This is a genomic window from Blastopirellula marina (assembly GCF_002967715.1).
Classification (GTDB): domain Bacteria; phylum Planctomycetota; class Planctomycetia; order Pirellulales; family Pirellulaceae; genus Bremerella; species Bremerella marina_B.
This window is the reverse complement of record NZ_PUIA01000017.1, coordinates 461,372-519,042: the sequence shown is the minus strand read 5'-3', so window position 1 is coordinate 519,042 and position 57,671 is coordinate 461,372. Positions and strand designations below refer to the sequence as shown.

Annotated in this window: 49 protein-coding genes (2 of these 49 running past the window's edge); 27 read left to right on the top strand and 22 right to left on the bottom strand. The window is 56.9% G+C overall.

The genetic code is table 11. The features are described 5' to 3' along the window. The 8 genes from C5Y96_RS08095 to C5Y96_RS08060 all read left to right on the top strand — a co-directional run. Window positions 1-74, top strand: partial view of a hypothetical protein gene (locus C5Y96_RS08095; protein WP_105351780.1) — the end only. 451 nt of this gene lie to the left of the window's left edge; 74 of the gene's 525 nt are visible here — the last part of the coding sequence; the start codon falls outside the window, past its left edge; its stop codon occupies window positions 72-74. A gap of 144 nt (window positions 75-218) precedes the next feature. Beyond that, entirely contained in the window at window positions 219-791 is a 573-nt protein-coding gene (locus tag C5Y96_RS08090) for a hypothetical protein (protein WP_158261135.1), read from the top strand. Window positions 792-803: 12 nt separating this feature from the next. Continuing rightward, the gene (locus C5Y96_RS08085; RefSeq protein WP_105351778.1) at window positions 804-1,145 is read left to right on the top strand and encodes a hypothetical protein; all 342 of its coding nucleotides are present in this window, start codon (window positions 804-806) and stop codon (window positions 1,143-1,145) included. Between the two features lie 99 nt (window positions 1,146-1,244). Beyond that, on the top strand, window positions 1,245-2,027 hold the full coding sequence (locus C5Y96_RS08080; protein WP_105351777.1) for a class I SAM-dependent methyltransferase: 783 nt from the start codon (window positions 1,245-1,247) through the stop codon (window positions 2,025-2,027). 133 nt (window positions 2,028-2,160) lie between these two features. Further along, entirely contained in the window at window positions 2,161-2,883 is a 723-nt protein-coding gene (locus tag C5Y96_RS08075; protein ID WP_158261134.1) for a DUF1559 domain-containing protein, read from the top strand. An 85-nt stretch (window positions 2,884-2,968) separates the two neighbouring features. Beyond that, window positions 2,969-3,334: a hypothetical protein gene (locus C5Y96_RS08070; RefSeq protein WP_105351774.1), complete on the top strand. Its 366-nt coding sequence runs from the start codon at window positions 2,969-2,971 to the stop codon at window positions 3,332-3,334. Between the two features lie 507 nt (window positions 3,335-3,841). Further along, entirely contained in the window at window positions 3,842-7,264 is a 3,423-nt protein-coding gene (locus tag C5Y96_RS08065; RefSeq protein ID WP_199188643.1) for a S8 family peptidase, read from the top strand. A gap of 280 nt (window positions 7,265-7,544) precedes the next feature. Beyond that, entirely contained in the window at window positions 7,545-9,089 is a 1,545-nt protein-coding gene (locus C5Y96_RS08060) for a PQQ-binding-like beta-propeller repeat protein (protein ID WP_158261133.1), read from the top strand. Here the strand turns inward: C5Y96_RS08060 and C5Y96_RS08055 are convergent. Then, entirely contained in the window at window positions 9,004-9,918 is a 915-nt protein-coding gene (locus C5Y96_RS08055) for a hypothetical protein (protein ID WP_105351769.1), read from the bottom strand. The genes C5Y96_RS08060 and C5Y96_RS08055 overlap by 86 nt on opposite strands. Continuing rightward, the gene (locus C5Y96_RS08050; RefSeq protein ID WP_105351766.1) at window positions 9,915-10,766 is read right to left on the bottom strand and encodes a hypothetical protein; all 852 of its coding nucleotides are present in this window, start codon (window positions 10,764-10,766) and stop codon (window positions 9,915-9,917) included. The genes C5Y96_RS08055 and C5Y96_RS08050 overlap by 4 nt, the downstream gene beginning before the upstream one ends. Window positions 10,767-11,242: 476 nt before the next feature. On the opposite strand from C5Y96_RS08050, the gene C5Y96_RS08045 reads away from it, so the two are divergent. After that, window positions 11,243-11,680: a hypothetical protein gene (locus C5Y96_RS08045; protein ID WP_105351763.1), complete on the top strand. Its 438-nt coding sequence runs from the start codon at window positions 11,243-11,245 to the stop codon at window positions 11,678-11,680. Window positions 11,681-11,808: 128 nt separating this feature from the next. Then, window positions 11,809-12,660 carry a sialidase family protein gene (locus C5Y96_RS08040; RefSeq protein WP_105351761.1) on the top strand — a complete coding sequence of 284 codons (852 nt, stop codon included), beginning with the start codon at window positions 11,809-11,811 and terminating at the stop codon, window positions 12,658-12,660. A gap of 33 nt (window positions 12,661-12,693) precedes the next feature. On the opposite strand, the gene C5Y96_RS08035 is transcribed toward C5Y96_RS08040, so the two are convergent. After that, window positions 12,694-13,020, bottom strand: coding sequence for a hypothetical protein (locus tag C5Y96_RS08035; protein ID WP_105351758.1), 327 nt, complete (start codon window positions 13,018-13,020; stop codon window positions 12,694-12,696). A gap of 166 nt (window positions 13,021-13,186) precedes the next feature. On the opposite strand from C5Y96_RS08035, the gene C5Y96_RS08030 reads away from it, so the two are divergent. The 4 genes from C5Y96_RS08030 to C5Y96_RS08015 all read left to right on the top strand — a co-directional run bounded on the left by C5Y96_RS08030 (window position 13,187) and on the right by C5Y96_RS08015 (window position 16,078). Beyond that, entirely contained in the window at window positions 13,187-13,984 is a 798-nt protein-coding gene (locus tag C5Y96_RS08030; protein WP_105351755.1) for a TrkA C-terminal domain-containing protein, read from the top strand. Window positions 13,985-14,068: 84 nt separating this feature from the next. Next, window positions 14,069-14,944 carry a hypothetical protein gene (locus tag C5Y96_RS08025; protein ID WP_146115565.1) on the top strand — a complete coding sequence of 292 codons (876 nt, stop codon included), beginning with the start codon at window positions 14,069-14,071 and terminating at the stop codon, window positions 14,942-14,944. A 64-nt stretch (window positions 14,945-15,008) separates the two neighbouring features. Beyond that, a complete protein-coding gene (locus C5Y96_RS08020) occupies window positions 15,009-15,818 on the top strand; it encodes a hypothetical protein (protein WP_105351750.1) in 810 nt (269 codons plus the stop codon). Then, window positions 15,815-16,078: a hypothetical protein gene (locus tag C5Y96_RS08015; RefSeq protein WP_105351748.1), complete on the top strand. Its 264-nt coding sequence runs from the start codon at window positions 15,815-15,817 to the stop codon at window positions 16,076-16,078. Before C5Y96_RS08020 ends, C5Y96_RS08015 begins: the two co-directional genes overlap by 4 nt. A 5-nt stretch (window positions 16,079-16,083) precedes the next feature. Here C5Y96_RS08015 and C5Y96_RS08010 read toward each other — a convergent pair whose 3' ends face one another. Then, window positions 16,084-17,202: a DUF1570 domain-containing protein gene (locus C5Y96_RS08010; RefSeq protein ID WP_105351746.1), complete on the bottom strand. Its 1,119-nt coding sequence runs from the start codon at window positions 17,200-17,202 to the stop codon at window positions 16,084-16,086. 229 nt (window positions 17,203-17,431) lie between these two features. On the opposite strand from C5Y96_RS08010, the gene C5Y96_RS08005 reads away from it, so the two are divergent. Both C5Y96_RS08005 and C5Y96_RS08000 read left to right on the top strand, forming a co-directional pair. Continuing rightward, window positions 17,432-18,691 (top strand): hypothetical protein, encoded by a 1,260-nt coding sequence (locus C5Y96_RS08005; protein ID WP_146115564.1) that lies wholly within the window; start codon window positions 17,432-17,434, stop codon window positions 18,689-18,691. Between the two features lie 73 nt (window positions 18,692-18,764). Continuing rightward, the gene (locus C5Y96_RS08000) at window positions 18,765-19,835 is read left to right on the top strand and encodes a peptidylprolyl isomerase (RefSeq protein ID WP_105351741.1); all 1,071 of its coding nucleotides are present in this window, start codon (window positions 18,765-18,767) and stop codon (window positions 19,833-19,835) included. A gap of 182 nt (window positions 19,836-20,017) precedes the next feature. Here C5Y96_RS08000 and C5Y96_RS07995 read toward each other — a convergent pair whose 3' ends face one another. Genes C5Y96_RS07995 through C5Y96_RS07960 form a run of 8 tightly spaced genes read right to left on the bottom strand, consistent with a single transcriptional unit; the run spans window position 20,018 to window position 31,226 of the window. Next, complete coding sequence (locus C5Y96_RS07995; protein ID WP_105351739.1) at window positions 20,018-20,953, bottom strand: hypothetical protein; 936 nt, start codon at window positions 20,951-20,953, stop codon at window positions 20,018-20,020. Then, the gene (locus C5Y96_RS07990; RefSeq protein WP_105351737.1) at window positions 20,950-24,651 is read right to left on the bottom strand and encodes a hypothetical protein; all 3,702 of its coding nucleotides are present in this window, start codon (window positions 24,649-24,651) and stop codon (window positions 20,950-20,952) included. The genes C5Y96_RS07995 and C5Y96_RS07990 overlap by 4 nt, the downstream gene beginning before the upstream one ends. Window positions 24,652-24,683: 32 nt before the next feature. After that, the gene (locus C5Y96_RS07985) at window positions 24,684-27,353 is read right to left on the bottom strand and encodes a tetratricopeptide repeat protein (RefSeq protein WP_105351735.1); all 2,670 of its coding nucleotides are present in this window, start codon (window positions 27,351-27,353) and stop codon (window positions 24,684-24,686) included. Window positions 27,354-27,371: 18 nt separating this feature from the next. Further along, window positions 27,372-27,797 (bottom strand): ExbD/TolR family protein, encoded by a 426-nt coding sequence (locus C5Y96_RS07980; protein WP_105351732.1) that lies wholly within the window; start codon window positions 27,795-27,797, stop codon window positions 27,372-27,374. A gap of 3 nt (window positions 27,798-27,800) precedes the next feature. Continuing rightward, entirely contained in the window at window positions 27,801-28,217 is a 417-nt protein-coding gene (locus C5Y96_RS07975; RefSeq protein WP_105351730.1) for an ExbD/TolR family protein, read from the bottom strand. Between the two features lie 18 nt (window positions 28,218-28,235). Continuing rightward, window positions 28,236-29,045, bottom strand: coding sequence for a MotA/TolQ/ExbB proton channel family protein (locus C5Y96_RS07970; protein ID WP_105351728.1), 810 nt, complete (start codon window positions 29,043-29,045; stop codon window positions 28,236-28,238). 14 nt (window positions 29,046-29,059) lie between these two features. After that, the gene (locus tag C5Y96_RS07965) at window positions 29,060-30,211 is read right to left on the bottom strand and encodes a hypothetical protein (protein WP_105351726.1); all 1,152 of its coding nucleotides are present in this window, start codon (window positions 30,209-30,211) and stop codon (window positions 29,060-29,062) included. After that, window positions 30,195-31,226 (bottom strand): vWA domain-containing protein, encoded by a 1,032-nt coding sequence (locus tag C5Y96_RS07960; RefSeq protein ID WP_105351724.1) that lies wholly within the window; start codon window positions 31,224-31,226, stop codon window positions 30,195-30,197. The genes C5Y96_RS07965 and C5Y96_RS07960 overlap by 17 nt, the downstream gene beginning before the upstream one ends. 285 nt (window positions 31,227-31,511) lie before the next feature. Here C5Y96_RS07960 and hemE point away from each other — a divergent pair, with 285 nt between their 5' ends. After that, on the top strand, window positions 31,512-33,440 hold the full coding sequence (gene hemE / locus C5Y96_RS07955; protein WP_105351721.1) for a uroporphyrinogen decarboxylase: 1,929 nt from the start codon (window positions 31,512-31,514) through the stop codon (window positions 33,438-33,440). A gap of 59 nt (window positions 33,441-33,499) precedes the next feature. Here the strand turns inward: hemE and C5Y96_RS07950 are convergent, their stop codons facing one another. The 3 genes from C5Y96_RS07950 to C5Y96_RS07940 all read right to left on the bottom strand — a co-directional run bounded on the left by C5Y96_RS07950 (window position 33,500) and on the right by C5Y96_RS07940 (window position 36,195). After that, window positions 33,500-34,075, bottom strand: coding sequence for an HYExAFE family protein (locus C5Y96_RS07950; protein WP_105351719.1), 576 nt, complete (start codon window positions 34,073-34,075; stop codon window positions 33,500-33,502). 94 nt (window positions 34,076-34,169) lie between these two features. After that, window positions 34,170-35,522 carry a histidine--tRNA ligase gene (hisS, locus tag C5Y96_RS07945; protein WP_105351716.1) on the bottom strand — a complete coding sequence of 451 codons (1,353 nt, stop codon included), beginning with the start codon at window positions 35,520-35,522 and terminating at the stop codon, window positions 34,170-34,172. A gap of 238 nt (window positions 35,523-35,760) precedes the next feature. Beyond that, entirely contained in the window at window positions 35,761-36,195 is a 435-nt protein-coding gene (locus C5Y96_RS07940; protein ID WP_233198870.1) for a YkgJ family cysteine cluster protein, read from the bottom strand. Between the two features lie 145 nt (window positions 36,196-36,340). Between C5Y96_RS07940 and C5Y96_RS07935 the strand changes: the two genes are divergently transcribed. The 3 genes from C5Y96_RS07935 (at window position 36,341) to C5Y96_RS07925 (ending at window position 41,337) form a co-directional block, all read left to right on the top strand. Beyond that, window positions 36,341-37,204: a formyltransferase family protein gene (locus tag C5Y96_RS07935; protein WP_105351711.1), complete on the top strand. Its 864-nt coding sequence runs from the start codon at window positions 36,341-36,343 to the stop codon at window positions 37,202-37,204. Between the two features lie 234 nt (window positions 37,205-37,438). Further along, window positions 37,439-40,075, top strand: coding sequence for a diguanylate cyclase domain-containing protein (locus tag C5Y96_RS07930; RefSeq protein ID WP_105351708.1), 2,637 nt, complete (start codon window positions 37,439-37,441; stop codon window positions 40,073-40,075). 92 nt (window positions 40,076-40,167) lie between these two features. After that, window positions 40,168-41,337 (top strand): hypothetical protein, encoded by a 1,170-nt coding sequence (locus C5Y96_RS07925; RefSeq protein ID WP_105351705.1) that lies wholly within the window; start codon window positions 40,168-40,170, stop codon window positions 41,335-41,337. Here the strand turns inward: C5Y96_RS07925 and C5Y96_RS07920 are convergent. Genes C5Y96_RS07920 through C5Y96_RS07910 form a run of 3 tightly spaced genes read right to left on the bottom strand, consistent with a single transcriptional unit; the run spans window position 41,334 to window position 44,886 of the window. Beyond that, window positions 41,334-42,038: a sulfite oxidase-like oxidoreductase gene (locus C5Y96_RS07920; protein WP_105351703.1), complete on the bottom strand. Its 705-nt coding sequence runs from the start codon at window positions 42,036-42,038 to the stop codon at window positions 41,334-41,336. The genes C5Y96_RS07925 and C5Y96_RS07920 overlap by 4 nt on opposite strands. Then, on the bottom strand, window positions 42,035-43,189 hold the full coding sequence (locus tag C5Y96_RS07915; RefSeq protein WP_105351701.1) for a GTPase: 1,155 nt from the start codon (window positions 43,187-43,189) through the stop codon (window positions 42,035-42,037). The genes C5Y96_RS07920 and C5Y96_RS07915 overlap by 4 nt, the downstream gene beginning before the upstream one ends. 5 nt (window positions 43,190-43,194) lie before the next feature. Next, complete coding sequence (locus tag C5Y96_RS07910) at window positions 43,195-44,886, bottom strand: M3 family oligoendopeptidase (RefSeq protein ID WP_105351698.1); 1,692 nt, start codon at window positions 44,884-44,886, stop codon at window positions 43,195-43,197. A 151-nt stretch (window positions 44,887-45,037) separates the two neighbouring features. Here C5Y96_RS07910 and C5Y96_RS07905 point away from each other — a divergent pair, with 151 nt between their 5' ends. The 7 genes from C5Y96_RS07905 to C5Y96_RS07875 all read left to right on the top strand — a co-directional run bounded on the left by C5Y96_RS07905 (window position 45,038) and on the right by C5Y96_RS07875 (window position 53,061). Then, complete coding sequence (locus C5Y96_RS07905) at window positions 45,038-46,039, top strand: DUF4282 domain-containing protein (RefSeq protein WP_105351696.1); 1,002 nt, start codon at window positions 45,038-45,040, stop codon at window positions 46,037-46,039. 186 nt (window positions 46,040-46,225) lie between these two features. Next, complete coding sequence (gene purH, locus C5Y96_RS07900; protein ID WP_105351693.1) at window positions 46,226-47,794, top strand: bifunctional phosphoribosylaminoimidazolecarboxamide formyltransferase/IMP cyclohydrolase; 1,569 nt, start codon at window positions 46,226-46,228, stop codon at window positions 47,792-47,794. 19 nt (window positions 47,795-47,813) lie between these two features. Beyond that, window positions 47,814-48,605: an indole-3-glycerol phosphate synthase TrpC gene (gene trpC, locus C5Y96_RS07895; RefSeq protein ID WP_105351858.1), complete on the top strand. Its 792-nt coding sequence runs from the start codon at window positions 47,814-47,816 to the stop codon at window positions 48,603-48,605. Between the two features lie 49 nt (window positions 48,606-48,654). Further along, entirely contained in the window at window positions 48,655-49,251 is a 597-nt protein-coding gene (locus C5Y96_RS07890) for a HupE/UreJ family protein (protein WP_105351691.1), read from the top strand. Between the two features lie 292 nt (window positions 49,252-49,543). Beyond that, window positions 49,544-50,281: a phosphatase PAP2 family protein gene (locus tag C5Y96_RS07885; protein WP_158261132.1), complete on the top strand. Its 738-nt coding sequence runs from the start codon at window positions 49,544-49,546 to the stop codon at window positions 50,279-50,281. A 19-nt stretch (window positions 50,282-50,300) separates the two neighbouring features. Further along, a complete protein-coding gene (locus C5Y96_RS07880) occupies window positions 50,301-51,461 on the top strand; it encodes an LptF/LptG family permease (protein ID WP_105351685.1) in 1,161 nt (386 codons plus the stop codon). 10 nt (window positions 51,462-51,471) lie between these two features. Next, window positions 51,472-53,061: an ArnT family glycosyltransferase gene (locus C5Y96_RS07875; RefSeq protein WP_105351682.1), complete on the top strand. Its 1,590-nt coding sequence runs from the start codon at window positions 51,472-51,474 to the stop codon at window positions 53,059-53,061. Window positions 53,062-53,065: 4 nt separating this feature from the next. Here the strand turns inward: C5Y96_RS07875 and C5Y96_RS07870 are convergent, their stop codons facing one another. The 4 genes from C5Y96_RS07870 to C5Y96_RS07855 form a co-directional block, all read right to left on the bottom strand. Next, entirely contained in the window at window positions 53,066-54,715 is a 1,650-nt protein-coding gene (locus C5Y96_RS07870; RefSeq protein WP_233198868.1) for a DUF58 domain-containing protein, read from the bottom strand. Further along, window positions 54,712-56,022: an AAA family ATPase gene (locus tag C5Y96_RS07865; RefSeq protein ID WP_105351680.1), complete on the bottom strand. Its 1,311-nt coding sequence runs from the start codon at window positions 56,020-56,022 to the stop codon at window positions 54,712-54,714. The genes C5Y96_RS07870 and C5Y96_RS07865 overlap by 4 nt, the downstream gene beginning before the upstream one ends. 70 nt (window positions 56,023-56,092) lie before the next feature. Then, complete coding sequence (locus tag C5Y96_RS07860) at window positions 56,093-57,316, bottom strand: DUF4350 domain-containing protein (RefSeq protein WP_105351678.1); 1,224 nt, start codon at window positions 57,314-57,316, stop codon at window positions 56,093-56,095. Continuing rightward, on the bottom strand, window positions 57,313-57,671 hold the 3' portion of the coding sequence (locus tag C5Y96_RS07855) for a DUF4129 domain-containing protein (protein ID WP_105351675.1). The gene runs 469 nt beyond the window's last position; only the last 359 of its 828 coding nucleotides appear in the window; its start codon lies beyond the right edge, outside the window; it ends in the stop codon at window positions 57,313-57,315. The genes C5Y96_RS07860 and C5Y96_RS07855 overlap by 4 nt, the downstream gene beginning before the upstream one ends.

Below are 57,671 nucleotides of genomic sequence, written 5' to 3'. Positions count from 1 at the left end.
TGACGCTGACCGGCTTCCGCCACGATACCGACCCCGAAACGGACGACCCGCGGCCGTTTGTGGTTTTGAAGTAAGAGTAGGGTCGAACCTATTTGCGGCATTTTGTGTCTGACAGCGTGCAACCCCTTGTCCGTTCACTCAGGCTGATCACTATGTCTCGCTTTGCCACAACTCGTTTTGCTCCGCGCCGTTCGGCCCCGAAAGTTAAAGAGGGAAAGGTGCAGCGCAAGAATCGCTGGGCACCAACTCGCCGTGGTCCGCTTGTGCGCAGAGAACAGCCGGGCAGGGGGCACAAGCACTATATCTGCAAGAGCGATGTATTGAAGTTCATCGATTTGCTGCCGCAGTGGGAGGAACTGTCTGTCGGGTTAAACGAAATCATTTTGGCCGAAGCGCGAGAATTTACACAGGGCTGGTATCGGCCTGGCAAGGTCGCCATTTGTGCTTGGGAGAAAGAGCTTCTGCACGAGCAATACGGTTGTGACTTTCTGGACCACGAAGCCGTCTATCGTCGATTGGGCATTCCATTCGATCACCGAGAGAGCATCAAGTATCCGAACTCGGATGCCTACTACGTCCACTACGACAACCAGTCGCTGCGGGCTTACCTGCTGCTGCATATTTTTCTGCACGAGCTTGGACACCACCACGACCTGATCACTACCAAGCATCAAGACGATTGTGCGAGAGGGGAATCGTACGCCGAAGATTACGCGATCAAATACGAAACGCTTATCTTCGATCGCTACTGCGAAGCGTTTGATTATCACCGCGAGCCGATTGCCCATTAGATATCGATTGTCATGCCGTCCTACCGCAAAGACTCCGAAGGTTTCATCTGTTCGATCATTACCGGCCCGAGCCATGTATGGTTGAAGGTGTCTTTCGAGGAGAATTTCTCCGGCGAGCCTATGATCGTGCCGCTTCCGCCGCGGGGCGACTGCGAGCATGGAAGTATGCCGCTAGATGCCAAACTCGCAGCCGTTTTGGAAGGCATTACCGAGGCGAACGAAGAGTTCGGTTGCCATTTTCAGGCTGCGAGGATTTGGGTGGTTGAGAATGATACTCCGCGACATTCACTGTATCATTATGCGGCCTATTGCCTGGTGAAGCAGTTGAACGTGGACCCGACGGTCTTCGGTTAATGGTCGCCGGCCAAACTCTTAACTTGATCTTTCCCCACGCGATACGTTCTACTTGGCGGTAGGCATTTCGCAGGCTTCGTTGATGAGCGGGGGAATATCGTGTCGCAGGCAACCGAATCCATCAGCGTCTTCAGTTCCGGCAGCGCCAAGTATGAAGAGGCGTTTCTGGCGTTCTTGCACCATACCGATCAGAAGGTGCAGGCCAAGAGCAAGATTACCGAGGTGATCGATCGATTGGACGCGCTGCCAGGGCAAAGCGGGAAGGGGAAGTTTATCGACGTCGGGGCGGCGACCGGGGACGTGACGGCCTGGTTCATGCCGCGCTTCGATGAAACGATTTGCGTCGAGCCGAACACCCACTTCGAGTCAAGCATCCGGCAGCACTGCCCGGGGGCCGAGATCATTCAGAAGACGATCCTCGAGAACGACCCGGCTCGCCTGGCTGGGGCCAGCTTCATTCTGTGTTCGCACGTGCTGTACTACATCGATCCCGAGCAGCGACTGGAGAACCTGCAGGCGATGGCTCAGTGGCTAGGCGAGGGCGGGATCTTGTTGGTGATCTTACAGCAATCGACGACCGACTGCATGAAGATGCTGGACCACTTTTTGGACATGCACTTCGATCTGCCGGCGATCGCCGATCGGTTCGCCGCACAAAGCGGGGGCGCGTTTGACGTTTCGTTCGAGAAGATCGACAGCCACGTGACGACCAGCACGTTTGACGTCGCCTATCAGATCGCCGAGTTCATGCTGAACCTGTTGCCAATGATCAACCCGCCCAAGCGGTGCGATTTGGAAGCGTATATTCGCGAGCATTTTCAAACTGCCGACGGATACCGCTTCAGCTGCTCGCAAGACTTCTTAATTGTGCGGCGGAAGTAGTCGGGAACGCGGCCGCACGCCGGCTGGCATTTCGATCATTCTTACTGCTAAGGGGTTGCTGGTCTCCCCCTGAAGCCTGAGAATCCATTCGTGCTTATGTTTCACGGAACTCTATTGGCTGGGGATGACAGAGATGCGCGCACGACGTGGCTCGGGTAAGACGGTGGTGATTGTCATTTTGGCGGTCGTGGGGGCGATGTTTTTGATGTGCGCGGGGCTGGGTGTGGCGATCCTTTTGCCGGCGGTGCAGCAGGCCCGGGTCGCGGCGCAGCGTCAGGTTTCTATCAACAAGATGAAGCAGATCGGACTTGCACTGCACAATTACCACGACACCTATCTCTCGTTTCCTCCGGCATTCATTCCGGACGAGAATGGCCAGCCGCGTACCTCGTGGCGGGCCTCGATCTTGCCATTCATGGTGGAGGGCTACGCCGATGAATACGATTACAACACCGCGTGGGACGATCCCGGAAATCAGGTCGCCGCGACAACGTTTCGCGATGCTTTTGCCAGCCCCCACGTGACTCAAGAAGGTTACACGCCGTACGTCGCCGTGGTGGGGCCGCGAACCGCGATCAATGCCCAAGGACGTACAGGGTTTAGGGATGTTATCGACGGAACCTCGAACACCATTTTCATCATCGAAGATGTCAATCATCCGGTGAAATGGAGCTCGCCGAATGATATTTCGCCAGACGAAGTGTTACAGCGTTACCAGCAAGGAGACTTCCCGGAATCAGGCATTCTGGTATTGATGGCCGATGGAGCAGTGCGGCTGGTGCCCCCGGGCCAGGCGAAAGCGCTGGAACTGTTGATGGACCGGGCCGACGGGCAACCCATTCCGATCGATTTTTAGGCGGAAGCAGCGAGGGATAAGGTAGGCGACAGCGAAGCGAGCCAGTTCGATTTATGTCACACGCGTTTTCACCTTGGAGGCCAATATGAACGTCTCAACTATGATCAAAGTGGTTTGCCTGATGGCAATCACCCTCACCCTGGGCTGCAATCGGTACGAAGCCCAACTAAGAGAAGCGGAACAGGCACGCCTGGTCGCCGAAGAGAGAGTGGCCGAGGCGGAAGAGATGCGCGATGCGGCAGAGCAAGCGCGAAACAAGGCAGAAGAACTTGCTAACGATCTGGAGGTCGTACGCGACGACTTAACCACCACCAACAAGATGTTGGACGATGCCAAGTCCGCGTTGGCCAAGGCTAATGAGGACCTGCGGAAAGCACTGACTGAGAATGAACAGCTTCGACAGGAGCTCGCTGCGCTGAAGGCCGCTCCAGAGAAACCGGCCGACGAGTAACGCTTGCTGCCCCTTGATTCTTTCGCGCAGGGGGCATGTATCAAAAAATCAACATCGGTGCATAACAGAAGCAGCTAGCCGCACGCGATGTTTTCTTTTGGCCTCAAATGTCGGATTCAGGCTACTTGGACTTGAGCCATTCTGTGGATTTTTTCAGAATCCCTGCCCGCTCGATTTGACGCCAGGGAAGGCGCGACCGACATTACCGCAGGACTTTGCGGAGGGGGTTGATAGCAGGCAAGGAATGCCGGCATCGCCTTCTAGTGAGTCTCTCTACTCCCCAGCGTGACCGGGCAGCCAGCTATCGGCAGCAAGGTGACCCACGTCACGCACTGCTTATCACGGCGACCGCGCCTTAAACCGCGCAGGCAGCTACGTTCCTGCTGGCATGCATGCAGCCGAGCTCCCAGGCAAGTATCGGGACGGCTAGCAGCGGCCAGCAAGCACTTATCCAAACCATCGGCTCGGTTGGAATCGAGCCCCGAGGTGAAACTAGGAGCAGCGAAGGTGGGAAGTTTCGATAGTGACAATCCCGAGGTACGACCCGGGCTAGCACAATGGCTCTCTGGCGGCGGCAATTCCAAGCGTTCGAAAAAGAACTCGCGCCGCGACAAAAATCGCTCTAGCAAACAACAAAACGCCAATACCATCGAAACGCTGGAAGTCCGCAGCATGATGGCGGGCGATACGATCTCTTCAATCTGGTTCGAGGACGTCGCCGGCGAAAGCTACCAGCGCAGCGGCGGCGGTTACACGACCGATTCAAGCGGCGTGATCCAACAGTCGACTTCCGATCCTTACACCAACGACTGGATCGTGCAGCTTTCCAGTGACGTGGCTAGTACTCTTACGTCCGTTTCGCAAGTTAGTTCACTGCTGGCCGGAAGTGGTTTTCAGGTCGAAGTGGTCCGCGGTCTCGGTTTGGTCGGTCAGCTGCTGGTTCGCAGCGAAGGGGCATCCGCTGAAGACGTCGGTGCGTGGTTCTCTTCACTGGATGTGGTCAGCGGTTTTGAACTCGACATCGCTTCGGTCTTCAACATCACACCGAACGATGCCAGCTACTCTTCCACCTACGGCATGAATCAGATCGACGCGCCGGAGGCCTGGAACAAAACAACCGGTTCCGACAGCGTGGTGGTCGGCATTATTGATACGGGCGTCGACTACACGCACCCCGACCTGGTCGGCAACATCTGGACCAACCCGGGCGAGATCGCCGGCAACGGGATCGACGACGACGGCAACGGCTTTGTCGACGACGTGCACGGGTTCGACTTTGTGAACAACGATGGCGACCCGATGGACGACAACCATCACGGAACGCACGTCGCCGGCACGATTGCCGCTCAGGGGAATAACGGACGCGGCGTCAGTGGTGTGGCCTGGAACACTTCGATCATGGCGCTGAAGTTTCTCTCGGCCAGTGGGGCCGGGTACACTTCCGACGCGATACGGGCGATCAACTACGCCACCATGATGCGAACCCAGTACGGCGTGAACATTCGCGTGCTGAACAACAGCTGGGGTGGCGGTGGTTACAGCAGTTCGCTGGAAGCGGCCATCAAGGCCAGCGAGCAGGCCGACATTTTGTTTGTCGCCGCGGCTGGTAACGACGGCACGAACAACGACGCGAGCCCTCACTATCCGTCGAACTACTACGTCAGCAACGTGATCTCGGTGGCTGCTACCGATCAGAACGACAACCTGGCCAGCTTCAGCAACTACGGCGCGAGCACGGTCGACATTGCTGCCCCAGGCGTGGGCATCTACAGTACGATCGCCGGCGGCTACTATGCTTCGTTCTCGGGGACCAGCATGGCCACGCCACACGTCTCCGGCGTGGCGGCGTTGGCGTTCGCTTACGATCCCGATGCCACGGCGGCGGAAGTGAAAGCGGCCATCCTGGGTGGTGGCGATCTGATCTCGGGACTCAGCGGCAAGGTCGCGACCGGCATGCGATTGAACGCCGCTGGCACGCTCGACCTGTTGAACCCCAGCAGTGGCAGCCCGATCACCAATCCCACGCCAGATCCTGAACCAGAGCCAGAGCCGGAACCCAACAAAGCTCCGACCTTGGGCAGTGTATCGACCGACCCTAGCACGGTTTACCTGGGGGAAACCAACACGATCACCATCACGGCCAAGAACGTGGCCGACGCCGACGGTAGCGTCTCGAAGGTGACCTTCTACCGCGATTCGAACGGCAACGGGAAGTGGGATGCGACCGACTCGGTGTTGGGCAGCGATTCGACCATCAGTGGCGGACTGGCCAGCCTGACGATCAGCAATCCATTTACCGCGGCCGGCAACCAACTGATCTTTGCCCAAGCCACCGATAACGAAGGGGCGAAGAGCAACCTGGTGGCCACTACGGTCACGATCGTTCAGCCAGACGATTACGCGAACACGGCTGCCGGGGCGACGCTCGTTTCAGTTGGCGGTTCCAAGAGTGGAAAAGTGAATTACGCTGGCGACGTCGATTACTTCCGCTTCAGCGCGGTGGCTGGCACGACGTATGTCATCGATACCAGTCACAGCACGCTGGCCGGTTCCGAGCTGACCTTGTACGGCGGCAGCGGCACAACGCAGTTGGCACAAGACTCGAGCACTTCCGGCTCGAAGATCGTGTGGACCGCCAGCAGCAGCGGCACGGTTTACCTGGCGGTAAAGGGTGCTACCAGTTCGTACACCGGCGACTACACGCTGAAGATTGCCGAGTCGTCTCCGTTCGAGCTAAAGAGCGGCACGCTGGCCATCCTGGGTACCGACGGCAACGACACCATTTCGGTCAATCACACCGGCACGACGGTTACCGTGACCATGAACGGGAAGTCGTCGAGCTTCAGCGCTTCGCAAGTGAAGAAGATCACCTTCGACGGCGGGGCAGGGACCGACTCGGCTCGCTTCTACGGAACCAGCGGCAAAGAAACCTGGGTGTTCCGCGGCGATACGATGACTGTCTACGGCAGTGGTTTCACCTGGAGCACCGACAACGTCGAGTACAACTACGGTGGTGCCAGCAGCACCGACAGTGTGACCTTCCTCGATACGGTCGCCAACGATTCGTTCACCAGCAGTCCAACCAAGTCGTCGATGACCGGCAGCGGTTATAAGAACGAAGTGGCCGGGGCAAAGTCGGTAATGGCCCGGGCCATTTACGGCGGGATCGATACGGCCATGCTGTACGATTCGAGCGGGAACGACTACTTCATCGGCCGTGGAACGGACAGCTACATGCTGACCTCCAACTCGTCGATCTCGACCTATGGCTTCGAACGCACCAACGTTTACAGCACCGGCGGAAACGATCAGGCCTACCTGTACGACTCGAAGGGGAACGACACGTTCACTTCGTACGGTTCGTCGAGTGTCTTGAGTGGTTCAGGCTACACGAATACCGTTTACAACTACGATCGCGTTCTGGCGATCGCCATGAACGGTGGTAACGACACGGCCACGTTCTACGATACGGCCGGCAACGATGTGTACATCGCTCGCGGTAATCAGGCCACCATGTATGGTGCGGATTATTACGTGATGGCCCAGGGGTTCAATCGTACGGCAGCCGTTTCGACCAAAGGGGGCTCCGATCAGGCGTTCTTCTACGATACTCGCGGCAACGACACGTTCTACAGCCGTACGGTCGAAAGTTCGATGGCTGGGCAAGGTTATGCCAACACGGCACGCGGCTTTGAACGCATCAACGCGATCGCCACGGCAGGCGGACATGACGTGGCGTATCTGTTCGATACCCAGGCCGATGACAAACTTATCGCTCGGTCAAATTACGCGACCCTACAAGGGGACAATTTTTCGAGTTACGCTGCCGGTTTTGACGTTGTGAATGCGTACTCAACTGAAGGTTCTGACAAAACTTATGTCAGCGACATCGACTTTCTTATGCAATACTTTGGTGAGTGGGATGATTAACACGACCTCTTAATCACCCTTGATGCTTATCCTCTGCTCCCGCCAAACTTGGGCAGTTTCCCACCCACCCCACCGTCGACCTACCCCAATCGCCCGGACCGCCCTGGTCGGGGCGATTTTTTTGTTCTTGCTCGCTTTCGCTCTGGTCCCCTCGCCCTGGAGTACCGGGGCGAGGGGACCAGAGGAGATGTTTGTTGAAATCTCTGTCGAAACCGAGCAAAATAGGATGACCTGCCCAAGCTTCGCTCTTGCTGCGTTCTCTACTCTCAAGGTTTCCTCCATGTATCGTGCAATTACTGCGCTAGTTATCTCCGTGGGCATGTTTGCCGCATTGGCTTGGGCTGAATCGCGTAATTGGACCGATTCGACCGGGCAGTTCAACATCGAAGCCGAGTTTGTCGAGTACTCGCAAGGGGACGTCACGCTTAAGAAGTCGGACGGCGAGACGATCGTCGTCCCGATGAACAAGCTCAGCAAAGCCGACCAGGCATGGATTCGTGCACTCCTTCGCGAAAGACTGGCCGAACGGAAAGCGGCCGAGATGCGTCCCGCTGAGAATCGCCCTGGCGAGATGCGATCTAACGAGAATCGCCCGACGCGTGGCGGTAGAGAGCCGGATAGAAAAGAGGATGACAGCCCGGTAGCTAAGTTCGGTGAACCAGGCGACTGGCTGCAATGGCGCGGGCCAGACTCAAACAACATTGCCCCAGGGCCAGCGGCACCGACGCAGTGGAACGAGACCGAGAATGTGAAGTGGAAGGTCGAGGTCCCTGGCCGCGGTCACTCGTCGCCGATCATCGTGGGAGACCTTATTGTTTTGACCACCGCCAACGAAGGCCGCCAAACGGCCAGCGTGTTGGCGTTCGACAAGATGACCGGTAAGTCTGTCTGGCAGACGCCTGTCTTTCAGGGAGGTTTTCAGGGAGAGATTCATCCCAAGAATACGCACGCGACATCGACCGTCGCCTCGAACGGGAAGCAACTGTTTGTTGTTTTCATTCAGAACCAATCGGTGCAGTTGATCGCGCTCGATCTTCAGGGCAAGCTGCAGTGGCAGGTCAACGCCGGTCCGTACGTGCCCGATCAGTACAAGTTCGGCTATGGGCCATCTCCGATTCTGTATGGCGACTCGGTGATTGTCGCGTCGGAATATGAGAAAGGGTGGCTGGGGGCGTTCGCCCAGGCCAATGGACAGTCGCGCTGGAAACAGCCCCGCGCAGGGATCTCGTTCAGCAGCCCGGTGGTGGCCAAGATCGGTGGCAAGGATCAGTTGCTCATTAGTGGTCTCAAATCGGTATCGGCTTACAGCCCTAAGACAGGCGAGCCCCTTTGGTCGGCACCTGGGACCACCAACGCCACGTGCGGCACGATGGTATGGGAAGGGGATACGGTCTTTGCCAGCGGTGGGTACCCCGATGCCCAGACGGTAGCCGTGAAAGGAGGCCAGGTGCAGTGGTCCAACAACGAGAAGTGCTACGAACAGTCGATGCTGGCCTACGATGGGCACGTTTACGCGATGAACGATAACGGCATCTTCTTCTGCTGGAACGGCCAGACCGGTGAAGAGAAATGGAAGACCCGCTTGGGCGGACCGGTTAGCGCGTCGCCGCTGCTAAGTGGCGGTAACATCTATGCCGCCAACGAAAAGGGGGACGTGTGGGTAATTAAAGCCAGTCCCGATAGCTATGAACTAGTCGCGGAAAACCGACTGGGAGACGAGATCTTCGCCACCCCGATCGTCAGCGAGGGACGTCTGTATGCTCGCTATGCCGACAGTTCTCAGGGGAAGCGGCAAGAGTATCTGATTTGCATTGAGCAGCAGTAACCGGCGGCGTTGGAGCGACTATCAGCACACCGGCAAAACAAACGCGTAGCGGAAAGAACGTCCCCCAGACCAGCAGCAGTTGGATCGCTGAGGCGGGATATATGATGATGAGGTAGGCTCCTTCTTCCAGGGGAAGCGTCCTCTCGAAGAGCATCAACACGCCCAGGATGACGCAGGCAAAGATGGTCCATAGCAACAGCGAGACGACGATCATCGCGGTTAGCCCTTTCCGACCACGCATGATGGTTGCCAGGCCAATTGGTAACAGGTAAATCCCGCAACCGATGGCATACGTGATGAACGCGATCTCTTGGGCTTGTTCCCAGTAATCTAGGCTGGTGGCCTCGGCCAGACGCAGCATCCACAGAAAGATCCCCAGCAGCACGGTCAGAGCCAGGATCTCGGCGAGCGAGAACTGGGGCGACCATCGTTGCGGCTTCGGCGGAACGCCGAAGAGCCACGCCGATGCCAACATAAGCGCCGAAAGTGTCGCGGCTTCCAGCAGAAACCAGGAGATAGTTCCGACCGACTGGTCGTCCAGAATGAGCATCAGCATGGCGAGAATAGCGAGCATACCGGTGACGAAGGTCAGTCTGCGGACAAACGCTGGCAGACCTCCGGCAAGCAGGAAGAAGGTCAGCATGCCGGTATGAGCGAAGGGACCGGAGAGCATCGACCAGATCATCCAGTCGATGCTACCGAAGTCGCCAGCCGCCCAGAGGCCGACCGCGTAGGGAGATGCGTTCAGTGCTACCACCCACACGATCACCAGCCACTGCCACGCGGTGGGCCATTTCCAACGGCTGGTCACTGGGGGAGCGTCGTTCATTGCATCTCGGCGAAGTCTTCTTCGGTCTCAGATGGAATTCGTTTCTGTGCCGTTTGTTCGACCGGCTTCACTGCGGGAGGCGTCTGCCTCACGAGCACACCAGGGAAAGCGGCAACCAACGGGATCATGATGGCCAGTGCCATTACTGTTTGGCCGATGTGGGCGGCATAGAACAACTCGATATCTCCACCGCTCAGTCTGAGCAGGTCGAAGGTCGTTGCTTCGATCGGTGGAATGAGCACGACGGCCAACAGAAGCATGATCGCGGAAAACACCTGCGGTCCCTTGCCTCGGACGAGAAGCGGCAACAGCGTTAGCGTCATCAACCCGCCTGTGTAAAGTGAAAACACCAGGAAGTGGGCACCTGCCTGCGAAGCCCATTGGGTCCATTCCCAGGTGTAAATTTCTGACACCAAACGGATGACGGCAAAGGTTACTCCAATCAAGCCAATGCTGACCACGATTTCCCAGAGAGCAATCCTCACGCTCCAGGTCGAGTGGATTGGCAAAATGGAACCAGCGCAGCCAAGCCCTAGCATGGCCAACGCAGTCAACGCGGTTGTGGCGGCCAGCCCCGGCGTGAAACCCACGGCGCTTTCACCACTGCCCATCCCCATCAATGCGACTAAGAGGCTTTGACCGACAAGCATCCCTAGCAGCCGCAACCAAACCGGCCCCATGCCAGCTGTCAGCCAAATGCCCAGCAGCGAAGCGACGACAAACGGACCAACCAGGACGAACCAGAAGTCGTCCATAATCCACGGACCCAGAAGCAATAGGATGAGAACCCCGGCGAAGACGGACACAATCCAAATCAAGGCAACCCATTGCCATTTGGTCCACTTCATGCGACTTGAATCCCCCTAAGTTGATCGACGAAAAGCACTTCTATCGTATCGCCTGGGCTGGCTCCTTACCAAATACGCGTCATTTCACCCAGTTAGGTCTATTTATCTTGTTGTGAGTTGTGGGGGTTTGGGGCGAGTTGGTTTCGGCGTAGGGATTGAATCAAACGCATAAAATGAACGCCCAGCGAACTTGTTGAAGAAATAAGCATCCATAAAGGTACGTGCACCTCGCTTGAGCATTGTTAATGTTGTACCCCGTCAGCGGCCTGTGATCCGGCTTGGTTTCGCTTTTTTAAAAGTCAACCAGCTTTTAGGGTTACGGTCGGTTCGCGGGAACCAACACCGTGTTTTGGCACGTATTTCGCGTACCGAGTTTTTCAGCATTCCGGAATGCGAACGAAAACCCTGCGCACCGTAGCTCCGCAGAAGGATCGCGGAACTCTCCATTTCCAACGACTGGTACTAGGGAGACGAGCATGACCTCGTTCGTAGTCGCGTCCATCTTAACGATGGCGTCGATGGGGGCTTCCCCTGTCGAAACCCATGTGGTCGACCGTGTCGATCTCGTGGAAATCAATCACTTGTACGACCTGCAAGGTCGGCTCGTAATCAATCAACTCATTTTCTACCAATGGGATAGTGCATCCCAGCGATTTCAGGTCCGCGCCTGGCGGCTGCTGAAGACGGACGATCAGCTTCCTCGCAAGTCGTGGAACCAAGACCAGTTCATCTGCCACTGGCGCGATATGAACGTCCACCGCAAGGTTTACGCCGATAACGTGCGTGAAACCTGGACTACCTACGATCCAGAAGTGATGGAGCGAAACATGTTTCCGATAGAACAGCGGAACGAGTTAAGCCAGCCAGATCACCTCTCTGGGCGTTTAGCCAAAGCAGAATCGAGCGAGGAGTAATCTCCCCCAGCCAATCACCGTACGAAATATCGACTGCCGGCCCGGGCAAACGCCGGATTTAATGAGCTGCCGCGGGGACTACAATAGGAAAGGCCTCTCACCCCTTCCTACCCCCAGGCAGCTTTTCCATGTTTATTGCGTACGGACAACAGGGTCTGCGAATCGCATCGTCCGATGGCCGGACCTGGTCTGAACCGATCGTCGAAAAGAACAACTATTACTTTCGAGGATGCGAGTTCGCCAAGGGAAGTTTCCTGACATTCGCGACCTACGGTGGGAAGATGCTTTTCTTTTCTTCCCCCGATGGCATGAACTGGGAGCAGCAAAGCGAACATGAAGTCGACGGGCGAATGTATGACATCGCCTATGGAGCCGATCGCTATCTCTTAGTGGGCGGCAACACCGATGGCCATTGGACAACGGTCATGATCAGTAAGGACGGTACCCACTGGGAAGGGCCGACCAAGTTCGACAAGCAGCCTCTCTTGCTGCGAGTAGCGTATGGCAACGATCAATTCGTCGCCGTGGGGGTCAAAGGGCGCGTTGCTGTCAGTAAGGACGGCACCGAGTGGAAAGATGCCGAAGCGCTTCCGGAGCTCGATACGTTCATCGACATCGCGTACGGCAACGGAGTCTATGTCGGAGCAGGCTTGCACGGGCTGCGTATGACCAGCGAGGACGGCCTGGTGTGGACTAGTCGCGAGGTGGGCCGAGAAGGGGAGCACATCAACTCGCTGCTTTGGACCGGCCAACAGTTCGTGGGCGTCGGTCTAGGGGCGACCTACTTTTCCGCCGATGGCAGATCGTGGCGTCGCGTTGAAAACGAGAACGCTCCGGAAAGCTGCACCTACGGTGACGGGCTCTATCTGGGCTCGGCCTGGAAGGGACGCGTGTTGATCTCAGAAGATGCCATCCACTGGCAAGAGTTGTTCCGCGCCCCCGAGCACGTCAACGGAATTGCCTACGGCGCGACCTCTTGAGCATTGGTTCAAGACACCTCTTCTTTGGCGTGGCTACCACTCTTCGTGTTGGGCTTTTTCCAGATCTTTCACGTACGCCTGCTCGACGACGTAGGCGGCCCAGGTCGTGTAGCAAAACCAGAGTAGTCCTCCCACGCAAGCAACGCCTTGCAGGGCGAAGGATGGTGGAAACCAAAACAGCAAGCCTATCGCAGCCAGGCCCAGCACCATCGATGGTATCGCCGTCAGGCGGGCGATCTGTTGGCCGAGCGTGTGGGGTGTGAGGAAGTGCCCGGCGACAAACGCATACAAGACGGTGTACAGATAGCGGCCCAAGTCATAGGCGGCGTCGTGTTCCTGGTAGTCGTCTTGGTCGAACATGGGGAGCTTAATTGTGGATCGAGGTCCGATACGGCATTCTACCCAGTGTTTCGTCCGGTGGGCGTAAATATTGTTGTGGTAGAACTTCGGCGCGTGACTTGCACGACTGGGTTATCATAGATTCGATAACCTAATCCAAACGCTTTCCGGGGAAACTTGCGGTCTCATGGCGTCGTTAATACCCATCTTCTCTCTATTTATGGTCATTCTCATGTCGCTGATGGTCGTTCGCATTGCGACCATGGCATTGGTGCTGACGGGGATCTCGCACCAGTTGGCTCAGTTTCAAGCGCGATCGGCATTTACCGGGGCAGGCTTCACCACCTCGGAATCGGACAAGGTGACGCAGCACCCGGTCCGGCGAAAGATCATCATGATGCTGATGCTATTGGGGAACGCCGGGATTGTCACCGCGATGAGCTCGCTGATGCTTTCGTTCATCAATACCCGCGACGAAAACACGGTGAACGTATGGGTGAACTTCGGCATCCTGGGTCTCGGGCTGATGATTCTGTGGTTCGTCAGCCGTAGCCAGTGGGTCGATCATCGCTTGAATAACCTGGTCGAGTGGGCGCTGCGGCGGTGGACCGATTTGGAAGTGGCCGACTACCAGAGCTTGCTTCACCTGGGGCACGGGTTCATGGTGATCGAGATGGTCGTGGAAGAAACCGACTGGCTCGTCGAACGCGACCTGGCCGGCCTGCGTCTTTCAGAAGAAGGGGTGCTGGTCCTGGGAATTGAACGCCCCGGTGCCGACTACATTGGCATCCCCCGCGGTCATACGAGGCTGCAAGCAGGCGATACGGTCATTCTGTACGGACAACGCGATGTGCTGATGAACCTGGACGAACGCCGCGCGGGTTCCCGCGGCAATTGGGACCATCACAAGGCGGTCGATAAGACGCTGCAAGCACAACGCGAACAGGCGGAACTCGAGCAGGGATCGGAGAAGCTTGAGAAGTGAGCGGCGAAATAAAGATGCATCTGCCGATTGAGAGTGCTATGATCACCCGCTTTCCCGACGATTCCCTTGCCTTCGCAAAGCCACGTGACCGATACGCCCTCTCATTCCGACCTTCCCCAAAAGCATCCTGCCAGACTTTCTGGTCGTGAGCTTGAAGCGTGGTATGCTCGCGATGTGCCTGCGCCGAAACAGCTACCGAATGCTGCACAGCTAGGCATGCGAGTGTGGGGTAAGTCGCTGCGGATCCTGCTGTGGCTGACACTTGTTGCCGTGGGTAGTTCGTTTGTAGCACCGTTCGCCGTTTTAGGGGCGGGTGTGCTCGGCGTTTGGCTGGTCATCGGCCGCGAGAACTTATGGCTGCGTATTATCGTTATCGTCGCCTACCTCTTGCCAACCCTTCTGTTCTCGGAAGAATATACGCCTTTTTCGTTCATGATTCTCCTTGTGCTGGGTAGTTCAATTCTAATAGGCTATCTGGCGAACATGATTCTCAAGTTGCTCTGCAACGTTCCGATCCCCAGCATGCAGTTCGGACTTTGGGAAGTGGGAGGTTGGATGCTGGCGTTGAGTTTGGTGTTTACCTACTGTCGATTGGCCAACATCCCACCCGATTATCTCAATCGATTCGGAATCTTTGTGATCGTGACAAGTTCCGCATGTATCGCGCTGAATGTCGTTCTGGCTTGCTGTCCGTTCTTTATCCCGAAGCCGCTGCGATTTGATGAACTATGGAACGTTGCGATCGTCTCGCAGTTCTTGCTAATGCCACTTGTCGAGTGGACCGTCTGTTGTGTGATTGGTGTGCTGCTGATGAATAAGGATTCGTCGACCATGGGCACCATCTTCTTTTTTTTGTACATCATGCATGTCATTGGAATCATCTTTGTGATGTTGGTTGCCTATCCAATGGACAAAGATGGCTACTTCCGAGACGAAGCAACCGAGAAAGAGTTGACCTGATTCGCGCCAGGAATTCGTTTCGGGAGTAGACTACTCTGGCACCAAGCAGTGATCGGGGTGGTCGATGAAAACGAAAGAGAATCCGATACGCGAGCCTGATACCAATGTTCAGGCCGGCCCGCGCTTCAAGCTGAAGTGGATTCTGGTTGGTCACGCCTTTCTAGCCATTGTGGCGTTCTTTATCTATCCACTTCTGCTGTGGTCGCAAGTTGCCATGGCGAGTTTCTGGCTGGCATTGGGGAAGGGGCCGATCTGGAGCCGGTTGCTGTGGATGGTGTCCGCAGGGTTCATTCTGGGGATCTTGATGGTAAATCCCTCCACGCCTTCCGTCGCAATCCCATCCTTGCTTTGGACCGTTGTGTTTACATGCCTGTTTGCTGGCATCGGCGTTGTCGTTTTAGGTCAAATACCCCAATGGGCGTTATTGCGAGTTCAGTTTCGCTTTTGGGAACTGCTGGTCGGCATGGCTTGCTTGGGATTCGGATTCTTCGTCGTCGACTTGTTGGGTAACCTCGATGCGACACCGCGAGCGCTGTGGAAGGTGATGTACTACATTCTCATTAGCTCGGGACTACTCGGGTTGGGGACCGCCGCCATAGGAATGATACTGCTTGCGCGGCCTGGTCTGCCGCGCAAGGTTGTTCAAGGCATTGCTCTGCTGATTACGATCTTGATTCCTTCCTTCGACTACCTGGCGTGCGAGACCCTGCAGTACTACCCGGACCGGACTGAAGATCGTGTTCAGTTCTATTTGACCAATCTTGCCATCGTTTGGACAACCGTCTTGCTCTACCTGGATGCCCTCAATTCCGGTGAACAGATGATCTTCGAGACCAACGTCGATGAATCGACGATGGAGGAGCGCAACCCATGACCCCCAATCAGAATTTGTTAACCATCACGCTCGTACTGCTGGCCTTCTACGTCGGCTCGTACGCGGTTCTCTCGCGTCAGGGGATCGAACAAGCGGCTTTGCAAGACTCCGAGGTTTACTACTTCGTCGAGCCGACAAGCGAGGGACGGGTGAGTTCGCACATGGTGTGCTGTTTGCTTTATATGCCGCTGATCGTGATCGAAACCCGCCTGGGGAGTCAGTACTACCCAGACTTATGTTGCCATCATTCCCTTTCTTAGATGGCTTACATCTTGTTCGGCAAGTCACTAATGTAACGTAGGAAGTACGCTTCCATCTGGGCGAGGTCGCTGCCGAACGCATCTTGGAAGTCGCGCACGCGATCTTCCGCCGTGTAGACATCTTCGGCCGAACGGGCCGCGACGGTGCGAACGTAGGCGGCGAATTCGCGGGGCCGCGTTTCGATTAAGTAGAAGACCATTGCCCACCCTTCGCCGTATGCAGTTGATGGCCGCTTATAGTAGGCATCGTCGGTCGCTACGAACCTGGCCAGCGAATCGGCGGCGCGCTGCGTCTTGGTGTATTCGAGGAACTCGAGCATGCGCGTTTTGTTGACGCGGTCTCGGAAGTTCGGGTTGTTGCGCGAGTCCCACACGCCGGGTGCTTCGAACATCGTTGCCAGTCCTTCAACCAGCCACTTGGGCTGCTGGGCATAGCGGCTGTGCACGCCGGTGTTGAATGCCGTTTGATGGGTTGCCTCGTGAATGATGGTGGCCATGTTCTCGGCCCATAGTGGATTGTCGTGATGGCCGTGGGTGATGTCGTACAAGGCCACGCGATTGGTTTCGCCCGAGTAATAACCAACCACGCCAGGCGAAACCCGCATGCCGTCCTGGGCAGCGTATTTTTGGTACGACTTAAAGTCAGGGAAGACGACGGCGACCAGGGGGAACTCGTTTCGCTGCAAATGGATGCCGCGGGCAGCGAAGTATTGCTGGAACGATCGAAAGAGCGATTCAAACTGATTGGCCCACGCGTCTTTCTGGCCGGCCGGATGCACCACCAGGTAGTTGCCGGTTCCGGTGACATCGTAGCCGTTGCCGAATTCTGCCAGCAGATCTCCCCGCATTTCATTCTGCCGCAGCGGACGAAACGGGGTTGCTAGCTGCGTGAAGTTGGAGGCATTCTGCGGTGCGAAGTCCCACATCCGACCATCGCGGCCAAGCATGATGACCCGCTGCTGTGTGGCAAGCACCGGCGTGGCCTGGATCGTTTCGTCCTGCAGATCAAGCTGGATCATCACGGGGTAAGTCGCCTGCTGGCCGACGATTTCCGCCGTCAGCAGCTGGCAGGTCGTTAGCCAAATCGACAATATGCTCAGCAGGGCAAGTCGTGGGAGCTTCATGTCCGAACCCGGTATTGATAAACAGGGGAATTGTAAATACCCTACAAGCGTAGGTTACGTGCGAGACGAAACCCCTGCAAAAGAGGGGGTAGCTTTCTAAGATTTCGCTGGAAAGTTGTCGCCACAATCCCTAGAATGAGTGCTCACCTCATCTCAAACAGACCTTTTCTGGAAGAAATTCCTAACCCTATTCATGGACGCGCTTCGAACCATTATGTGGGTGGGCCTCGTGCTTGCGCTCGCGGTACCTCTCTACGCACAAGATGCAGAGCCTACATTGTCGGACCAAGTGAAAGCTTGGGCACGACGTTTAGATTCTGACACGCTTGAAGATCGCCAGCGCGCTGAGCGAGAAATTATCGAGCTCGGGCATCCGGCCATCGAGTATCTGCCGCAGGTCAAACCCAACACTTCGGCCGAGACAAAAGCGCGGCTGCAGCGGATTCGTACCATTCTGGAAAAGGCCCGTGCCGACAGCGCTGCCAAGGCATCGCACATCACGCTTTCGGTGCAGGATAAACCTCTGGCCGATATCTTGGGGGCCATTCAAGAGCAGACCGAGAACAAGCTGGTCGACTATCGCCAGAACTTTGGTCAGCGGGCCGACACCACCAAGGTCAGCGTCGACTGGAAAGACGTTCCCTTTTGGGAAGCGGTGGAAGAGTTGTTCAGCAAGGCCAACCTCGAGGCATATCACTACGCCGGGCAGCCCAACGTGCTGGCCTTTGTCGCGCGGCAGTCCCCAGCAAACAAGACGAACCCTTTGGTGCGAACGAGCGAGATCTTTCGCTTCGAACCAACACGTGTCGAATCGTATCTGAATCTTGCGAGCACCGACCAGCGTGGGACGTTCTTGAATTTGCAGGTTGCCTGGGAACCTCGCGTCGAACCGATTGTCATCAAGTTACCGCTGGATCAATTGAAGATCGAAGACGAAAACGGCAAGAGCCTGATTGCGGATGAACAGATGGGTTCGCTCGATACGGAAGTCTTGCAAGGCGTTTCGGCCGTCGACATTCAACTGCCCCTGTCTGGCGTTAAGCGAGATTCGCAGAAGATCGCCAAGCTTAAAGGGGACATGGTGGCGTTGATGCCCGGCCGCATCGAAACGTTCACGTTCGACAAGTTAGAGACCGCGCGGAACGTGAAGGACACGCGCGGCACGATTGAAGTTGTGTTGGAAGCATTCCGACGCAACGGCGACATTTGGGAGGCAAGCATCCTGCTGCGATTGTTGAACGAGCAAGGCGCGCTCGAATCGCATCGTGGCTGGGTCTACAACAACGAAGCATATTTGCAGGGCCCCGACGGGGAACGTATCGATATCGCCGGGTTTGAAGAAACCTACCGCGACGTCGATACCGTCGGCATGTCTTACAAGTTTGTCCTGGAACGAGAAGTAGGCGATTTCCAATTCGTGTATCGATCTCCGGCTTCGATTATTTCGCTGCCGGTATCGTTTGAGCTGACCGATATTCCATTGCCGTAGTTTCGCGGGAAGCCATACAGGCGGGGCGTCCCCCACGTACGGTTCTGGAAACCGAAAGAATTGAGAGCAAGCCATGTCGTCAAAACCCTGGATCGGATCGCCGACGTTCATTCTGGTGATGATCTGCTTGATCGTTTTGCCGGAAGCTGCGAACGAATGGAGCCTGTCGAGCGATCTCGAGTCTACGCTAGGCCCTTACTTGCCAGAAGAAACCCTCATCCATCCCGCGACCGGGGCGATGGTTGTGGCCAGTGTAGACGACGTGCCGATTTACGACGTAGAGATCGAACGCTACCTGCAGCGCCTGAACGTATTCGATGATCTGCCGGAGGCCTCGCTACAGGTGTATCGCTCGACGGTGATGTCGCAGCTGGTACGTCGACAAGTGATCCTTTCCTACCTGCAAACGACCGAGTTCCGCGCATCGGAACAAGAGATCGACTTGGCTGTTTCCGAGGTCAAGCAGTCTCTCGCGGCACGGGGGCAGTCCCTCGACGAGTTCCTCGCGACCGGCAAGGTCGATCAGGCCATGCTGCGACGCAACCTGGCGTGGAAGATCGCCTGGATGCGTTACTTGGAAAGTTACCTGACCGAGGCGAATCTGCGTCGCTACTACGAACGGAACTACGAACGATTCGACGGGACGACCCGGCGCGTTTCGCAAGTCTATTTCGGTAATCCGGAAGACTTTGAGAAGTTCGATTGGGATGTTGCTTTCCGCGAAGCGGTCTTTCTGCGCGATCGAATCCAGCAAGGGGAGATCTCGTTCGAGGACGCGGTCAAGCAGTATTCCCAAGCACCTAGTGCCGCCGATGGCGGGGACATGGGCTGGATCCAGCATAGCGGTCCTCTCGATCCGCGGATTCATGAAGCCACGTTTGCCCGCCCGGTGGGTGAACTTGTCGGACCAATTCAAACCAAGTTTGGCATTCACCTGATGAAAATCCTGGAGGAGAAGCGCGGCGAAACCAAGTGGGAAGACATGGTCGATAACATTCGCGCCGCGGCGGCCGCCTACCTGTTTGCCCATGTGGCCGACCGCCATATCTCTGACTCGAATGTCTATTACTTTGGTGAAGAGGAAGGATCGGAAATCGATCCTGCGTTCGTCCGTCGATTCAGCGACGAATTCATCGCACCGTAGCATGGGTGCCGCGAAGTTCTAGAGCGGCTCCATTCGATCTGTAGCGTTCTGGCTGGCTGCGACTACGCTGGACTTCGTTGACCTGCATCGACGAATCTCGTGGATTCGCCTGCTTCGGTCGCCTCGCCTACGCCAGTGACGCTACAACTCTCATGGAAACGCTCTAATTCAGGAACCAACGACTACTTCGTTGGTTCTACCCACGCGCCGTTGCGGTAAACGCATTGCCGAGGATCGAAGCCGATTGCCTTGGCCAGCGACAAGACAGGCAGTGGCTTTTGAAAGGTGCTGTCCAGGAAGAAGCCCCACTGAGGGCGCACCTCGCTTGCCACCTGGCTGGTGCTCAGTTCCAGTTCGGCCGCGACCAGTTTCTGTAGCATGTAGGTTGGGATTTTTCCTTGTTCGCAGCCAGGGCAATTACCCTGGGCCAGGGCCAGGCATTCGTCCAGGGTAATCTTGCTTGTCCCTTGCCGCATGGCGCTGCGGATCTCTTCGCGGTTAAGTTGCTGACGTGCATCGGCGCGTTCGCCGCGGCGCAATAGATGCAAGACCTTCGTCACTTCCTGGCGAACTGCCTCGTCGAGTGCCGCTCCCGTGGTGACTTCCTGCTGCTTCCCTTCCAGCAGCGAGGCGTCATGCGAAGGATCAATCAGGTAGGCCATCGCGCGAAGCTGTTTGACCCCTTGCGAGTCGTTCATCAGCGGCGTCATTCCCAGCAGTGCGCTTCGTCCTTCGTTTTGTGGATCGAGATGCGCAGCGATCATGAATAGCCGCTTGGCCGTTTCCACCGCTTCTGGGTCGGTTTGCTTTTCGACCAGTTCTTCGGCATACTCGCGGTAAGCCTTGGGATTGTCGGGCGAGAGTTGACTCAAGCGGCTGGGACTGACTGGCTGCAAAAGCAGATCGATCTCGCTGCGGAGGATCTGGCGGTTGAGCTCTTCACCTTCCGGTGTAACGATTCGCAGTCGAATGCTCATATCGTCGGCCGATTCGACAAAGCCTGCGACGGGTTCCTTTTGTCCTTTGATGTAGACCACCGCACCCAGGGCATCGGTGGTGAAAAGCAAGAGGGCTGATAGCATCAGCCAGGATCTTATACCGGTTCGGAGGATCATCATGCCGAGCCTCCCGTCAGTTCCCAGACTTTGACCAGGGCCAGTTCGCCACTGCGTAGCTGCAGGATTACGCTCGTTGACGTGGCATCTTGTTGTTCGAGCTTGTCGACGATCTGTGCCAGCTGCCCCTGAAACTGTGGCCGCTCTTTGCCTAGCCGCATAGTCAGCAGCCGCAGCCATACCCGCTGCCTGGCGACCATCGAAGCGATCGGAGAATTGCTGAGGTAATTCAGAGCGATCTCGCGGCGAGTGATGTCCTGCAACTTGGCCGCCTCGGCGTCGGTGAGGGGCATTTGCTCAAGACTCGCTCTTTCGATATCAATCAACTGCGAAACGATCGCGTCAGGCAGTTCCGAGCTTCCCAGTTGATCGGGGGAAATGCCACTCAGCCGCGCGTGCTGACGATAGTGATCGGCCAGGAACGTGGCCATGTCATTGGCCATTTGCGGCGAAAGCTCTCCCGACTGGGAAGACTGACTGCCAAGGCCTTCGAGCCCGCTTCGCAGCAGACGCTGTTGCAGTTCGTCTCGTGCAGTTCGCACGTTGTTGACGACGACAGTCTCGCCGAGCAAACCGCTGACGATTTCGGCCATGTCATCCGCCGCCCGACGAGCCGTGTGTACCTGGTCGGCGACGGCCAGCTTGATGTTGGTCCAATGCGAGAACGCTCGGATCCCGCTTTGAATCTGGCTTTGCTCGGCCCGCGGCTTGGGGGCGAGAAGGTATTCAGCCAGCTGCGAAGCCGTGGCGTAGTCGACATCCTCGACATCGCCTGCCACCGCACATAGCTCGCGGTAGGTATCAATGCGGCCCAGGGGATTGCTGGCTCGATGCAATCGTTCGACGAGCGATTCGATCTTGGAGAGTGCTGCAAGGGACTTCGTGGATGCCGTATTGGATGTCGTGCTGCTGGCCGCGCCTCCATCATAGACCGGGGGGCCCTTCTTGAGGACCTCTTCAAAGATACGCTGTCCCATGTCTGCCTGGCTGGCCGCATGACCCAGCACCGACAGAAAGCTCAATTCGGTGACCTGCCGGGCAAGTTCATCGGCGGCGATATCGGCCGGTGGTTGCCAATCGAATGCAGACGACCGCCGGGTGAACATGCGGTACATTTCTCCGTCGCGAACGACGACCGCATCGAGTCCCAATTCGGTTCGTACAATCGCAGCCGATTGAATCGGATCGTCGGCATCCAATCCTCGACCGATCCGCCGCGACAGCATGCGGGCAATTTCCTGTTGAACGGCATCGCTCTTCAGACCTTGCTCGAAGGCATCCAAGATTGGCAGCAAACGATCGGCCTTCTCTGAGCTGATCACACGCTGGACGACCGGCTGATAGGTCGCCCAGTTCTCGGTCATGCGCCCGGCGATATCGGCAATCAGAAGGCTGTCTTTGGCGATCACCTGGTCGGCTGGCAGGTAGCTTTGAGCCATCTTGGAAAGATCGGCATGCAACCGTGACGCCGCGTTGGGATCGTTGGCGGAAAGATCGCGAATCTTGCGATACTGCTCGCGAATCATCTCGCTCATGGTGAGTTCGACAGGATCGGCGGAGCCTGAGTAGGTGATGCCCAACTGCTGTTCTAGCTCGTTCAGGAATAAATCGCGACGTTCTTCCGGCAAGCCTGGTTGTTGGGCAGCTTTAACGCTGAGATAGGCCTTCTCCAACATCTGCGACAACGGTGTCGCCGCCGAAATGGGAGCGTCTTTCAACGAAACGCCTTCGGTCAGTGTTTGAGCGATGGTTTCAACCGCTGCCGTGCTCGGTTCGTCGTGAACGAGCCCTGCGACGGCTTCCCGGATGGCATTACGTGATTCTCCTGCATCGGCCACCGAGGTCGCTACCAGTTGGGGCAGCAACGCGCGATAAGCCGAACTACGCCGCTTGTCGTCATCGGTGCAGATCGCCGTCAGACGCGGTTGGAGCGAGATCTCGTTCTGGTAGATTTTTAAAAGACTGAGTGACAGCGATTCACCCCACCACGGTTGCCGCTGCCAGACGAGTTCTTCGGGCTCGTCGATTTCCTCAGGGGAGGTTAGGTCGGGGTCGGTGAGATCGGTCGCCGTTTTGCCCAGAGAGTTATGCGCCGTCGGCGAGCCCTTGGGGGGGATCGATCCGAGGTAGATGATATAGCCGCCGCCGAAGATGAGCAGAGCAAAAAACGCTCCGAAGATCAGGGCAACCTGACGCTGCCCCCGGTTTTGCTTGCGGGTATAGTCAACGACGCGGTCTTCGATCAGCTGCTGGCAGTGAGCGTGTTCGAGTCCCCACTGCTCTCCTTCGGCGATCAAGCGTTGGCGATTTTGAATCGAAAGGAAGCCTTGCTCCCGCATCAATTCATCGACCAGCGAATTGATATGGGACTCGGCCTGCTGCACGGTCACCAGTCGCAGGTCTTCTTCCTGCAGAACTTCGCGGAGGGTGCTCCAGGCCAGGTCTTCATGGATGCCGTGCATGTCGACGCCGATCTGCACGAGCTGCTGTGCCAAGGTGGCGATGACAATGCCGTGGCTCATGTTGTCGAGTCGTTCCCGGGCGAACTGGCGGAACGAATCGGCACGCTGTTGTTGGCGCGTGTCTGTCTGGTTCTTTTCGCTTTGCTTCTGGATGGAAGCGAGCGCGGCGTCGCGATCTTTGTCGGAAAGTCCCAGGTCGGTCGCTACCTGGGCGATCATGATGCGGGTCAGCGAGTTGACTCCTCCTTGGCCGGCGATGATGGTGGCGGCTCGCTGCTGGAAGGTGGTGATCTGTTCCGCTTTGGCTTGTTTCTCGTCCCGTTCTTCCGGCTTCTCCTCTTCCGAGGCGATCACGTATCCCTTTTCTTTGGCCACTTCCAGAAGCAGGTCGCGTGCGAGGGCTTCGCCCAAGCCAAGCTTGGAGGTGCCCTCGAGAATGAGCTTTTGCTCGCGCCGCTCATTCACGCGCTTGGCGGGCATCGCCTCCATCGCTTTTCGAAGATAGATCTTGTAAAGCTTGGTGGGAGATTGCCGCTTCTTTTTCTCGGCCTTCTCACGCTCGGCGGCCTCGATTTCCTCTTGGGTGGGGCCATCTGCTGCGTCGGGTGCCAACTGCGCCTCGAATACCTGCATGGGATCGATGGCAGGGGAATCCGACGACGTAGGCTGCGGATTGAAGTTGGTATCGTCGAGTCGACGGTACAGATTACCGCGGATGTCGTGCGGAATCAGAAACTGATCGGCCAGGAAGTTGATTCGGGCCAATGCCTGTTCCGACCAGCCACGGGCATCTGCCAGGATGAGCCGTGCCTGACGGGTAAACGCGTAAAGGTCTTGCGGACGTACGCCGGGGTAGTTGAGATCATCCTCGGCAACTACTTCCGACTGGATGAGAGGTTCATCCTCGTTGGCCTCTTCCGCTTCGTCCCCTAGAACCTCTGCCGGATAGGTTACCGGCGAGGGGGAAGCTGGCGGATCAGGCTCTTTCTTGGCAGGCTCTGCCTTGGGTGGCACCGGAGGTGGAGCCTGAGCATGGGGGGCAGGGGCCGTGTACAGGATGTGCATCGCCTGCTGGTACTCTTCCCGCGAGAGACCGAACTGATAGGCAAGTGCCGGCAGGACGGTCGGATCGTGGCCACCGCCGCGCGAAGCAAGAAAAGCCTCGGCCTCGCGAACGAATTCATCAATTCGCTGCGATTGGTTGGGGTCGGCAGAGTGTGGAGACGATCCTTGAGGCATTCCACTGAATGTGTTCGGGAATTACTGGCAGGTTACGACCCGTCAGATCTGGAGATCTGCTGGGCGAGTGTCTTTATTTTATCGCGCCACGGGGGCAAACCCCAATCTGGGTGCAGTAATTCAAACTGCTCCAGGACCGTTTTGGCTTGATCGCGGTCGGTTTGCTGCAGGCAGGCCAGTTGGTAGTACTTGGCCTCGAACCAGGCTTCGTCCCCCTTTTTGAGCCCCACCAGCAAGGTTCGCCAATGCCCAAGGGCCCCGGCGTAGTTCTGCAGCGTGAACTCGACTCTTCCTAGTCTTTGCAGGTACTCTTGCTCTTTCGGATAGGCCGCGACCAGCACACGCAGGTAGGTCGCTGCTTCGGACCAGCGATTAAGTTTCTCGGCAAAATCGGCTGCCTTCGAGCAGGCCACTTTGGCGTTCTTGTTCTGCTGAACGATCGCGGAAGTCGCTCCGAGGTGTTTTGCCAGCCGGCTGTAAATATCGAATCCTTCTTCCCATAACGCCATGTCCGGAGCGTTCGAGGCCGCGACCAGCTGGTCGATTTCCAGGGCTCTGACAATCAGCGCCGACTGTTCGTATGGGGTCCCCTTGGCATTCTTGAGGAGCCAGTCGGCATGCGTGGCGACCGCGCTATCGTTCTTCTGCATGCGGGCCAGCATGAGCGCCTGGTAGTGGTAATCGACCCAGGCCCGGTCTTCCGGCGGCAGAGAAGTGACCAGAGACTTCGCCTGGCCGACGTACTTAGTGAAATCGCTGGAAGGTAAGATGTCTTTGCGTGCTAGATCGGAAACGTTCAACAGGCAGCGTACCACGCCGGAGACGCGATCTTCTGGAGCGGAATCCTGGTTCAATCGCGTCTGCAGATCGTCGGCGACCTTTTTGAGTTGTCCGGCCAGTTCTTTCTTTTCATCTTCGGACGAGGCCTGATCGACTTGCTGCCGCAGCAGATTGCACAAGTCGAACTTGGCCGACCAATAGTTCGGATCGCTCGGACTGATGCTTTGCAACTGCCGGATCGACGAGGTCATCGAGCCGCGAGACTGTTGCAATTTGGCGATGAAGTAGTCGGCCTTCTGCGCGTACTGGTGATTGGGAAAGTCTCGCTTCAAGTCTTCCAGCACTTCGATGGCACGCAGCCCGTAACGAGGCTCTTCTTTGGCGAGTGCCTGGTACGAGACAAACGCCATCCAGGCCGCTTCGGCTGCCTTGCCGGGGTTAGGTCCTTTAAGACCCGCCACGGCGTCCTGAAAGTTCATGCCGGCTTCGGCGTGCTCTTCCAGACGGTAGCTGCACCAGCCGAGCGTGTATCGACATTCACTGGCCGAAAGAAGGTCCTTCTTCGCTTCCGGTGCCGCTAGGGCATCGCGAAGCTGGGTCTGGGCGGTGCGATAGTCATCGTCCGACTTGGATTTCTCGGCATCGGCGAATTTTTGCTGGCCGACGAGCCACATCATGTAGAAGCCTTGCGAGTTTTCCAGATCGATGCCGTACTTCTCGACTAGCTGGATGGCCGCCGAGTGATGACCTAGCTTTGCCAGGCCGATCAATCCCTGGATTCCCATGTCGCGGATCTTAGGAGCGTCGGCACCTTCCCGCAGTCCGGTGTCGGCCAACAGCACGCATAGGCTCGTCTTACCGGGGGACGAACTCCCCTGAAAATTTTCAATGGTCATCTTGGCGAAGTCGGCCGCCTCGTCGAGCTTGCCGGCATTGATCAGTCCGCGGCAGTACCAATATTCGGATTGATCAGCGATCTCGGCACTTGTGGGGCCAGCTTCCAGCAAGGTGAAGCAGCGCTGGCCATCCTGTACGTTGCCATCTAGGATCTCGGACATGGCCAGGCCGATCAAGGCCCGAGCTCGCCATTCCTGTTCCAGCCCCATTCGATTCGGATCGGCCGCTTCATGCCAGGAAGTTGTTGATTTCGGGTCGATCTTCAGGTCGAGTAATCCGCGAAAGAGATCGATGGCGACCTTCGAGTACTTCGACGGTCCCTTGGTGCCTTCGACGAGCGAAAGGTAATAGTTCGACCAGGCACCGAAGAACGCGGCGCGTCCGACGACCCCTTCCAGTTCCCGCACGACTTTCTCGCGCGACTCTCTGCCGGAACCAGAAGGCATGCGGTCGATGACGCCCCACTGTTCTTCAATGCGTTTCTGAATCGACTTGTGATAGTCGATCAGCTTCGGAGCAATCCTCTGAAAGACGCTGTTGGCTTCGGCGAGCGACTCTTTATCGGCCGGATCGTTGAGCCATCGTGTGACGGCGGCCTCGCCGCGGTTGTAATCGGCTTGCAGCAGCATCACCTGAATGGCTGGCGTATCGGCACTGGGGTGGTCGGCGAGAAATTTCTGAACCTTTTGCAAATAATGCTTCGATCGAACCGGATCGTCGGCGTAAAGCATCAGCTGCGTCGCGTACAACTGCGAGCCTTGATCGAGTAGTTCCTCCTGCTCTTCGGCCGGTAGGGCATGCTTCAGGTAACGCTCGATCAACAGCAGTCGCTGGTCTGGCAAATTGAACTTGCCCAGATAGCTGTCGACGCGGCGGTACTCTTCGATCATCTGTTGTGGAGATCGCTTGTCGTTGACGACCTCGTTCTGAGCGTGGGCGATGCGCAGCGGAACAAGGCACGTTCCGGCGGCCGTGAAACAGCCAAGAAGTGCAAATGCGATTCGCCATGTCAGCGCGGCAGGCACGAGAGAGCAGGGCTTCTTTTATTGAGTTAACGGAACGTACGATACGCCGGGGAAATCGGCATTCTTGCAAGCTTGAATGGCCGACGCGGCCATGCCGTAAGGAGCCGCATCGGGGGCTCGGACGAATGCGCCATCGGCTTTGTTGGGAAACTTGTCGAGCACTTCCTGCAGCTCGGCAAAGGTGCTCATGTTGTTCGAGCCGATCTGATAGACCCAACTTCCATCGACTTCGGCCAGCTGGACGATGGCCGGTTCCAGGTCGGTCTTGGCCGCGCTGCTCGACTTCTCGTTCACCTTGGTGATCGCATCCAGGTCGCGTTCGGTTTTCGTGAAGCTGGCCGTAACGATGAAGAAGATCAGCAGCAGAAACACGACATCGATCATGCTGGTCATGTCCAGCGTGATCTGGCGTTTATGCGTACGTTTATGGCTGGAAAGTTTCATGGTTTAGTTGGGTACCTGAACGGCGAGACGAACTTTCGAGATCCCCTGGCCGGCCAGTTGTTTGACCAAGGCATTAGGAACCTGGCAGGTTGCGTTGTGGTCGATGCGAACCACCACGGTAACCAGCCCCGGATCGCCCCCGTTGGTTTCGAGTTCTTTGCCGACTAAAAACGCCACGTCGGCAAGTTGCAGCTGATTGCCGGCTACGATGATTTCGCCGGCCTTGTTGATGTTGACGACCAGGGAGGTCTTCTTCTGATCCTGCGCCCCCTTCAGTTCCGGCAGTTCCAGTTTCTCGCGGTTTGTTTCCGAGACCTGGCTGACGGTGATGAAGAAGATCAACAGCAAGAAGACGATGTCGATCATCGGCGTGATGTCCATCCCCTTGGTGTGTCGCACTCGCTTCTTAGAGAGCTTCATGTCATTCTCTCCCAGCGATTACCGGCGACGACCTAGCGGGGTCAGGATTTGTTCCACACGCTTGCCAACTTCCGCGACCAGCGAATCGATGCGGTTGCCGAAGTAGCTGTAAGCCACCATCGCTGGAATAGCCACAACCAGCCCTAGCAGCGTTGTAACCAGGGCCTGACCAATCGAACCGGCCAGATCTTCGGGCTTGGGAGCCCCGCCACTTGAGGCGATCGTATTGAAGGCCTTGATCATACCGAGCACCGTACCGGTGAGCCCGAGCATTGGAGCGATCGAACCGATCAGACCAAGTACTTCGGTCTTGCGATACAGCTTGGCCGTTTGATCTTCGCCCGCTTCTTCGACGGCTGCTTTGTATTCGGCAAAACCGAACTCAGCTCCACGGAAACGTTCGAGACCGGCCTGCACCACGTAGGTTAACAGCGATTGATACTCGGGGTTCTTACAAACTTCCAACGCTTCGTCGACGCGTCCTTGGGCGATCATCTCTTCCAGTTCATAGGCAACCCCTTCCGGCAGCAGCACGCTTTTGCGGATGGTGAGGAAGTGTTCGACGATGAAGCCGATCGCGACCATCGACAAGAGGCCGATCAGCACACCGACCGTACCACCATCCATCAGCGTGTCGAGAAGCGTTTTCTCTTCGTAGTCGGCCCGGGGCGCGGTGGTTGCACTGTTGTTGCTGTCGAGTGTCAGCGTGTCCGGCGAAGGAGGTGCCGGAGCCGACGAATCTTGGGCCCAGAGCTGAACCGTAAACACTGCTACCAGCAGTACCAGGCAATAGAAGATGCCCGTCTTGGGCGTCGTCTTGTGTCGCATATCAAGGGTGCCTCTCAAGGGTTGCTTTTGGACTGTGTCGCTGCGCGGATTTGTTGGGCGTGGGTCGTTCCGCCGTAAAACAGCAAGAGCTGCCGACGAATTTCCTTGGCCTGTGTCGGTTGTTGGATGCGGTTTAACGCCGAGTAAGTTTCTGACAGTGCCGCCGCTGCCAGTTCAGGATATTCGCTACCGTATAGGGCCGGGATGTGCAGCAGGTCGAGCACACCGTTTTCGATCCGCAGAAACTCGCTCGAACGCGAGCCTGAGGTCCCCAGCAGGTACCATGCGACCGGTTGGTTCCAGGTCTCGAAACTGTAAATCAGTGGTTCCAGGTCGGCCCGCGCACCGATCAGATCGCCTGATTGAATGCGTAGCTGTGCATTCAGAAGTGCCGGCCATTGTTTCAGGGTTGGATTACCGCTACGAATACGTGACTGCCATGTTTCTGCCTGGGCGAAGTCTTCGGCCGCGATGGACAGAGCGGCCATGTAAACTAGCACGCCGTCTGGTGCAGCGGAACCAATCGACGTGGCTGCCGTGCCCGCTTTGGTTAACGCCGCGGCTGCTTTTTCGTGATCGAAGAAGATTGGCAGCATGTCGGAGGTGAGGCCGGTTTGCTTGTCGTAGTCGAGCGTGCGGCTGCCCGGCAGTTGTGTTACTTCGCTGGTCCGAGCCGACTTTTTCATAATCCGCAGGCAGCAGAAGTACGGCTCGAGAGCCGCTTCTCGTTCTCCTTCGGCCAGGCGTCCCCACATGGCGGCCTGACATACCATGTAGGCGACTTTGGAATCGCGGTCTTTATAGCGATCGAAGATAGCTTCGGCCGGTTCGCTGGCTCCCGCGTAGTCTCCCACTTTCAGTCGCTGGTGGATACGAAAGAGAGGATCCCCCAACTCCTTTCGCAGTCTATCGAAGTCGGCTTGCTTGTCAGGGCTGACGGTGCCAAGCTCGATCTCGTGCCAGGGGACAAGGTTGTTGTCGGTGACTTTGACTCCTTCTTCGTCAAAGCCAATCACGGTGATGTTATTCAGCAGACGAAGGTCGCGGAGGATAAGACGATCGGCCTGGGCGTGCGTTGGCGTAGCCAGCCAAAACGCGGCGACCCAAACCGCCATGCATTGCCCGAGCCACGTGCTCACGCGCGGGCTTTCAAAAGGCAGAGACATGGCGATACGATCCTCCGGAGTCGTTTGCAATCTGCCTCATCTCTGCTTCGGCGGCCTTATCGATGAACGAGATTGCATGAATCTTGGTGCGGTTGCTGCCACCAATGTTCAGCGCTTTCACCCCCGGGACCACATTCGGCTCGAATTGGCCGTCGGTCATGAAGAAGATCGCATCCGGGGCCGGCGTTAGTTTGAATGCATCCTCAAACGCGGGAATCGGATTGGTGCCACCCTGGGCCGTGACCGTGTTGAGCCAGCGTTTCACGTTGTCGAGGTCGCGCTTGGGGTTTCGCCAGCCACGCATGTTGTAGGGAACAGATACGCTATTAAAGAAGACAATCTGAAACTCACTCTCGCGCGACATGCTGCGCACTGCTTCGAGAACTTCTTCTTTCAGATATTCGATCTTCGGGCCACTCATACTGCCGCTGCAGTCGGCAATGATGCAGATGCGTGAACCTTCGGCCCGCACGCCCATAAATGTGGTGCCCGCGCCCACGGCACCGCCACCACCGCCGATGGTGTTCAACGATCCTGCCGCGCCGCCTGCGGCACCGCTGGGCAGTAGCTGCGAAAGACTGACTTCGTCTCCCATCTCGGACGTGGCTGCGGTGGGGGGCTCGATGTCGGCGACCAGCTCGTCGAGGCTGGCTGTGTCGGAACTTTGTTCCACTTCGCTCGTATCGAGGACGTCTCCACCCGAGTCAGTCAGATCGATCCCCGGTAGCTCGCCGATCGAGACTTCCTCCCCTTCGGGAAGACCACTGCGATAATCACAAGTAACGGCTGCCAGGACAAACAAGATGCCCATGTGAATCAGCAGCGAAGCAAAGCCCGAGATACTGTCGGTTAGCCAGTTATGGGACTTCGGCTGATGGTCTTCTTCGGTTTTATGCAGTTGCTCGGCATCTGGCAGACGCACGACATTGCCACAGTGCGGACAAACAACTTCACCACCCAATTGATCGGCGGTTGCCGTCAGGTTCTTACTGCAGTAAAAGCAGGAAAGTTGCATGGGGGGAACTCACGAAAAGCCTTCGTTCACCGGCCGAGACCGCAAACTGCTAAAATCAGAGGAGCATGGCAGTTGCGCACCGTAAGGTGGTGTACACTGCACAATCATCATCGTAGGAATAGAATACAAGCCGGTCAATGAATTGGAGGGGCTGCCACACCAGTGGTTTGGCGGCAATCTCCTGCAAAATTGACCGCTGGGCGCGTTTCCGTGTGAATATCGATGCCGGAACGCTTTCCCTGTCGACCGCCCACCCCAATAGAGCTAGACGCGGATTAGATTTATATGCCAGAAAATGGAAAAAACTTCGCAGGCCTGAATGTTGCCTCGTTCGAGAGTCGTCGCGGGAAAGAAATGGCGATGATCATCGAGAAGTTCGGGGGCGTTCCGCACGTGAGCCCTTCGATGCGAGAAGTCCCACTGGAAGACAATCAGCCAGCGATCGACTTCGCCAACAGGGTGATCACGGGGCAGATCGACATCGTCATTTTCATGACAGGGGTGGGTTTCAACCACCTTCTGGCGGCCATCGATCGCAAGGTCGACAAGCAGCGGTTTCTGGATGCATTGTCCGACATCACCACGATCTGCCGCGGACCGAAGCCGGTTGCCGCGATGCGGGAAGTGAACCTCACGCCGACGATCAAAGTGCCTGAGCCCAATACGTGGCGAGATATTTTGCAGACGATCGATACCGAGATTCACATCGCCAATCAAACGTTGGTGGTGCAGGAATATGGGGTCACCAATGCCAGCCTGGTGGCCGGGCTCGAGGCCCGTGGTGCGAACGTAGAAACATTGCACGTGTACGACTGGGACTTGCCGGAAGACATCGGCCCCTTGGCAGCGAACATTCAGAAAATGATCGACGGCAAGATCGATGTCTCGCTCTTTACGTCGGCCAACCAGTTGAATCACGTCTTGAAGCTCGCTCAGCGACAGGGACAGTTGGAGGCCTTCTCGTCGGCCTTGCGTGGTACGGTGATCTGCAGCGTCGGTCCTACCATGAGCGAACGCTTGCGTGACTTGGGCTATCCGGTTGATGTCGAGCCCGAGCATCCCAAGATGGGGCCGCTGGTCGCCGCCGCGGCTGAGCGCTCGCAGGACATTCTCGTTCGGAAACGTCAGATTCGGGCCGTGTTGGAAGAGACGACCAAGGCCGCTCTCAACAAGGACGCACCGTGGTACAACAGTGCGTTCCTGAAGGCCTGCCGTCGTGAGCCGACCGACTTCACGCCTGTGTGGCTGATGCGTCAGGCCGGACGCTACATGAAGGAATACCGCGACGTCCGCGCGAAGACCACCTTTCTGGAGCTGTGTGCCAACCCACAGCTTTGTAGCGAAGTGATGTGCACGGCGGTCGAGAAGTTGGGTGTCGACGCGGCGATCATCTTTTCGGACCTTTTGCCGATCTTGCAGCCGATGGGCTTGGACCTGGAGTTCGCCAAAGGGGAAGGGCCGGTCATTCATAACCCCATTCGTGAAGCGGCCGACGTCGATCGGGTGCTGGAACTGGAAAGCACCGACTCGCTGCACTACGTGATGGAAACGGTCAAGCAAACGCGTGCCGACCTGCCGTCCGACATGCCGCTGATTGGCTTTGCCGGTGCTCCGTTTACCTTGGCCAGCTATGCCATCGAAGGGGGTGGCAGCCGCGATTACGTGAACACGAAGACCCTCATGTTCCGAGACCCAGGTGCCTGGCGCGAACTGATGGAACGCTTCGTGCGTGCGATCTCGCGATACTTGAATGCCCAGATCGCTGCCGGTGCGCAGGCCGTACAGCTATTCGATTCATGGGCCGGTGCTTTGGGGCCGGACGACTATCGCCGCTACGTTCTTCCGTACGTGAAGGACATCGTCGCGCAGATCGCGCCTGGGGTGCCGGTAATCAACTTCGCGACCGGCAACCCGGCACTGCTGCCGATGTTGGCTGAATCGGGCGCGGCGGTTGTGGGTGTCGACTGGCGCATTCGACTGGATGTGGCCTGGGAAACGGTTGGTCACAACATCGCCGTGCAGGGAAACCTCGATCCGGTCTCGCTGCTGGCCGATCAGATGGAACTTCGCCGCCGCGCAAAGGATGTCCTCGATCAGGCAGCTGGCCGACCAGGGCACATCTTTAACCTGGGGCACGGTGTGATGCAGCAAACTCCGGTCGACAACGCACGAGCACTGGTCGATATGGTCCACGAGATGAGCCAACGCAAGTAGTCCGTCCACTGCGCTGACTACTGCGACGAAGGGCCATCCTTGCGGCGGGCCCGATCTCTTCAGGCGATGGCTGGGATCGAACTGTCGGCGCGGCGGTGATCGAAGTCCCCTCCGGAAACAATGGGTGTGCGGAGGGTGACTTGCAGTGGCTCGGCCAGCTGACGGAAGGCCTTCGTGGGCATCGACATCGTCTTCCAACGGGGTGATATCTTGCGCGCCCATGCTACGTACAGGTCGAGCCGCACCCCAATGAAAGCGTAGATTCGGTCTTGATGCGGATACAGCAGATTCTGCGGGACCGGTGCCATCTCGCCGACCACGTCATACACAAAGACAAGCATCCCACGAAACTGCGGACCCAAGAGCCGTTGCCACTGTGACAGGCTTTGCAGATCGTCGGTGGTAGTCCAGTTCTTCCAGTAGCGGTTCTTTCGCCCCGAAGGGAACCGACGTCCTTTGACGTCGATCAACCATGACATATCGCTGCCGCTGGGGGTCGCAATGAAGTCGAGATTCTTCAGCGAGCCTGCCCCGTATAGCGACCGACGCCGTTCATCGACGGCGATGTAGGGGATTTTTTCGTCGCGCAAGAAGGCTTCGAGCGCGACTTCATAGTGGTTCGTGCGGATCGTCATCGGTGTTGCCCTCGGGGAGCTGCGAGGTAAGAAGCCGGAGATCATGGTTGGCTTTAATATCGCAACTAGGGGTGACAACACCTTGTCATGGGGGTTATGCGGTGGACCGCAGAATTTTCGAAATTCCCGCAATTAACTCCTCGGCACCCCCCGCGAGGCTGGCCTCGGTCGAGTCGCCCGTCTTCAGATCCTTGAGCTGGCACTTGTTTTCGGCCAGTTCACGATCGCCTGCCACGACGGCTACTTTGAAGCCGCGACGGTCGGCATACTTCAGCTGCTGACCTAGCTTCTTGGCCTCTGGGTAGAGTTCGACGTTGAAGCCAGCCGTGCGAAGCGTGGCCGCGATCTTCAAGTACTGCTGCAGGCTTTTCTCGTCGAAGTACGGCAGGAAGACTTCGGCCGGCGTGGTGCGGGCCTCTATCTTGCCGAGTTCTTCCATTGCGGCCAGTAGCCGGTCGAGCCCCAGCGATGCTCCGATGCCAGGGAGCTCTTGATTGGTATACAAGCTGGCCAGGTCGTTGTAGCGGCCTCCGCTGCAGACGCTGCCGATGCCAGGCAGTTCGCTCAGGAAGGTTTCGAAGATCGTTCCGGTGTAATAGTCCAACCCACGAGCAATCGAGACGTCGATCTGCAGGCGTTCGGCCGGAACGCCGGCGGCTGCGGTGGCCGAGGTCAGCTCGCGCAGTTGTCCGACGCCGATCTCTCCCTTTTCACTACCGGCAACCAGACTATCGAGTGCCAAGAGGATCTTGTCGGTCGAGCCGCCGATTTCGGCCAGCTTCAGAACCTGGGCTGCTTGCTCGGCGGAAGCACCGGCCGTTTCCTGCATTTCCGCAGCGACTTTCTCGGCACCGATCTTGGCCAGCTTATCGAGCGCACGGAGGATCTCAGTCGACTTCTCGACGAGTTCGAGCTTCTCGAGCAAACCGGAAAGGACCTGGCGATTGTTCACGCGGACGGTAAAGCCCTCGAACCCGATCGCCAACATCAGGTCGTGAATGACCAGGGCCGTTTCGATATCGGCCACGATGCTCTTGGTACCGATCGTGTCGAAGTCGCACTGCATGAACTCGCGATAACGGCCGCGCTGGGTGTTCTCGCCGCGCCAGACAGTGGCAATGTGATAGCGTTTGAAAGGAGTTCCCAGTTCGCCGATGTGCTGGGCAGCGAAGCGAGCCAGGGGAACGGTCAGGTCGAAACGCATCCCTACGTCTCGTTTGCCATGATCCTCGAACCGGTACATCTGCCGATCGGTTTCATCGCTTCCTTTGCCCAGCAGAATCTCGGCATATTCGAGCGTCGGCGTATCGATCGGGGCGAAGCCGTACGAACGATAGACGCGGCGAGCCGTGTTAACCAACTCCTCTCGGGGCATCATCGCGTCGGGCAGATAGTCGCGAAAGCCTTTGAGCGTACGGGGTTGGATGAGCTTCTTCTTGTTGGACATGGGATTTGAGTTGGGTTGCGTAGTTGTCAGTATTTGCAGGTAGGACAGGGATGTCGTGTAAGTGTTCGCCCGATGTTGCTTTCTTCAGCCCCGAAAGGGGCGGCAGATAATAGCCAGGGGCGTGAACCCATGGTTATCGTCATTAGAAAGTCATTAGCCCCAACGGGGCGACAGAAGGGTTTCTCAGGTTATGGTTCTGTCGCCCATTCAGGGCGAGGAGCATCGAGAGCTTGGTCGATTAAGACAAGATCGGCAGTTCGGGCGGCTTGGGACTTCGCATGCTTTGACCTGGGCGGCGAGGTGTGGTGGCTTCGGCGTATTCCCAGATTTGCTCTGGGGTTTCGAAGTACTTCTCGTAGCACCAGTCGTCGTCGTATTCGCACGCGTCAGTCGTATAGTCGCGACAGATCTGGGGGCGGGTCTCGTAAATACCGCAGCGATGATCGTCTTGAAGATGCTTACAGGTGGTATGCACCAGCAGATACCAAACATCTTCGTCCAGAAAGACCGAGGCCCGATCGTGCAGGAGGTACCAGCGGATGAACTCGAAATCGGCAAACTCGGTAGGTGTGTCGATCGGCAAAGCGAAGTACTTGCAGCACTTGGCGGTGCAGTGTTCGCACAGGTTCTCATCCGGCCCAAGATCTTCTCGGCGAACCTTTTTCTGGATCATTTTGGCCATCCTCGGCGAGTTGGTGACATTGGTAAGATGTAGGACTTCTTCGGACAAGGTAGCAAACCGGTGCTACAATGCCTAGTTCGGGTCGATATTCGAACCAGGTTCAAACGTTGTTTTCAGACTCCATAGGTAGTTGGCGATGCTCGTTGTGATCACCGCAGTCGGACCCGATAACGTGGGATTGGCCGATCCGATTATTCACTATGTGACGGGTTTAGGGGCGAACATTGCCGAAATCCAGATGTACGACCATGACGAAGAAGCCGTCTTCGCCATGTTCCTGCGTGTGCACATCGATGCCGACCTGTACAACTCGCTGAGAACGGCATTAACCGAGATCGGTCGCCTGAAGAAGCTTTCGATCCGGGTCTGGTCGGCCGATGTCCGCCGCGATTGCCCCCGAATTGCGATCTGCACCACCTACCGCGCGGAGCCAGCCCAGGCTGTGCTCGAAGCGATTGCGGCGGGGGATATCAACGCGATCCCAGCGGTCATGATCGGTAATCGCGATAACTGCAAGGGATTGGCCGAAAGCCACGGCGTCGATTGGCAGAACATCGGCGGCGAGAAAGGAGAGGCCAACGACGAGCAGATGATCGAAATCCTCGACCAGTACGATGTCGATTACGTCCTGTTGGCTCGATACATGCGCGTGTTACCGGCGACCAGCTGTTGGAAATATGCCGGCGGACGGATCATCAACCTGCATCACGGACTTTTGCCGAGCTTTCCGGGGATTCGTCCGTATCACGACGCCAACGAAGTTCGCATGCTGACGTTCGGGGCGACATGCCACTTCATCGTTCCTGAACTGGATGCCGGCAATCAGATCATTCACCAGGAAACGTTCTCAGTCGAACCTGGTACCAAAATCGAAGAGATTCTGCGGATAGGCCAGGAAGTCAACGAGCCTACCTGCCTGGTCGAAGGTCTGCGACGCGTGGTTGCCGGAGAAGTCGAACTGCATTTCCACCGGGTTGTTCCCCGCAAAACGCACGATTAGTCGGACGCATCGCGCGGACGCCAGGTGTCGATTGTAGTGATTGCCCTGGGGGTGCCGATACCAAGGGATGTTGCGGGAAGTCTCTACGGTGATATTCCAATTGCGCTTCTTGCGGTGTTCTTTTAGTGACCTAAGTTTCCGGTGTCTCAGGTAACTTGGAATCAATAAGCGTTTTTTTTAGCGTCCAGTTTTCAGACGCGAAACGACTGTTGATCGGAGTATGGTGGGCAGACCATGCACAATCGACTTCTCGTGATCGAAAGCACCGACGTGCTCCGCAGCAAACTGCGCGAAGTACTCAGTGAACATCACGAGGTACACATTCTGGAAAGCGGAGAGAATGTCCGCCAGGTAATCGAAGAGGTACAGCCCGCGCTGATCCTACTCGATTATCATCTGCGCGATGACTGCGCCGTGGAGATCTGCCGAGCGATTCGTCGCGAGTTCGCCGATCGACAAATTCAGCTGCTTGTATTGGGGCAAGACCTGAATGAATCGCAGCGATTGGAAATGTTTGCCGTCGGTGCCGATAATGTCCTCGAAAAATCAATCGGCCGGCTGGAGTTAACGGCCAAGATCGACGTGCTGATGCGACTGCACAGCGCTTTAATGCGAGCCACCACGGCCGAACGCAAGCTGGAAGGTTATTCTCGCGAGTTAGAGCGGATCGTCGAAAACCGCTCGATGGCAATTCAATCCACACAAGACATCGCCGTGTTCGCGCTGGCCAAGTTGGCGGACTCGCGGGATACGGAAACAGGCGAACATCTCGTACGCATGCGTGCCTATTCGCAAATGATTGCCGAGCAATTGCGAATCAGCGGTCCTTACCAGGACGCCATCGACGAGTTGTTTTTGCAAGATCTCTTTCGTTCCAGCCCCTTGCACGACATCGGCAAGGTTGGCATTTCCGATGCCATTCTGCTGAAACCGGGCAAGCTGACGCCTGAAGAATTCAACGCGATGAAGCAGCACGTCCGCATCGGTGCCGAGACACTGCAGGAAGCAGCCAAGAGCAGCCCGAGCGGCTCGTTCTTTCACATGGCCGCCGAGATCGCTCGCTATCATCACGAACGATGGGACGGATGTGGTTATCTGGAAGGATTGAAGGGAACCGAGATACCGCTGGCAGCACGGATCGTGAGCGTTGCCGACGTGTTCGATGCCCTGTCGAGCAAGCGTGTCTACAAAGATGCTATCCGCGCGGAACAGGCCAAGGCGATGATCTGCGAGGGAAGCGGCACACAGTTTGATCCGGACATCGTCACGGCTTTCGTGGAAACTTTCGACAAGATCGAAGCCTTCTCGGCAGAACAACATAGTGTCGTGCGTTTCCTACATGCCGGATCGGGACAAACGGCCAACTACCACTGGGGCAAGCACCAGGCAGCCACAGAGCTAAGTGGCGAGAATGCCGTAGTGATTAACGATGGTTCTCATCCCATCGGACTGATTATCAAGTGGCTGCAAAGTGTCGGGATGAACGTCCGCATCTGTGGCGAATACGCTTCGGCCAAGCACCTGATTCGTGAAGTATGCCCGATGGTGGTGATCAGCGACTGGGGGCAGAATCGGGCGGCCGCCGAGATGTTCTGCCGGTGGATCCGCGAAGAGCGTTTGCCGCGCTATGTCTACACGATGGTGTTGGCCGACCAGGGTTTGTTGAGCGATCCCACGCTGGCCTACCGGCTGGGGATCGACGACGTGTTTTCCCACACCATCAGCCGGGAAGAATTGCTCTCGCGTATCAACTCGGCAAGTCGCGTGATCGAGCTGGAAAACCATCTCCGCACAGTGGAGCGCAACGACCCATTGACCGGCCTGGCGACGTTGCGCTACCTGAACGACCAATTGAAACGGGAGTGGGTTCGGGCTCGTAACTATCACTTGCCGATCTCTTGCGTGGTGATTGACGTCGATGATTTCAGCGACATTAATCGCGACTATGGTGTCGAAGCTGGCGATAGGGTTCTGCAGCAACTTGCTCAAACGATCGCCGCTCACGGACGTCAAATCGATTACCTATGCCGACTAGACAGCGACCGCCTGCTTTTGGTGTTGCCTGAATGTGCGGAGGTAAATGCCTATCGCATAGCCATGCGGATCGAAATGCTGGTCGACAAGATTGTGGTCGAGGTCAATGGCAAGCAGGTTCGCTGCTCGGTGAGCATGGGAGTAGCTCAGCGAAACAACGACGTGCCTAACCTGGAAGCATTGATCGACAACGCGGAAATCGCACTGAAGGTTGCCAAGAGCTCGGGCAAGCGTCATGTCGTTTGCTTAGGTAACTGCCAGGACACTGCCGGCATGATGGCGGCCGATGATCAGGTTCGAGAACGTCTGGAGCACCTGGCTGCTTCCGAGATCATGACTTCTCCTATCCTGACAATTAAGCAGTCTGATAAGATTGCCGCGGCCACGCAACTGCTCATCAAGGAAGGGTTCAACTCGGCCCCCGTCGTCGATGAAAAGGGGTACCTGGTTGGCATTATTTCTGAGAAAGATCTGATGCAGGCGTTCCGTCGACCGGAGGCCGGCAGCACGCTCGTCTCAGGCGTGATGCATAGCGAAGTCGTCAGCTTTGATGAATCCGATCCCGCGATTCATGTCTACGAATACCTGAGCCAGGCCGCGATGCGGCGGGTGATTATCGTTAAAGATGGACGCCCCGTAGGTGTGATCAGTCGCGGAAACTGCCTGCGGTGGGTGCATCAACTTGATGTCGAGATGGGACTGGGCGACCCTACAAAACTGGCCGATGTCCTCGACTCGGGAATTATGGAAACGGCTACCCTGAGCCAGATTCGAGACATTATCAAAGGCATGGATCAGGCCCCCACAGCTGGCTCGATCGATCGCCTGAGTTTCTAACCGGCAGCGTGTTGCTATTCAGCGCTGGCCCTCCTTGTTACGATACGTGATGTGTAATTCATTCATTTCGTCGCGTGTCCTAGGGGATTTCCGTGGTTTCGCAGGAAGTTTTCGACCAGTTCCGTCAGCAAATCCAAGATTCCGGCAGTTTGGCGGCGATCGAGAATATGATCGAGTATTTCCGCCAAGAGAAGCAGCATGTGCAGCTGTTCGAGATGTACAAGCTGCGTGCCCGTGCGAGGCTCGGCCTGCCGCTGCTATTTCCTGGTGTCTCGGAAGATCTCTCCGAGGAGCAACGAACGCAACTGGAAGATGCCCTGGTCGAAGCTTGCGACGAAGTCGGCCGGTTGTTGCTAGATGCCGGACAAATTCGCGAAGGCTGGTACTATCTTCGCCCTGTCGGAGACAAAGCCCCGGTGATTGAAGCCTTGAAAGAGGCTGAGGTCGACGAGGACAACATCGAAGACTTGATTGAAGTCGCGCTGTACGAAGGGGTGGCACCAGAGATCGGCTTTCGTTGGATGCTGGAACATTACGGCACGTGCAATTCGGTCACTACGTACGAACAGCAACTCGCTGGCATGCCTCCGGCCGCTCAGCAGCCCCTGGCCGCATTGCTTCTCGATCATGTTTACGACGAACTGATGGCGACCGTCGTGGCCGATATTTCGCACCAAGAGGGGACCGAGCCGCAAGAGAAATCGCTGAGCGAGATCATCGCCCCGCGCGACTGGTTGTTTGCTAACTCGGCCTATCACATCGACACCAGTCACCTTGCCGCGACCGTCCGCTTCGCGCGGGTGCTGCGCGACGAAGCCCACCTACGCAAAGCGTTGGAACTGGTCGATTACGGTGCGCATTTGGATCAGGCCTTCCAGTACGAGCAGACACCGCCGTTCACCGAGCTTTATCCCAGTCACAAGCTCTATTTTCAAACGCTACTGGGCGAGGATGCCGAGAGTGGCCTGGCTTACTTCCGCGAGAAGGCCGAAGCGTCTGATATCCGTCGCGAAGGTTCGCTCGCTATCGAGACCTACATCGAGCTTCTCTCGCGTCTGGGTCATCATAACGAGGCGTTGGAAGCGGCATTGCAGATGATCCCGCCTGGTATTCATACCATTGGGATTTCACCCAGCTTGATCGAGTTGAGCCAGAATGCCGGAAACTTCGAGCGACTGGCCGAACACTCAAAAGAACTAGGAGATCCGCTCGGTTACGCAACGGCTCTCCTGTTTGCCAAGCGAGCCGCCGGAGAAGGTTAAATCCCTTCCGGTACGCCTGTCCAGCCGGGCGGCAGTTGGCCGTCGCCGAAACGCTGTTCCTTCCACGGGTCACCGACGTTGTGGTACCCGCTTTGTTCCCAGTAGCCAGGCTGATCCGTCGCACTGAGCTCGATTGCTTTGATCCACTTGGCGCTCTTCCATGCGTAGAGCAACGGGACAATACCACGGACAGGCCCACCGTGATCGGCGTTGATCTCTCTTCCGTCGTGCATGTCAGCCAGCAAGGCATCTTCGCTTAAGAAGGACTCCAGCGGAAGATTAGTCGTCCAGCCGTTGTCGTAGCCATGGCAAATCACGAACCTGGCTTCCGGCTGAATGCCGGCCTGCTGCAGAAGATAACGCGTCGAAACTCCTTCCCATAGGTTCCCAAGTCGCGACCACTGGGTTACGCAGTGGAAATCGGAAAAGACTTTCACACGGGGTAATGCTTGGAACTCTTCCCAGTTGAATGTCAGCTCGCGCTCGACGAGCCCGAATACTTGCAGCGACCACGTTTCTTTGTTCACTTCCGGCACGATTGTCGCGTGAAGTACCGGCCACTTTTTCGTGCGTGTTTGCCCCGGCGGAATGCGATTTTCCCGATGCGTGTCACGGCTGATGATCACGTCTTCGGCCTCCGCATGATGGTGCGGGGCAGGGGGATGCTCTTTCTGGTACTTCTCGCGGTCGTGCTCGTTCATGTGTTCAATAGCGTTTCAGTGGACTTGAGGGCGTCGTCGAGCTGGCGATGTTGCACTTGCTGATGTAATTGTCGCAGCCCTTCGATTTGGCGATCCGTGAAGGGCAACGGCTCGTGTGCCTGGGGAACATGTGGAATCAGGTGAAAAACGATCGAGGTGATCAACTGCGGCACCCCTTGGCTGGTGACCGCGCTGGTGGCGATCATTTCACGGGAAGCCGGCACACGCACGTCATCGGCCAGGTCGATTTTGTTGACCACGTGCAAGGCCGACGGAAGCTCCTGTAGCGACTGATCGAGTTCGTCGGGCTTCAGGTCGGCGGCATCGTGCATCACGATCACCAGGTCGGCCGTTTTGAGCGCGGCTTTCGCTTTGGCGATACCTGCCTGCTCGATGGCATCGTCGGAAACACGAATACCGGCCGTGTCCGAGAACTGCACCGGCCAGCCGTCGAGGGCGGTCGTGGCGTGCAGCACATCGCGCGTGGTCCCTGGCATATCAAGCACGATCGCGCGGTCGTAGCCCACGATTTTATTGAGCAAACTACTTTTACCAACGTTGGGGGGGCCCGCGATGACAATCAGCCACGGTTGTGTCAGATGCTTGCCAAAGGGGGCCAGCGATAGCAGATGGGCGATCTTCTGCTCCGCAACTTCGAAGTTCGATTGCTTGAGAAGTTCACCGATCGTATCGATTTCGCGAGATAACGCCCCGTTGGCTTGATCGAGCAAATGCAGCGCGGCTTGGGAAGTGACTGCCCGCGGTAGTTCGATCTTGGCTTCGGCCACAATCGCATCGGATTGCTCGGAAAGGGTGCGGGCTTGCCACGACTGGACCTGACAGCCAGCCGAGGCGAGATGCTTAAGAATCCGCTGGCTGGCCTGAACGCCTCCGTGGCAATGGATTTCGACGAGATCATCGGCCAGCCTGGCAACGACCAGTTCTTCACCGAAGGACTCGCCTTCGGCCTGCCAATGCCCTACCAGGATGCGACCGATGTCGGCATCGTTCACCCTGGTCTTGCCGAGGCTTGTAAAAAAACGATCGGCCAACGCAACCGCTGCAGGCCCTTGCACCGAGATGGTCGCAATGGCACCTCGTGCGGGCGGTGTAAGAACCGCGGCTGCTGTTGGCGTGGCGATAGCTGGCATCCGATTTAAAGCCCGAGGAAGTTGCTGGCCTGACCAGCCACTTCCGTCAAGCAGCCAGGCTGGAAAGGACTCTTCAGGTCGGCGCTTTGAGCGAGCTCCTGGAATGGCAGGGTTCCCCCTCGGGCGCAAAGTGCCAGGTAATCTTCCATCGCTTGATCGAAGTTTTGCTGCGACCGTACCCAGAACTGCAAAGCACAGCATTGAGCCAGCGTGTAGTCGATGTAGTAGAACGGCGACATGTAGATGTGCCGCTGCTTCTGCCAACGTCCCCCTTCCGGCAAGTGCGGAAGATCGCCGAATTTCATGTGCGGGAGATAGATCCGTTCGAGTTCCCGCCACTTGGCATTTCGCTCGCTCGGTGTCATTTCGGGATTCTTATACACTTCGTGCTGGAAGTGATCGACCGAGACACCATACGGCAAAAAGAGAAGTCGTGACGCGAGATGGATCTTACGGAAGCGATCTGCCTCGTCACCGAAGAACTTCTCCATATGCGGCCAGCAGAGGAATTCGAGGCCCATCGAGTGGATCTCGCACGACTCCATGGTGGGCCACACGTTATCCAGCAGCGGCAGCGACATGCTCGCGTAGCACTGATAGGCATGACCGATTTCGTGGGTGAAGACCTCGACGTCGCCAAGCGTGCCGTTGAAGTTCGCGAAGATAAATGGCACCCGCTGCTGCAGCAGACTGGCACAAAAGCCACCGCCTGCTTTCCCAGGGCGGTTTTTCAGGTCCATCAGGTTCTTGTCTTGCATCAACTGAAAGAACTCACCCAGCCGCTTGTCCATTCCTTCGAACATGGCCTGAGCTTGTTCGATCTGATGTTCGTAGCTTCCTTGCGGGCGAGGATTTCCTTGCTGGTCGTGGATGGCTTCGTCCCAGTACATCAGCGGATCGAGCCCAAGCATTTCCCCCTGCCGTTTGCGAATTTCGGTGCAAAGGGGAACGATCTTGTCGATCACTTCCTGACGATACTGCTGGACGTCTTGCTCGTTGTAATCGATGCGCGACATCCGCTGGTATGCGAGTTGGACGAAGTTCTCATACTTCAGCTTCTTGGCCATCTGGTCACGAAGCTTGACCATCTTGTCATAAATCTGATCGAGCTCTTCGTGGTTTTCGGCGAACCATCCCCACATGGTCGAGAGGGCATCGTAGCGAACGCTGCGATCATTGTCTTCGGCGAATTCGATGATGCCGGAGAGGTTCGTTTCCTTGCCTTGAAAGGTGAACGCTGCGCTAGCCAGCAGCTCGTTGTACTTCGAGACCAGCTTCGCTTCTTCGACCAGGTCGTCTTCGATGACAGGATCGAACGAGTTCACCTGACATTGCCACAACGCGGTGGCCTGGGCTCCGAAGCGTTGGACAATCTTCTCTTTTCGGTCTTCAACGAGCAGCAGCTTCTTAATTTGAACGTCGAGATCGGTCAGCTTGGGATGGATCTCGTCGCGGCGATCCATGGCTGCTTTGTAGGCTGCGTTTTTGGTGTCTTGATTGAAACGGATCTCCGTCAAATTGCACCACGAATCGATTTCGCGGCGGACGTCATCCCAGCGCTGGAGCCATTGAAATAGTTCTTCTCCGCGCCCATCGTTGCCGTTGAGGTCTTCAATTCCCTTCGCGATCTCGGCATAGCGAGTCTTGAGTTCCGCGAGATTCGGCTCGGGAAGTTCGAGCTTGCTAAAGTCGTCCATTCCAATGGTCCTACAGCTGAATAAGTGAGGAAAATCTAGATTCTTTGGTAACGATGTGTGCGTTTGACTTTGCGGTCTCACTAAGACATTATGAAAAGCACACTCTTCGTTCCGCGCGCTTCTCTTGGTGACAATTTAAAGATCATACCTCATGGCCGATGAATTCTTCTACAAGTTCAATCCGGATGCGCCGGAAGTAGGTCCGATTGATTCAAAAACTTTGAAGCAGCTCGCCGGTAGTGGGGCGATTCAACCTGAAAGTCTCCTCCGCCGCGGCACCGGCGAGTGGATTACCGCTTCGACGGTGAAAGGTCTCTTCCCAAGTGGTAGTGCCAGTCCTCCTGAAGCGATCCCTGTCGCACCGCCGGCAGGCACTGTCCCGATCGCTACACCGGTAACCGCAGCGCCTGTTACATCGGCATCGCCACCGGAAGCCATCCCGGTGGCTCCACCGGCAGCAGATACAGGAGGGGGGTTAAGCTTCCCCGATCTGGCTCAGTCGAAACCGGCAGCGGACGTTCCGGCCGGGCTCGACTCGTTGGTGGTCGCTCCGAAGAAACCAGGGGGCAAGCCAGCCAAAAAAGGGAGCCACGCAACCGCGAAGAAAGCCGCGCCGGCACCGGCGACTCCGAAGATCGAAGTCCCCAAGGCGGAAGCACCAAAGGCCGAAGCACCAAAAATCGAGGTACCTAAAGCGGAACCCGTTGCGGTACCAATGGCCGCTGCGCCAGTAGTCGCTGCGCCGACTGCGGTAAAGCCGGTTGCTGAGGCCCCCAATCCTTATGCCGCCGATCCACCGGCTGGGCGAAGCAAAGCTCGTCGCAAAGGAAGTGGTGGACTTGGTTCGCTGTTTAACTTCGATGTGATGATCGCCCCGACCGTGATCAAGACCCTGTTCTTTTTGATCTCGGGGCTGATATTTCTGGTGTATCTCGCGATCACGGCACTTTCGTTGGTGTCCGCGATTCTTACGGGCGAACTACTCGCTATTGCGGGTGCGGCTGGTATCGCGATAGTGGGCTTCCTTGTGGTCCTGATCTATATCGTCATTCTTCGCGTCTCGGCCGAAGTATCGCTTGTTTTCTTCACCATCAACGACAACGTGCGTGACATGCGCGACATGATGGCCGAGCGACAAGGCACCATCGATTAGTCTGCCTGCCGCAAGCGAACCCTAGGCAATTGCCTATCTCTAGCCCGTTGGGCGGCCGATTTGCTTCGGTCTGCCGCCCTGCGGGGGTTCGGGTGGTTGACGATTTCCCACTCGCCAGCCTACAAAGGGGGCTGATTCTCTCTCCCGGACTGCGTTGTCGGTATACAGATTTAGATTGGTTCTGCCATGTCTCTCGACCCTGTTATTCAAAATGCCATTATCAGTGTCAGCAACAAGCAAGGTCTGACCGAATTTGCCCAAGGGTTGGTCGATGCGGGCATCACCATCTACAGCACCGGAGGAACCCGGCGTCACCTGGAGGAAGCCAACATCCCGGTCAAAGACGTCACCGAGTACACCCAGTTCCCCGAAATGATGGACGGTCGGCTGAAGACCCTTCATCCCAAGATCTTCGGCGGCATCTTGTGCCGACACGATCGCGAAGACGACATGACCGCCATCGGAGAGCACGGCATCTTCGCCATTCCGTTGGTCGTGGTGAACTTGTATCCCTTCGAGGAAACGATTGCCAAAGAAGGGGTGACTGATGCCCAGGCCATCGAACAGATCGATATCGGTGGGCCAAGCCTGGTGCGTGCCGCCGCTAAGAACCACGCTTTCAGCACGATTGCCTGTAAGCCATGCCAATACCCCGAAATTCTCGCCGAACTGAAAAATGGCGGGAAGACTTCGCTGGTCCTGCGTCGCAAGCTGGCGGCGGCTGCCTTCGCCCATACGGCTGCTTACGATGCCGCGATCGCCAACTACTTCGAGAAGGAAGAAGACAACCCCTTCCCGGAAACGCTACGTCAGACGTTCGAGCGCAAGGCTGTGCTGCGTTACGGCGAAAACCCGCATCAGCAAGGTGCCGTCTACGCGGTACCGAAGTTCAGCGGGGCTTCGCTGGTCGATGCCAAGCAGCTCAACGGCAAGGAGCTTTCGTACAACAACCTGCTCGATCTCGACAGCGCCCTGGCGATTGCCCGCGGTCTGCCGGACGTGGCGGTTTCGGTAATCAAGCACAACAACCCGTGTGGTGCGGCTTCCGCTTCTACGCTGGTCGAAGCTTGCGAAAAGGCGATGCTGGGGGATCCGCTCAGTGCGTTTGGTAGCGTGATTGGTATGAACCGGGAAGTCGATGCGGCCACGGCGGAATATCTTTCGACGCCAGGTTTGTTCGTCGAAGCGATCGCGGCCCCGAGCTTCTCGAAAGAAGCTGTCGAAATCCTGACCACCAAGCCCAAGTGGAAGGCCAACGTTCGCTTGATGGAAGTTGGTCCGCTGGAAGGGAAGCGACCCGAGTTCCAATCGCGTTGGATCGAAGGGGGACTGCTCGTGCAGAACACCGACTTCCAGCTCGATGATCCCAGCACCTGGCAGGTCGTCACCGAAACGCCAATGGACGAAGCGATGAAGCAGGAACTGCTGTTCGCCTGGGAGATCTGCCGCTTCGTTAAATCGAACGCAATCGTCCTGTGCAAGGACCGTTCGCTGGTGGGTGCCGGGGCAGGGCAGATGAGCCGCGTCGATTCGGTTCAGATCTCGATCGAGAAAGCCGCCGACCGGGCACCTGGTAGCGTGCTGGCCAGTGACGCGTTCTTCCCCTTCCCGGACTCGATTCACGAAGCGTCCAAAGCAGGCGTCAAGGCGTTTATTCAGCCAGGCGGTTCGAAGCGAGATCAGGAAGTGATCGATGCGTGCAACGAGCACAAGCTGCCGATGATCTTTACCGGTGTCCGTCACTTCCGACATTAATCTGCCGCAAGACAACAACATGGCTGAGCCGACTGTCCTCGATAAGATCGTTACCAAAAAGTGGGAAGAGATTGCCGCGGCAAAGTCGGTTCGTCCGCTGGTAGAAGTCGAAGCTCGCCTGGCCGACGCACCCGCGCCGCGGGACTTTTTGGGCGCGCTCTCGTCAGGGGGCGCGGTCAAGCTGATTGCCGAGGTGAAGAAGGCTAGCCCGTCCAAGGGACTGATTCGCCCCGATTTTCATCCGGTGCAGATCGCCCAGGACTATGAAGCAGCAGGCGCGGCGTGCATCAGCTGCCTGACCGACGAGTCGTTCTTTCAAGGGCATCTCGATTATCTGGTCGCCATTCGCCGTGAAGTCGGCTTGCCGATTTTGCGGAAAGATTTCGTACTCGACCCTTACCAGGTGATCGAAGCCAGAGCCGCTGGTGCCGATGCGGTGCTGCTGATTGCCGAGTGCCTGGATGACGATGCCCTGAAGTCGTTGCATGATCAGATCTGTGAACTGGGTATGACGCCGCTGGTCGAGCTTTACGACGAGTCGAATGTCTCGCGCGTGCTGGACATTGGTGCCCAATTGGTCGGGATCAATAACCGTGACTTGCGAACGTTCGAGGTCGATCTGAATCACACAATACGACTTGGCCGCCAGATACCTGACCACTGTGTGCTGGTGGGTGAGAGTGGAATCTTTACGCATGACGACATTCGCTTGCTGCAAGAGAACGATGTTGACGCGGTATTGGTTGGCGAAAGCCTGATGCGGCAGGACGATGTGCAAGCCGCTGTTCGCAAACTTTTGGATGGGGCGTAGCCGATAGTAGGGGTGGCTTCGCTGTTTCACCTATTCGAGGGCACCCTCAATGAGCTTTGCCCGAACCATTTGGGCCATCTTTCTGATACCGCTGCTGGTGCCCCAGCAAGCTTGGGGTGGTCCTCCGGGTGGCGTGCAAGCCGGAAGCAGTTTTCTAGAAGGCGTATTGCATCCGTGGTTCGGTATCGATCACCTGCTGGCAACGCTGGCGATTGGGCTGCTGGTGGTCCATGTCGATAAGGGCTCGATGATCGCGGTGCCACTTGTCTTCTTAAGCAGCTTGATGGCGGGAGCTGGACTGCATGGAAGCGGGATCTGGCTACCCTGGGGAGAACCCGTCGTCGCCGTGTCGGTCATTCTGCTAGGCGTGTCCTTGATCCCAGGATGGAAATACCGGGAGCTATTGCTAGCAGTTGTGGTCGCCCTGTTTGGAATTCTTCATGGCTATGTGCATGGCACCGATAAACTCTCTGGTTCGTTACCACTGGCATTTCAATTTGGTCTTCTGTTGGGAACTTCGTTGCTGTTAGGGGTGGGAATCTGGGTAGGGCACTGGATCGAACCGACCTCGCGGTTGTCGCGAAGTATGGGGGTCGTGATCGCTTTGGGAGGGGTGGCAGTTCTCATCCACAGCCTCATCGCTTAGTCGCTGCTAGCGTGCTAAGACTGCAGATGTGTCTTGCGTTGAATCCCTCATCTCGGGTAGTAGTACCCTTCACGAAAGACTCGGAAGGACATTTCGCCTGTGGCGATTCGGAAAACTGAACGAGATTCACACAGCACTCATGGCCTGATCGTCGATGCAGAATCAAGAGATAAAACCTGTTCTGCCTCACGTGCCATCGGCCGCGAACTTGTCGACCATGCCCGACACGAACCAAACACAATACAGTCCACAGCCAAATTCTCTTCAGCCATTGCTGATTGGGATGGCGCTCGTGCCGCTAGTTCTGTTGGCAACGCTCACGCTGCTCTGCTATTGGACACCGCTCGACCTGGCTGTCACGCGTCAGTTTTTCAGTACCCAGGGAGAACGCTTTCCTTATACGGAAACGTTTTTGGCGAACACGATTTACGACTACGGCCCGATACCTGCGGTTGTGTTTGGCGTGGGGAGCGTCGCCGCATGGATTGGCAGCTTTCTCTTCACTCGGCTACGAAGTGTAAGAAAAGGAGCGCTGTTCTGCTCGCTGGCCATCCTGATTGGCCCTGGGATCTTGATCAATACGGTCCTGAAGCCGAACTGGGGACGTCCGCGTCCGTGCGATACGGTCGTGTTTGGTGGCCAGTATGAATATATTCCGCCTGGAACGATTGGGCCGTATGAAATGGCCAAGTCTTTCCCCAGCGGTCATGCTTCGATGGGTTTTGTGTTCCTGCTGCCAGCATTTCTTCTGCTTCGCAAGAACCCAAAAGCGGCGATGTGCGTATTTGCCGTGGGGTTTATGTGTGGTGCTGGTGTTGGTGCTTCCCGCATTGCCGAGGGGGGGCACTACCTGAGTGATATTGCTTGGAGTGGTGCGATCGTCTACTTTACCGGCCTCACGTTATACGTGGGAATGTACGGTTGGAAACAGCCGGACCAATCTGCTCCCAGCACGGCCGAAACGTTGCCGTTTTCGCTTGAGAGCCAGACAGACAACGTCGAAAACGTTCGTAAAAGTTCCGCCGCTTAAGTAAAGCACAGAAGTTCTCATGACAACGATCCAGAGGTATGTCTTGTGGGAGATCACCAAGGTCTTCCTGCTCTGCCTCGGAATCACCGTGCTTTTGATGACCGTCGGCGGCGGTGTGAACGAAGGGCTCAAGAAGGGATTGCCACCCGGCGTGATCCTGAACATGCTCCCTTACTTCATTCCCGAGATGCTGCGGTACACCATCCCCGGCTGCATGCTCTTTGCCGTCTGCACGGCCTTCGGCAGAATGGCCGCTTCCAATGAGATCACCGCCATCAAGTCGGCCGGTATCAACCCGATGGAGTTGATGTGGCCGGTGTTGACGCTGGCCTACTTTCTCAGCTTCTTCACCTTCTGGATGTACGATGCCTGTGCGGCCTGGTCGCGGCCAAATCTGCATCGCGTGGTAGCGGAATCGCTCGACGATACGGTCTACGGGGTGCTTCGAACACAGCGCAATTTCAAGATGTCTGGCTTCTCGGTCACGGTGAAGTCAGTGCAGGATCGTAAGTTGATCAGTCCCACGTTTCAGGTCGCCGCGACCGATTCGCAGCCGTCGATCTACTTGGAAGTGGAAGAGGCCCAGCTGAAGACCGACCCCAAGACAGGCATCCTCCAACTGATTTGCCGCGACGGTACCGTCGAGTTTGGCGACGAAGGGAAGTTCGAGTTTCCCGACGAGCGCGTCATCTATCTCGACCATCTGAATTCCATTGAACTGAACGAAGACAATTCGTCTCCGGCGAACCTGACCTTGAAGGCGATTCCCCGGCAGATCGATCGCGAGAAGGAGCTCGTCGCGAAATCGAAAGTGAAGCTCGAAGAAGCGAGCAGCGGTGACGACGCGGCAGTCCTCGACAATGCCAAGCATAACTTGAAGCATCATCAAAAGCGGTTGTATCGCCTGCAGGCCGAGCGTCAGCGCCGCTTGGCCAATGGGTTTGGTGTCTTCTGTTTTGTCTGCATGGGGATCCCGGTCGCCATTTGGAGAAAGTCGTCGGACAATGTTTCGACCTTCTTCACCTGCTTCCTACCCATCTTGCTGTTGTATTATCCGCTGCTGGTCATTGGCGAGCAGACGGCCCGGGAAGGAACCTTTGGGGCGGCCCCGGTGTGGATTGCCAACGCCGTCTTGATCGTGATTGGCGCAGCACTCATTTGGCGAGTGAATCGGAACTAGCAACCAGCTCATGAATACACCACACGAGGCCATGACGGCCGACTCCGCTGATTCATCCTTGTGGACCCGCCGAGCGATCTGGTTGCTGCTGGGCTTGGGATTGTTTCGAGTTTTCTACCTCGCGCTCGATCCGTTCGACCTGGTCCACGACGAGGCCTACTACTGGGATTGGTCGCGACAGTTAGATTATGGCTACTTCAGCAAGCCTCCCATGATTGCCTGGATCATTGGCCTGTCGACGCGGCTGTTGGGCGATAGTGAATTCGCCGTTCGCCTGCCGGCTACGCTGCTGGGGACTGGTAGTCTCGCGTTTGTCTTTTTGCTGGCTCGCCGCATGTACGATGCGAAAATCGGCTTTTGGGCGATGCTGCTGGCAGCCATGACGCCTGGCAACGTAGCGATGAGCTTGCTGATGACGATCGATTCGCCGTTCCTCTTCTTCTGGAGCGTCGCCATGTATTGCTTCTGGCGTTTGCTGGAACGGGGCGAAGGACGTTGGAAGTGGATCGTCGCTACCACGATCGTAATTGGTCTTGGCCTGCTGACCAAGCAAACCATGGCCGGCATACTGGTCTTCGGCGGTCTATTCGTCCTGCTTTCTCGGGAAGACCGACACGAAGCGATTCGACCGACCCTGTATATCTGTGCAATCGGGGCCCTGTTGTTCCTGCTGCCGGTGGTTTACTGGAACTATCAACACGATTGGGTCACGCTACATCACACCAGCGAGCACTTCCAAGGCGAGCCTGTTTCCATCCTGCGGCGCGTAGCGATTTCGCTGGAGTTCGTGGGCGGGCTATTCGGTGTCATTTCGCCGGTCACCTTCTTTCTATTTATCTGCGTGACGGCGTTCGGGCTTTTGGCATTTCGCCAGGTCGGACGTCGCGAACGTTACCTGTTGTGCCTGAGTGCACTGCCGATGCTGCTGGTGCTGGGTTTGAGCTTGAAGCAGCGTCTGGAACTGAACTGGCCGGCTCCTTTCTTCAGTGCCGGTCTGATCCTGGTGGCTGCCTGGGCGCTGGGATATGTGCAACTACCAAATTTGTTTCTCAAGCCAGGCGAATGGCGACTGCGTTATGCGGCCACCGTCGGGGCGATCTTCCTGGTTGGTACCTACGCGATGCCGTTGGCATTGCCGGTGCTGGGGCTCAACGGAAGTAAAGTTGACGCGCTGGTCCGGATGCGCGGTTGGGAAGAACTCGGGTACGAAGTGGGAGCTCGCCTCGAAAGCCACGATGCCCAGTCGCAAGCCATGATCGTCACGGCCGGTCGGGCTGTTGCTTCGGAGCTGGCGTTCTACATGCCACAGCATCCGAAGGTATACCTGTGGGGAGACAACCAGTTTCCTCTCTCGCAGTACGATGTCTGGGGTGGCCCTGACGAAACCGAGAGCCGCGACTTTCTGCTGGTCGCCCACCAGGGAGAAGAGATCCCGCTTCCGCTCAAGCTGGCGTTCGCATCGATCGAGCCGCTGGAAGAAGTTGAAGTGGAAGTCGGGCCTGCACGCAAGCACGCCGTGACCATCTATCGCGGCTCCGGCTTCCGAGGCTGGTCGGTCGCCAAGAGCATTCAAGCCGATCAACAGACGCTACGTCGATAACCGCTTACAGCAAGTGCCGTGCTTTGATCTCGAGGTACTGATTCACCAGGTTGGCGGTCAGATCTTCGGGGAAGACATCAAGTGCCAAGACCCCTTTGTGGCTCAGATCGGTCAGCACATGGTGCCGCCAGGTAAGGATCTCGGCGGCGGCGGCGGCTCGGAATAAGTCAGGCCCGTACGGCTTCTCGTTCTCGGCGGCGTCGAACAATCGATGATCCCGCAGCAGCACTCCCAGTGGTAAATGCCGCCCTACGAGCGTTGTCAGGTACTGTTCGATCTGATGCGAGTTCACCTCATCGATCACGTTGGTGATCAGCACTACCAGCGACCGTTTCCGGCAGTTGGTTCGCAGATGCATGAATGCTTCGTCGTAGCGAGATTCGACCAGCTGCGGAAACTGATCGTAGCTGGCGTGCAGCAGATGGTTCATCTGGTTGGCACCCGACTTTGGAGGCACGTACTTGTGGACTCGATCAGAAAAAGCGATCGCTCCGACCGAGTCTCCCTGTCGCAGAGCGACGAAGCTCAGCATCAGCATGGCGTTGAACGCATGGTCGAGCAAACTGATGCCATCGGCCTCGTTGGTCATCATTCGCCCGCAGTCGATCATGAACATGATCCGCTGGCTCTGACTGGTTTGGAATTCGCGGACCGTCAGACGACGTCTGCGGGCCGTGCTGCGCCAATCGATATGCTTGTAGTTGTCGTCGCGGGTGTAGTCACGTAGACGCTCGAAGTCATGGTCTTGTCCCACCTTTCGCGTTCGCCGCACGCCCACCAGGCTCAGGCGATTGGTACGAGCCAGTAAAGCGTACTCGGCCAGCTGCTTCATGTCGGGGTAGACGCTGATGGCGATATGAGCCGGGACCTTGATGATCTTCTTCCAGAATCGGAGCTTGCTGTCGACCTGAATGAAAACCGTATCCATGGCGAACGACCCACGCTTGGTTGGTTCCATTTCGTAGTGCACCGTCGTGCGGCTACGTGGTACGACGTCCAGGTTAAACTCTTCGGGCACTGCCTGGAACTGTTGCGGAACGTCATCGCGAACCGACAAGTGCAGATGCAGGGGGCCTTTGTAGGTAACCGTCAGGATTACCTTCTGCTTTTTCAGCAGCGAAGCAATGCGGCTTGTCTCGCGTTCGACGGAAAAGTGTTTTGCACTGGGGAGGCTCGTCAGGTCGATCATGGCAATCACCGCAATGACGACATTCAAGCCGAACAGTGCCCAGGCAACCCACGTGAGCGAATTGCCCACCGTGGCAAATGCAAACAGCACGCAAATAGCCAGCGCCGCGACGAATGTAATTCCTAACCAGATCCGGGCAGAAAGCGGCAGGAACGAGACTTGAAACCGGTTCCATTGCAGCGAATGGGCCAGGAACTGCACAAACGAGAAAATACCCACCGTCAGAGCGACAATCAGCAGAAACAGGATCGGCCCCATCAGGCTGCTGGCATCGGCAAGCAAAATGGCGATCACTGGTACCGGCATGAGTGCCGCAAAGGCCAGTGCCAACCAGATCGACGGGGTAGTCCTCTTCCATCGAGCAAGGATGGCCAAGGGTAATACCATGGCCAATAGTTGCATCATGGGTTGGGTGAGGACATTGGTCCACAGCCCGACGAAGAAGTCTTGCAGGATCGAGATCACAGACGCGGCACCTCGATCGTGCGGATCAGTTCGGTCAACAGTTCGTCGGCGGTATGCCCTTCCACTTCGGCTTCGGCGGAAAGGACAACGCGGTGTCGCAGAGCCGGCAAGGCAATCTGCACCACGTCGTCCGGCACCGCATAATCTCGGCCATTGAAAGCGGCTAACGTACGAGCCCCTTGCATGAGCGTGATGCCGGCACGGGGAGACGCCCCCAAGTGAAACTGAGGCCACTTACGCGTCAGACGCACGATCTGATTGATGTAGTCGATCAGCTTGTCGGCAATCAGCACGTCACCGTTTTGCTTGGTGACCTCCATGATCTTCGCCGGGGAAGTGATCACCTCGAGCTCTTCTTCCAGCCGCTTGTTGATGTCGACTTGCTGGCTGTGCTGCTTCAAGATTTCCGCTTCTTCGGTTTCGTTCGGATAGTCGAGGTTCAACTTGAACATGAAGCGGTCGAGCTGAGCTTCTGGCAGGTTGTAGGTACCTTCCGACTCAATCGGGTTCTGCGTGGCCATCACCAGAAACGGTCGCTCGATCTTGTGGCTGGTGCCGTCGATCGTCACGCGGAATTCCTGCATCACTTCCAGCAAGGCCGCGTGTGTCTTGGCAGGCGAACGGTTGATTTCGTCGGCCAGAAGCAGCTGCGTGAAGATCGGGCCAGGGCGGAAGCGGAACTCGTTCGACTTCATATCGAAGAACGGTGCCCCGGTTATATCCGACGGCATCAAGTCGGCGGTGAATTGCACGCGGCCGAAGTTGCAACCCAACACACGTCCGAGGGTTCGCACGAAGAGGGTCTTCCCCAGACCGGGAGCACTTTCGATCAGCACGTGACCGCCGCTGAACAAGGCGACCAGCGTACCGAGCACCAGTTCTTCTTGCCCCACGTAAATCTTCGAGATTTCGTCGGTGATACGCTGAAACAGATCGCGTGTTTCGGAGAAGGCCGAGTCATCCGTGTGATGGCCTTGCAGCGTGGTGCTGGCTGGGCGAAGGGGCTGCGATGGGGCTTCTGCCTGTGGAGCTGGTGGTGACAGCGGGGCCAGGCTGGACTGCTCGGCGCTGGCGAACAGGTCGTCTCCCAGCGTACCAACCGGCTTCTGTTCCGTCGTCGGAGGTTCGCTTGTTGGTGCGGTAGAAGGCACGCTCGTACCGTTTGCTTCACTGGAAGCGGGAACGACCTGCACGCTGTCGCACTGCGGACAGCGCGCCTTCTTGCCGGCCGCTTCGGGGCCGACACGCAATTTCTTGCCACAACCGCTACAAGGAAATTCGATAATATCAGGGGTGGAACTACTCATGGATGCTCGCTTATCGTAATGCACACCATCTTGTCAATTCGTGGCAGGCTTGCTTGAGCGAAGACAGGGCTTACTTTCCCTCTCCGCGGCGTACCTTCGATCGACGATAGACGGTGTCTCCTTTCATAACTTGATGATACTGCTGAATGCGGAGCTGAGCGTAACCGTGATCGTCGGTTGCCTGCAGCAAGTCGCCCACGGAATCGATGTGTTTCTTGAAGTCGGACGTCTCGGCCGATGGCAATCGTTTGGCACGACCGAAAATGGGATACAGGGCGAAGCAGAGGACGATCAGCCACCATGCCATCTGCAGGCCGACCAGGTTCAACGGCCACTTCGATAGCCATTCCCAGCCACTGTTGCCGTCGGTCGATTGGTCGGCGTTCATGATTCGCACGCCCCCTTCCGTTTCCAGGAAGGCGACACTGTCGGGGGCATAGTAAGCCGGATCGCACTGGTTGACCAGTTTTGCCGCCAGCTTGCGGTGCTCGGGATTGACCAGCGGCAGATTCAACAGGAACGAACCGTTGTTTACCAGAATGATCTGGTTGTCGCTGTAGTCGCTGCCGAGTCGGGCCACGATCGCTTCCTTGCCGGTACCCAGTAGGATTTCGGTATCTTCCACCAGGTGAATTGGCGCGGCGTCTTCGTCGTAGGTGTTGAATCCTTCGTAAATCGAATCTTCGTCAGGCGGGATCATCCGCGATCGAAGTTCGATCTTGGTTTTCGCGGCGTCGATTCCTTTGGCCCAGGGGCCTGTCAGCGACGAAGCAATCCGCCGCGGGACGTCCCGCTCGATCTTGTAGAGCGTGTAGTTTACCTCGGGCGATTGATAATTCCGCAGTTTGTCGAACGACTCGATCGCCAGGCTGCGCTGCCGCATGACGTCGAACTTCTGGGTCGGGTCGACTTTGTTAAGCACGTCTCCCCAGTACTCAATCGATGCGTCGAAGTCGCGTCCGACGTAGATAAACGTGCGACCTTCCTCTTCGTTCAGCCAATTCAAGATCGTGTCGCGAAACTCAGGCGTTGGGCCATCGAAGCTATCGGGAAACCAGACGATCACGTCGTGTCGCAAGAGGCTCGGCGAGACGACTCCGTAGCTGCGAACGTAGTAGCCTGCGTCGCGAAACATTTCGGAAAGGGCCTTGGTTCCGTTAACGCTGCCGGCCTGGTTGCCGGTTCGCTTGCCGTAGCCTGTTTGCAGATTGTCGCTCTTTCTGCCGCAGCCAATAGCCAACGTACAGACCAACAGCAGCAAAACAGTCCATCGAGAGATGCGTGCACCGATCATGCGCTACCTCCCGCCAGGTGTTGATTGAACTGGGTTAGCTGGTTCCAGCAGCGTTCGAAGCGATCGCGGGTCAGGTTGCGATTGCCGAAGAAGACATCCTCGAACGCATTCATAGTCCCTTGCAGGATCTTGCGCAGATCGCGGTTGCGGCCTGCTTCGCGGAGGTACTGCCCGTTGGTCTTTCCTTTGGCCAGGCGAATGATATGCCCCTTATCAAGTTCCAGCAGTTGGAAGCTGAAAAGGTAGACGATCGCCTCGTTGAAATTGCCTGACTCGTAGCAACGTCGCGCCTCGTCCAGCAGGTTGCCATCCTTCTTTTTGACTTCAAAGGGAAGATGCTCGACGCGATCGACCT

What these genes read in the sequence shown, in the direction of transcription:
- C5Y96_RS08085 (WP_105351778.1), top strand. Translation starts at nt 804, where the DNA reads ATGCCGTCCTACCGCAAAGACTCCGAAGGTTTCATCTGTTCGATCATT.
- C5Y96_RS08075 (WP_158261134.1), top strand. Translation starts at nt 2,161, where the DNA reads ATGCGCGCACGACGTGGCTCGGGTAAGACGGTGGTGATTGTCATTTTG.
- C5Y96_RS08070 (WP_105351774.1), top strand. Translation starts at nt 2,969, where the DNA reads ATGAACGTCTCAACTATGATCAAAGTGGTTTGCCTGATGGCAATCACC.
- C5Y96_RS08060 (WP_158261133.1), top strand. Translation starts at nt 7,545, where the DNA reads ATGTATCGTGCAATTACTGCGCTAGTTATCTCCGTGGGCATGTTTGCC.
- C5Y96_RS08055 (WP_105351769.1), bottom strand. Translation starts at nt 9,918, where the DNA reads ATGAACGACGCTCCCCCAGTGACCAGCCGTTGGAAATGGCCCACCGCG.
- C5Y96_RS08050 (WP_105351766.1), bottom strand. Translation starts at nt 10,766, where the DNA reads ATGAAGTGGACCAAATGGCAATGGGTTGCCTTGATTTGGATTGTGTCC.
- C5Y96_RS08045 (WP_105351763.1), top strand. Translation starts at nt 11,243, where the DNA reads ATGACCTCGTTCGTAGTCGCGTCCATCTTAACGATGGCGTCGATGGGG.
- C5Y96_RS08040 (WP_105351761.1), top strand. Translation starts at nt 11,809, where the DNA reads ATGTTTATTGCGTACGGACAACAGGGTCTGCGAATCGCATCGTCCGAT.
- C5Y96_RS08035 (WP_105351758.1), bottom strand. Translation starts at nt 13,020, where the DNA reads ATGTTCGACCAAGACGACTACCAGGAACACGACGCCGCCTATGACTTG.
- C5Y96_RS08030 (WP_105351755.1), top strand. Translation starts at nt 13,187, where the DNA reads ATGGCGTCGTTAATACCCATCTTCTCTCTATTTATGGTCATTCTCATG.
- C5Y96_RS08020 (WP_105351750.1), top strand. Translation starts at nt 15,009, where the DNA reads ATGAAAACGAAAGAGAATCCGATACGCGAGCCTGATACCAATGTTCAG.
- C5Y96_RS08015 (WP_105351748.1), top strand. Translation starts at nt 15,815, where the DNA reads ATGACCCCCAATCAGAATTTGTTAACCATCACGCTCGTACTGCTGGCC.
- C5Y96_RS08010 (WP_105351746.1), bottom strand. Translation starts at nt 17,202, where the DNA reads ATGAAGCTCCCACGACTTGCCCTGCTGAGCATATTGTCGATTTGGCTA.
- C5Y96_RS08000 (WP_105351741.1), top strand. Translation starts at nt 18,765, where the DNA reads ATGTCGTCAAAACCCTGGATCGGATCGCCGACGTTCATTCTGGTGATG.
- C5Y96_RS07995 (WP_105351739.1), bottom strand. Translation starts at nt 20,953, where the DNA reads ATGATGATCCTCCGAACCGGTATAAGATCCTGGCTGATGCTATCAGCC.
- C5Y96_RS07990 (WP_105351737.1), bottom strand. Translation starts at nt 24,651, where the DNA reads ATGCCTCAAGGATCGTCTCCACACTCTGCCGACCCCAACCAATCGCAG.
- C5Y96_RS07980 (WP_105351732.1), bottom strand. Translation starts at nt 27,797, where the DNA reads ATGAAACTTTCCAGCCATAAACGTACGCATAAACGCCAGATCACGCTG.
- C5Y96_RS07975 (WP_105351730.1), bottom strand. Translation starts at nt 28,217, where the DNA reads ATGAAGCTCTCTAAGAAGCGAGTGCGACACACCAAGGGGATGGACATC.
- C5Y96_RS07970 (WP_105351728.1), bottom strand. Translation starts at nt 29,045, where the DNA reads ATGCGACACAAGACGACGCCCAAGACGGGCATCTTCTATTGCCTGGTA.
- C5Y96_RS07965 (WP_105351726.1), bottom strand. Translation starts at nt 30,211, where the DNA reads ATGTCTCTGCCTTTTGAAAGCCCGCGCGTGAGCACGTGGCTCGGGCAA.
- C5Y96_RS07960 (WP_105351724.1), bottom strand. Translation starts at nt 31,226, where the DNA reads ATGCAACTTTCCTGCTTTTACTGCAGTAAGAACCTGACGGCAACCGCC.
- hemE (WP_105351721.1), top strand. Translation starts at nt 31,512, where the DNA reads ATGCCAGAAAATGGAAAAAACTTCGCAGGCCTGAATGTTGCCTCGTTC.
- C5Y96_RS07950 (WP_105351719.1), bottom strand. Translation starts at nt 34,075, where the DNA reads ATGACGATCCGCACGAACCACTATGAAGTCGCGCTCGAAGCCTTCTTG.
- hisS (WP_105351716.1), bottom strand. Translation starts at nt 35,522, where the DNA reads ATGTCCAACAAGAAGAAGCTCATCCAACCCCGTACGCTCAAAGGCTTT.
- C5Y96_RS07940 (WP_233198870.1), bottom strand. Translation starts at nt 36,195, where the DNA reads ATGATCCAGAAAAAGGTTCGCCGAGAAGATCTTGGGCCGGATGAGAAC.
- C5Y96_RS07935 (WP_105351711.1), top strand. Translation starts at nt 36,341, where the DNA reads ATGCTCGTTGTGATCACCGCAGTCGGACCCGATAACGTGGGATTGGCC.
- C5Y96_RS07930 (WP_105351708.1), top strand. Translation starts at nt 37,439, where the DNA reads ATGCACAATCGACTTCTCGTGATCGAAAGCACCGACGTGCTCCGCAGC.
- C5Y96_RS07920 (WP_105351703.1), bottom strand. Translation starts at nt 42,038, where the DNA reads ATGAACGAGCACGACCGCGAGAAGTACCAGAAAGAGCATCCCCCTGCC.
- C5Y96_RS07915 (WP_105351701.1), bottom strand. Translation starts at nt 43,189, where the DNA reads ATGCCAGCTATCGCCACGCCAACAGCAGCCGCGGTTCTTACACCGCCC.
- C5Y96_RS07910 (WP_105351698.1), bottom strand. Translation starts at nt 44,886, where the DNA reads ATGGACGACTTTAGCAAGCTCGAACTTCCCGAGCCGAATCTCGCGGAA.
- C5Y96_RS07905 (WP_105351696.1), top strand. Translation starts at nt 45,038, where the DNA reads ATGGCCGATGAATTCTTCTACAAGTTCAATCCGGATGCGCCGGAAGTA.
- purH (WP_105351693.1), top strand. Translation starts at nt 46,226, where the DNA reads ATGTCTCTCGACCCTGTTATTCAAAATGCCATTATCAGTGTCAGCAAC.
- trpC (WP_105351858.1), top strand. Translation starts at nt 47,814, where the DNA reads ATGGCTGAGCCGACTGTCCTCGATAAGATCGTTACCAAAAAGTGGGAA.
- C5Y96_RS07890 (WP_105351691.1), top strand. Translation starts at nt 48,655, where the DNA reads ATGAGCTTTGCCCGAACCATTTGGGCCATCTTTCTGATACCGCTGCTG.
- C5Y96_RS07880 (WP_105351685.1), top strand. Translation starts at nt 50,301, where the DNA reads ATGACAACGATCCAGAGGTATGTCTTGTGGGAGATCACCAAGGTCTTC.
- C5Y96_RS07875 (WP_105351682.1), top strand. Translation starts at nt 51,472, where the DNA reads ATGAATACACCACACGAGGCCATGACGGCCGACTCCGCTGATTCATCC.
- C5Y96_RS07865 (WP_105351680.1), bottom strand. Translation starts at nt 56,022, where the DNA reads ATGAGTAGTTCCACCCCTGATATTATCGAATTTCCTTGTAGCGGTTGT.
- C5Y96_RS07860 (WP_105351678.1), bottom strand. Translation starts at nt 57,316, where the DNA reads ATGATCGGTGCACGCATCTCTCGATGGACTGTTTTGCTGCTGTTGGTC.